Annotated in this window: 58 protein-coding genes (2 of these 58 only partly in view); 35 read left to right on the top strand and 23 right to left on the bottom strand. The window is 73.0% G+C overall.

All coding sequences use genetic code 11. From position 1 onward, the window contains the following. On the top strand, positions 1–547 hold the 3' portion of the coding sequence (gene proC, locus AMK13_RS24110; protein WP_049652199.1) for a pyrroline-5-carboxylate reductase. Its footprint begins 281 nt before the window's first position; the window shows 547 of its 828 coding nt (coding positions 282–828); its start codon lies beyond the left edge, outside the window; it ends in the stop codon at positions 545–547. A gap of 175 nt (positions 548–722) precedes the next feature. Then, positions 723–1898, top strand: coding sequence for an MFS transporter (locus AMK13_RS24105; protein ID WP_074004056.1), 1176 nt, complete (start codon positions 723–725; stop codon positions 1896–1898). A gap of 53 nt (positions 1899–1951) precedes the next feature. On the opposite strand, the gene AMK13_RS24100 is transcribed toward AMK13_RS24105, so the two are convergent. Further along, positions 1952–2485 carry a hypothetical protein gene (locus AMK13_RS24100; RefSeq protein WP_107418826.1) on the bottom strand — a complete coding sequence of 178 codons (534 nt, stop codon included), beginning with the start codon at positions 2483–2485 and terminating at the stop codon, positions 1952–1954. Positions 2486–2609: 124 nt separating this feature from the next. Continuing rightward, a complete protein-coding gene (locus tag AMK13_RS24095; RefSeq protein WP_049652197.1) occupies positions 2610–3074 on the bottom strand; it encodes a DUF11 domain-containing protein in 465 nt (154 codons plus the stop codon). A 238-nt stretch (positions 3075–3312) separates the two neighbouring features. Here AMK13_RS24095 and AMK13_RS24090 point away from each other — a divergent pair, with 238 nt between their 5' ends. From AMK13_RS24090 to AMK13_RS24070, 5 genes are all read left to right on the top strand, one after another. After that, a complete protein-coding gene (locus tag AMK13_RS24090) occupies positions 3313–4509 on the top strand; it encodes an acetoin utilization protein AcuC (RefSeq protein ID WP_074004024.1) in 1197 nt (398 codons plus the stop codon). Positions 4510–4734: 225 nt separating this feature from the next. Further along, on the top strand, positions 4735–4944 hold the full coding sequence (locus AMK13_RS24085; protein ID WP_045699258.1) for a helix-turn-helix domain-containing protein: 210 nt from the start codon (positions 4735–4737) through the stop codon (positions 4942–4944). A 171-nt stretch (positions 4945–5115) separates the two neighbouring features. Next, positions 5116–5232: a 30S ribosomal protein bS22 gene (locus AMK13_RS24080; protein WP_425311139.1), complete on the top strand. Its 117-nt coding sequence runs from the start codon at positions 5116–5118 to the stop codon at positions 5230–5232. 152 nt (positions 5233–5384) lie between these two features. Beyond that, positions 5385–6506 carry an NAD-dependent epimerase/dehydratase family protein gene (locus AMK13_RS24075; RefSeq protein WP_049652195.1) on the top strand — a complete coding sequence of 374 codons (1122 nt, stop codon included), beginning with the start codon at positions 5385–5387 and terminating at the stop codon, positions 6504–6506. A 7-nt stretch (positions 6507–6513) separates the two neighbouring features. Continuing rightward, a complete protein-coding gene (locus AMK13_RS24070; RefSeq protein ID WP_074004023.1) occupies positions 6514–7521 on the top strand; it encodes a lysophospholipid acyltransferase family protein in 1008 nt (335 codons plus the stop codon). A 115-nt stretch (positions 7522–7636) separates the two neighbouring features. Here the strand turns inward: AMK13_RS24070 and AMK13_RS42975 are convergent, their stop codons facing one another. The 3 genes from AMK13_RS42975 to AMK13_RS24055 form a co-directional block, all read right to left on the bottom strand. Continuing rightward, positions 7637–8932 carry a DUF5667 domain-containing protein gene (locus tag AMK13_RS42975; RefSeq protein ID WP_074004022.1) on the bottom strand — a complete coding sequence of 432 codons (1296 nt, stop codon included), beginning with the start codon at positions 8930–8932 and terminating at the stop codon, positions 7637–7639. A 280-nt stretch (positions 8933–9212) separates the two neighbouring features. Next, positions 9213–10040 carry an ECF subfamily RNA polymerase sigma factor, BldN family gene (locus AMK13_RS24060; protein ID WP_380718080.1) on the bottom strand — a complete coding sequence of 276 codons (828 nt, stop codon included), beginning with the start codon at positions 10038–10040 and terminating at the stop codon, positions 9213–9215. A gap of 659 nt (positions 10041–10699) precedes the next feature. Continuing rightward, positions 10700–11731 (bottom strand): HAD family hydrolase, encoded by a 1032-nt coding sequence (locus AMK13_RS24055; RefSeq protein ID WP_074004021.1) that lies wholly within the window; start codon positions 11729–11731, stop codon positions 10700–10702. A gap of 102 nt (positions 11732–11833) precedes the next feature. On the opposite strand from AMK13_RS24055, the gene AMK13_RS24050 reads away from it, so the two are divergent. The 7 genes from AMK13_RS24050 (at position 11834) to hemB (ending at position 19201) form a co-directional block, all read left to right on the top strand. Beyond that, a complete protein-coding gene (locus AMK13_RS24050) occupies positions 11834–12127 on the top strand; it encodes a glutaredoxin family protein (RefSeq protein ID WP_049650473.1) in 294 nt (97 codons plus the stop codon). 195 nt (positions 12128–12322) lie between these two features. After that, on the top strand, positions 12323–13078 hold the full coding sequence (locus tag AMK13_RS24045) for a 3'-5' exonuclease (protein WP_074004020.1): 756 nt from the start codon (positions 12323–12325) through the stop codon (positions 13076–13078). Positions 13079–13185: 107 nt separating this feature from the next. Next, a complete protein-coding gene (locus AMK13_RS24040; RefSeq protein WP_049650497.1) occupies positions 13186–14082 on the top strand; it encodes a redox-sensing transcriptional repressor Rex in 897 nt (298 codons plus the stop codon). 25 nt (positions 14083–14107) lie between these two features. After that, on the top strand, positions 14108–15448 hold the full coding sequence (locus tag AMK13_RS24035; protein WP_074004019.1) for a glutamyl-tRNA reductase: 1341 nt from the start codon (positions 14108–14110) through the stop codon (positions 15446–15448). 41 nt (positions 15449–15489) lie between these two features. Further along, complete coding sequence (hemC, locus tag AMK13_RS24030; protein WP_049650476.1) at positions 15490–16497, top strand: hydroxymethylbilane synthase; 1008 nt, start codon at positions 15490–15492, stop codon at positions 16495–16497. Then, positions 16494–18146 carry a uroporphyrinogen-III synthase gene (locus tag AMK13_RS24025; RefSeq protein WP_049650477.1) on the top strand — a complete coding sequence of 551 codons (1653 nt, stop codon included), beginning with the start codon at positions 16494–16496 and terminating at the stop codon, positions 18144–18146. The genes hemC and AMK13_RS24025 overlap by 4 nt, the downstream gene beginning before the upstream one ends. Before the next feature lie 74 nt (positions 18147–18220). Then, on the top strand, positions 18221–19201 hold the full coding sequence (gene hemB, locus AMK13_RS24020; protein ID WP_074004018.1) for a porphobilinogen synthase: 981 nt from the start codon (positions 18221–18223) through the stop codon (positions 19199–19201). A gap of 87 nt (positions 19202–19288) precedes the next feature. On the opposite strand, the gene AMK13_RS24015 is transcribed toward hemB, so the two are convergent. The 3 genes from AMK13_RS24015 to AMK13_RS24005 all read right to left on the bottom strand — a co-directional run bounded on the left by AMK13_RS24015 (position 19289) and on the right by AMK13_RS24005 (position 20523). Further along, entirely contained in the window at positions 19289–19558 is a 270-nt protein-coding gene (locus tag AMK13_RS24015; protein WP_049650479.1) for a hypothetical protein, read from the bottom strand. A 191-nt stretch (positions 19559–19749) separates the two neighbouring features. Next, positions 19750–20094, bottom strand: coding sequence for a rodlet layer protein (locus AMK13_RS24010; protein WP_074004017.1), 345 nt, complete (start codon positions 20092–20094; stop codon positions 19750–19752). Between the two features lie 84 nt (positions 20095–20178). Continuing rightward, positions 20179–20523, bottom strand: a complete 345-nt coding sequence (locus AMK13_RS24005; RefSeq protein WP_049650481.1) for a hypothetical protein — start codon at positions 20521–20523, stop codon at positions 20179–20181. A 298-nt stretch (positions 20524–20821) separates the two neighbouring features. Between AMK13_RS24005 and AMK13_RS24000 the strand changes: the two genes are divergently transcribed. After that, a complete protein-coding gene (locus AMK13_RS24000) occupies positions 20822–21487 on the top strand; it encodes a hypothetical protein (protein WP_074004016.1) in 666 nt (221 codons plus the stop codon). Between the two features lie 93 nt (positions 21488–21580). Here AMK13_RS24000 and AMK13_RS23995 read toward each other — a convergent pair whose 3' ends face one another. The 3 genes from AMK13_RS23995 to AMK13_RS23985 form a co-directional block, all read right to left on the bottom strand. Beyond that, a complete protein-coding gene (locus tag AMK13_RS23995; protein ID WP_079272386.1) occupies positions 21581–21958 on the bottom strand; it encodes a hypothetical protein in 378 nt (125 codons plus the stop codon). Between the two features lie 112 nt (positions 21959–22070). Then, the gene (locus AMK13_RS23990) at positions 22071–22340 is read right to left on the bottom strand and encodes a chaplin (RefSeq protein ID WP_049650484.1); all 270 of its coding nucleotides are present in this window, start codon (positions 22338–22340) and stop codon (positions 22071–22073) included. A gap of 110 nt (positions 22341–22450) precedes the next feature. Further along, a complete protein-coding gene (locus AMK13_RS23985; RefSeq protein WP_074004014.1) occupies positions 22451–22693 on the bottom strand; it encodes a chaplin in 243 nt (80 codons plus the stop codon). 571 nt (positions 22694–23264) lie between these two features. On the opposite strand from AMK13_RS23985, the gene AMK13_RS23980 reads away from it, so the two are divergent. The 4 genes from AMK13_RS23980 (at position 23265) to AMK13_RS23960 (ending at position 27485) form a co-directional block, all read left to right on the top strand. Then, the gene (locus AMK13_RS23980; protein WP_049650486.1) at positions 23265–23504 is read left to right on the top strand and encodes a chaplin; all 240 of its coding nucleotides are present in this window, start codon (positions 23265–23267) and stop codon (positions 23502–23504) included. 243 nt (positions 23505–23747) lie between these two features. After that, complete coding sequence (locus tag AMK13_RS23975) at positions 23748–25421, top strand: RICIN domain-containing protein (protein WP_234348284.1); 1674 nt, start codon at positions 23748–23750, stop codon at positions 25419–25421. A gap of 228 nt (positions 25422–25649) precedes the next feature. Beyond that, positions 25650–26930, top strand: coding sequence for a glycosyltransferase family 39 protein (locus AMK13_RS23965; RefSeq protein WP_049650487.1), 1281 nt, complete (start codon positions 25650–25652; stop codon positions 26928–26930). Positions 26931–26993: 63 nt separating this feature from the next. Continuing rightward, positions 26994–27485 (top strand): MarR family winged helix-turn-helix transcriptional regulator, encoded by a 492-nt coding sequence (locus AMK13_RS23960; protein ID WP_049650488.1) that lies wholly within the window; start codon positions 26994–26996, stop codon positions 27483–27485. 103 nt (positions 27486–27588) lie between these two features. On the opposite strand, the gene AMK13_RS23955 is transcribed toward AMK13_RS23960, so the two are convergent. Further along, a complete protein-coding gene (locus AMK13_RS23955; RefSeq protein WP_074004012.1) occupies positions 27589–28071 on the bottom strand; it encodes a hypothetical protein in 483 nt (160 codons plus the stop codon). Between the two features lie 439 nt (positions 28072–28510). On the opposite strand from AMK13_RS23955, the gene hemL reads away from it, so the two are divergent. From hemL to AMK13_RS42085, 7 genes are all read left to right on the top strand, one after another. Then, entirely contained in the window at positions 28511–29839 is a 1329-nt protein-coding gene (gene hemL / locus AMK13_RS23950; protein ID WP_063780097.1) for a glutamate-1-semialdehyde 2,1-aminomutase, read from the top strand. 74 nt (positions 29840–29913) lie between these two features. After that, positions 29914–30564: a histidine phosphatase family protein gene (locus AMK13_RS23945; protein ID WP_049650499.1), complete on the top strand. Its 651-nt coding sequence runs from the start codon at positions 29914–29916 to the stop codon at positions 30562–30564. Positions 30565–30707: 143 nt separating this feature from the next. Next, the gene (locus AMK13_RS23940; protein ID WP_049650491.1) at positions 30708–31325 is read left to right on the top strand and encodes a TlpA family protein disulfide reductase; all 618 of its coding nucleotides are present in this window, start codon (positions 30708–30710) and stop codon (positions 31323–31325) included. Then, positions 31322–32095, top strand: a complete 774-nt coding sequence (locus AMK13_RS23935; protein ID WP_234348286.1) for a cytochrome c biogenesis CcdA family protein — start codon at positions 31322–31324, stop codon at positions 32093–32095. The genes AMK13_RS23940 and AMK13_RS23935 overlap by 4 nt, the downstream gene beginning before the upstream one ends. 2 nt (positions 32096–32097) lie before the next feature. Continuing rightward, positions 32098–33939: a cytochrome c biogenesis protein ResB gene (locus AMK13_RS23930; RefSeq protein ID WP_074004011.1), complete on the top strand. Its 1842-nt coding sequence runs from the start codon at positions 32098–32100 to the stop codon at positions 33937–33939. Between the two features lie 3 nt (positions 33940–33942). Then, positions 33943–35073: a c-type cytochrome biogenesis protein CcsB gene (gene ccsB, locus AMK13_RS23925; RefSeq protein ID WP_074004010.1), complete on the top strand. Its 1131-nt coding sequence runs from the start codon at positions 33943–33945 to the stop codon at positions 35071–35073. A 142-nt stretch (positions 35074–35215) separates the two neighbouring features. After that, positions 35216–35602: a hypothetical protein gene (locus AMK13_RS42085; RefSeq protein ID WP_143204614.1), complete on the top strand. Its 387-nt coding sequence runs from the start codon at positions 35216–35218 to the stop codon at positions 35600–35602. Positions 35603–35618: 16 nt separating this feature from the next. Here AMK13_RS42085 and AMK13_RS23915 read toward each other — a convergent pair whose 3' ends face one another. Next, positions 35619–36788 (bottom strand): ScbA/BarX family gamma-butyrolactone biosynthesis protein, encoded by a 1170-nt coding sequence (locus tag AMK13_RS23915; protein WP_143204613.1) that lies wholly within the window; start codon positions 36786–36788, stop codon positions 35619–35621. A 348-nt stretch (positions 36789–37136) separates the two neighbouring features. Between AMK13_RS23915 and AMK13_RS23910 the strand changes: the two genes are divergently transcribed. Further along, on the top strand, positions 37137–37775 hold the full coding sequence (locus AMK13_RS23910) for a ScbR family autoregulator-binding transcription factor (protein WP_074004008.1): 639 nt from the start codon (positions 37137–37139) through the stop codon (positions 37773–37775). Between the two features lie 34 nt (positions 37776–37809). On the opposite strand, the gene AMK13_RS23905 is transcribed toward AMK13_RS23910, so the two are convergent. From AMK13_RS23905 to AMK13_RS23890, 4 genes are all read right to left on the bottom strand, one after another. Beyond that, positions 37810–38421, bottom strand: coding sequence for a ScbR family autoregulator-binding transcription factor (locus AMK13_RS23905; protein WP_049661418.1), 612 nt, complete (start codon positions 38419–38421; stop codon positions 37810–37812). 263 nt (positions 38422–38684) lie between these two features. Further along, a complete protein-coding gene (locus tag AMK13_RS23900) occupies positions 38685–38894 on the bottom strand; it encodes an acyl-CoA carboxylase epsilon subunit (RefSeq protein ID WP_074004007.1) in 210 nt (69 codons plus the stop codon). A gap of 95 nt (positions 38895–38989) precedes the next feature. Continuing rightward, positions 38990–40591, bottom strand: coding sequence for an acyl-CoA carboxylase subunit beta (locus AMK13_RS23895; protein ID WP_049651531.1), 1602 nt, complete (start codon positions 40589–40591; stop codon positions 38990–38992). A 452-nt stretch (positions 40592–41043) separates the two neighbouring features. Next, positions 41044–41466, bottom strand: a complete 423-nt coding sequence (locus tag AMK13_RS23890; RefSeq protein ID WP_049651532.1) for a PLD nuclease N-terminal domain-containing protein — start codon at positions 41464–41466, stop codon at positions 41044–41046. A gap of 92 nt (positions 41467–41558) precedes the next feature. Between AMK13_RS23890 and AMK13_RS23885 the strand changes: the two genes are divergently transcribed. Beyond that, positions 41559–43016, top strand: coding sequence for a menaquinone biosynthesis decarboxylase (locus tag AMK13_RS23885; protein ID WP_074004006.1), 1458 nt, complete (start codon positions 41559–41561; stop codon positions 43014–43016). Further along, positions 43013–43909 (top strand): menaquinone biosynthesis prenyltransferase MqnP, encoded by an 897-nt coding sequence (mqnP, locus tag AMK13_RS23880; RefSeq protein ID WP_369808292.1) that lies wholly within the window; start codon positions 43013–43015, stop codon positions 43907–43909. Before AMK13_RS23885 ends, mqnP begins: the two co-directional genes overlap by 4 nt. 75 nt (positions 43910–43984) lie before the next feature. Here the strand turns inward: mqnP and AMK13_RS23875 are convergent, their stop codons facing one another. The 4 genes from AMK13_RS23875 to AMK13_RS23860 form a co-directional block, all read right to left on the bottom strand. Further along, positions 43985–44779, bottom strand: a complete 795-nt coding sequence (locus tag AMK13_RS23875; protein WP_074004005.1) for a hypothetical protein — start codon at positions 44777–44779, stop codon at positions 43985–43987. 180 nt (positions 44780–44959) lie between these two features. Then, positions 44960–45598: a hypothetical protein gene (locus AMK13_RS23870; protein ID WP_074004004.1), complete on the bottom strand. Its 639-nt coding sequence runs from the start codon at positions 45596–45598 to the stop codon at positions 44960–44962. A gap of 38 nt (positions 45599–45636) precedes the next feature. Then, positions 45637–46392, bottom strand: a complete 756-nt coding sequence (locus AMK13_RS23865; protein ID WP_074004003.1) for an alpha/beta fold hydrolase — start codon at positions 46390–46392, stop codon at positions 45637–45639. 78 nt (positions 46393–46470) lie between these two features. Next, entirely contained in the window at positions 46471–47694 is a 1224-nt protein-coding gene (locus tag AMK13_RS23860; RefSeq protein WP_074004002.1) for an FAD-dependent oxidoreductase, read from the bottom strand. Positions 47695–47795: 101 nt separating this feature from the next. Between AMK13_RS23860 and AMK13_RS23855 the strand changes: the two genes are divergently transcribed. Further along, positions 47796–48602: a TetR/AcrR family transcriptional regulator gene (locus AMK13_RS23855; RefSeq protein ID WP_049651539.1), complete on the top strand. Its 807-nt coding sequence runs from the start codon at positions 47796–47798 to the stop codon at positions 48600–48602. A gap of 105 nt (positions 48603–48707) precedes the next feature. Here AMK13_RS23855 and AMK13_RS23850 read toward each other — a convergent pair whose 3' ends face one another. Together AMK13_RS23850 and AMK13_RS23845 are read right to left on the bottom strand one after the other, a co-directional pair. After that, the gene (locus AMK13_RS23850; RefSeq protein WP_074004001.1) at positions 48708–49424 is read right to left on the bottom strand and encodes an MOSC domain-containing protein; all 717 of its coding nucleotides are present in this window, start codon (positions 49422–49424) and stop codon (positions 48708–48710) included. Between the two features lie 71 nt (positions 49425–49495). Next, entirely contained in the window at positions 49496–50248 is a 753-nt protein-coding gene (locus AMK13_RS23845; protein WP_074004000.1) for a cyclase family protein, read from the bottom strand. Between the two features lie 89 nt (positions 50249–50337). On the opposite strand from AMK13_RS23845, the gene AMK13_RS23840 reads away from it, so the two are divergent. The 5 genes from AMK13_RS23840 to AMK13_RS23820 all read left to right on the top strand — a co-directional run. Continuing rightward, positions 50338–51012: a UbiX family flavin prenyltransferase gene (locus AMK13_RS23840; RefSeq protein WP_049651542.1), complete on the top strand. Its 675-nt coding sequence runs from the start codon at positions 50338–50340 to the stop codon at positions 51010–51012. 119 nt (positions 51013–51131) lie between these two features. Then, positions 51132–51590: an Lrp/AsnC family transcriptional regulator gene (locus AMK13_RS23835; RefSeq protein ID WP_049651543.1), complete on the top strand. Its 459-nt coding sequence runs from the start codon at positions 51132–51134 to the stop codon at positions 51588–51590. 3 nt (positions 51591–51593) lie between these two features. Beyond that, positions 51594–52556 (top strand): threonine ammonia-lyase, encoded by a 963-nt coding sequence (locus tag AMK13_RS23830; protein WP_074003999.1) that lies wholly within the window; start codon positions 51594–51596, stop codon positions 52554–52556. Between the two features lie 52 nt (positions 52557–52608). Beyond that, positions 52609–53772 (top strand): aminofutalosine synthase MqnE, encoded by a 1164-nt coding sequence (gene mqnE, locus AMK13_RS23825; RefSeq protein WP_049651548.1) that lies wholly within the window; start codon positions 52609–52611, stop codon positions 53770–53772. 116 nt (positions 53773–53888) lie between these two features. Beyond that, positions 53889–54930, top strand: the 5' portion of a protein-coding gene (locus AMK13_RS23820) for a L,D-transpeptidase family protein (RefSeq protein WP_338016324.1). The gene runs 173 nt beyond the window's last position; only the first 1042 of its 1215 coding nucleotides appear in the window; it begins with the start codon at positions 53889–53891; the stop codon falls past the right edge of the window.

Below are 54930 nucleotides of genomic sequence, written 5' to 3'. Positions count from 1 at the left end.
CCGGCTGGTGATCTCGGCCGCGGCCGGCGTTCCCACCGCCTGGTTCGAGGAGCGGCTCGCGGCGGGCACCCCGGTGGTCCGGGTGATGCCCAACACCCCGGTCCTGGTGGACGAGGGGATGAGCGTCATCTCGGCGGGCTCGCACGCGGGCGAGGAGCACCTGGCGCGGGCCGAGGAGATCTTCAGCTCGGTCGGCAAGGCGCTGCGGCTGCCCGAGTCCCAGCAGGACGCGGCCACCGCGCTGTCCGGCTCCGGACCGGCCTACTTCTACTTCCTGGTGGAGGCGATGACCGACGCCGGCATCCTGCTCGGGCTGCCCCGGCAGGTGGCGCACGACCTGATCGTGCAGTCCGCGATCGGTGCCTCGGTGATGCTGCGGGACTCCGGCGAGCACCCGGTGAAGCTGCGCGAGGCGGTCACCTCCCCGGCCGGCACGACCATCGCGGCGATCCGCGAGCTGGAGAACCACGGGGTGCGGGCCGCCCTGCTCGGCGCCCTGGAGGCGGCCCGGGACCGCTCCCGGGAACTGGCCTCGGGCGGGAAATGACCGCTGCGCGACCCCTCCCGTAATCGCGGCGCACCCCCTACGCTCTCGCCAACATCGTCCTACCGGCCGGTAGCGCGGTTCGTGTGGAGTCCGCCTGGAGGTCCGCTTGAGTGCCGCCCCGCCCGTGGTCCCGCCCGTTCCGCCCGCCGCGTCGCCGCCCCCGGTGGCGCCCGGTCTGCGCACCGGGCGGGCCGCGCTCGCCGCCGCCTTCCTGCTCCAGGGCGTCACCTTCGCCCTGCTGGTCACCTGCATCCCGGAGATCCAGCACCGGTACGGGCTGAGCGACGGGCTGCTGCCGGTCTTCCTGGCCGCGGTGCCGGTGCTGGCCGGGGCCGGGTCGATCGCCTCCGAGCGGCTGGTGAAGCGCACCGGCGCGCGGGCCGTGCTGCGGGTGGTCCAGCCCGCCGTCTGCCTGAGCCTGGCGGCCGCCGGACTGGGCGGGGCACTGTGGCAACTCGCCCTGGCGCTGGGCGCGTTCGGGCTGCTGGTGGGTGCGCTGGACGCCAGTATGAACATGCTCGGGGTGGGGCTCCAGCACCGCTACGGGCGCTCGATCATGATCGGTTTCCACGCCGCGTTCAGCCTCGGCGGCATCCTCGGCGCGGCCCTCGCGGGCCTCGGCTCGCACTACGACCTCGGGCTGCCGCTGCTGTTCGGCACGGCCGCCGCCGTGATCGCCCCGCTCGCCCTGCTGGCCGGCGCCTTCTTCGCCGGTCCGGCCGAACTCGGCGACGCCGTCCGGGAGGCCGCAGAGGCCGCCGCCCGGTCCGTCCCCTGGCGTCCGCTGCTGCCGCTCTGCCTGGCGATGGCCTTCGCGTACATCGCGGACTCCTCGGTCTCCAACTACAGCGTCAAGTACCTCACCGACGGGCTGGGCAGCCGGGAGGACCTCGCCAAGCTCTCCTACCTGGGCTACATGGTCGCGATGCTGCTCGGCCGGGCCCTGGGCGACCGCGCGGTGCAGCGCTTCGGCGCCGTCCCGGTGGTCCGCGTCGGTGCCGCGCTGGCGGCGCTCGGCTTCGGCCTCGCCGCGGTCGCGCCCGCCGCCTGGGCGGGCATCGCCGGCTTCACCGTGCTGGGCTTCGGCATCTGCGCGATCATCCCGCAGGTGTTCGCGGCCGGCGGCCGGCTCTTCCCGGCCGACTCGGACGCCGCGGTGGCCCGGCTCAACCTCTTCAACTACGTGGGCTTCCTGGTCGGTTCGCCGCTGGTCGGGGCGATCGCGGACGCGAGCTCGTACCGCTGGGCGCTGCTCGCCCCGATGCTGCTGGTGCTCGCCGTCCTGCCGCTGGCCGACCGCTTCGCCCCGGCGCCGGCGCAGGCGCAGGCGGTGGCCCCCGCCGCCGGGTGACGGTCCCGGCCCCCGCCGCCGGGTGACGGCGGGGGCGGTCGGCGGGGCGGGGGTCAGCTGATCACGGTCTGCAGGCCGGGCATGCCGTCGAGGAAGGGGCCGCTCCTGGTCTTGACGACCGGGTAGCCGTACTCGGCGTAGACGTACGGGGCCCAGTTCAGTGTGTACGACCCGGTCCAGGGCGGCGTGGAGGTGATCTTGACGGTGGCCGTGACGGTGCGGGTGGCGCCCGGCGCGATCGGCACCGTGGGATGGAAGTTGACGGAGTTGCCGCCGAACACGCAGTCCACCTGGTCCCCGCCGCAGCCGGTGAAGGTGAACGCGCCGGTCAGCTGGTTGGAGGGGAAGCTCGGCCCGATCCACTCGTACGCGAAGGTGATGGGGGCGGATTCGGTGTTGGTGAGGGAGAGGGTCAGGGTCAGTTCATCGCCCGGTGCCGCCGTCTTCTTGTCGACGGAGGCCGAGACGCCGGTGATCACGCCGTCGTCGCGGGTGGTGGCGGAGGCCGGCTGGGCGGCGAAGATCAGGCCAAGTCCCAGTACCGTGGCGAGAATTACCCCGACGCGTTGCATGCTGAATGGCTTCATGGCGGATGAGAATAGGGAGTTGTGAAGGCCGCGTCTGCGGCTCCTTCACGCCATCTTCAACCGTTGCCGGAAAGCCCTTGCCCCCGCCGTCGGGTGACGGCGGGGGCGTTCGACGGGACGGGGGTCAGCTGATCACGGTCTGGAGCGAGGGCACCCCGAAGGTCCAGGTCTGGTCCTTGGCGGTGCCGGTGGTGCCCACCTGGCCGAACTCGTAGTAGACGTACGGCGCCCAGTTCAGCGTGTACGGGGCGGTGCCCCACGCCGGGGTGTCGGTGATCTTGACGGTGAGCGTGACGCTCTTCGTCGCGCCGGGTGCGATCGGCGCGTTGAAGTGGAAGTTGGCGCTGTTCCCGGTGAACGCGCAGTCGGAGGTGTCACCGGTGCAGCCGGTGATGGTGAACGCTCCGGCCTGCGTGTTGGCCGGCCAGGTCGGCTGGACGGCCTCGTAGGCGAAGTAGATGGGACTGTTCTCACTGTTGGTGAGCGACAGCGTCAGGGTCAGCTGGTCTCCCGCCTTCGCCGTCGACTTGTCGACCGCGAAGGTGGTGCCGCTGACCGCGGCGGAGGCCGGCTGGGCGGCAAAGAACACGCCAAAACCCAGTATTGCAGCGAGAATTACCCCAAGGCGTTGCACGCTGAATGGCTTCATGGCGGAGAGGATATGGAGTCGCAAAGCTTTTGTCTGCACCGCCTCAACACCCGCCTCCACAGTCGCCCCACAACTTCCGTAGTTTCATCGCGCACCTGCCGCCCGGCCGTCCCCACGAGCGCCGCCCCGGCGCGCCCTGACGGCGGCCCGGCCACCGTCACCCGCTACGGTGGAGGCCATGCCCGAAGCCGAGCGTGACACCCCCTGCGGCCTGCACCTCTTCTGGGACGAGGCCGTCACCGCCTACGACTTCGGCCCCGGCCACCCGATGGACCCGACCCGGCTGGCCCTCACCATGCGCCTGGTCGAGGCCCTCGGACTGGACGCCGGCCCCGGGGTGACCGTCCGCTCCGCTCCGCCCGCCGGCGACTCCACCCTCCGGCTGGTGCACACCCGGGAGTACGTCGAGGCGGTCCGGAACGCCGCCGCCCACCCCGACCGCTCCGACCCGCTGCACGGACTCGGCACCGACGACAACTGGTCCTTCCCGGCGATCCACTCGGCCTCCGCGCTGATCGCCGGCCAGTCGGTGGCCGCCGCCGAGGCGGTCTGGCGCGGCGAGACCCCGCACGCCGTCAACTTCGCCGGCGGACTGCACCACGCGATGCCCGGCAAGGCCTCCGGCTTCTGCGTCTACAACGACCCGGCGCTGGCCATCGCCCGGCTGCTCGAACTCGGCGCCGAGCGGGTCGCCTACGTCGACGTGGACGTCCACCACGGCGACGGCGTCCAGGCGGCCTTCTGGAACGACCCCCGGGTGCTCACCGTCTCGCTGCACGAGCACCCCGCCACGCTCTTCCCGCAGAGCGGCTGGTCGATCGAGACCGGCGGCGAGGACGCCCCCGGCTCCGCCGCCAACCTGCCGCTGCCCGCGGGCACCGGCGACGCGGGCTGGCTGCGCGCCTTCCACGCCCTGGTGCCCGAACTGCTCGACGCCTTCCGGCCGCAGGTCCTGGTCACCCAGCACGGCGCCGACACCCACCTGGAGGACCCGCTCGCCCACCTCGCCGTCACCGTGGACGCCCAGCGGCTGATCGCCGAGGCGCTGCACGACCTCGCCCACCAGCACGCCGGCGGCCGCTGGGTGGCCACCGGCGGGGGCGGCTACGCGGTGGTGGACGTCGTCCCGCGCACCTGGACCCACCTGGTCGCCACCGCCGCCGCCCGGCCCGTCGACCCGGCCACCGAGACCCCCGAGTCCTGGCGCGCCGAGGTCTACCGCCGCACCCGCCGCCCGGCCCCGCTGCGGATGACCGACGGCGCCCGCCCGGCCTGGCGCGACTTCGACTCGGGTTACGATCCGGCCGACCGACTCGATCAGGCCATCCTCGCCACCCGCCGCGCGGTGTTCCCCCACCACGGACTGCTGGCCTGAACCCGCCGTCCCGGAAGTGCCCAGCCCGGGAGGTGCGTACGCCGGGCGGTGCCATCCGCAGAGCGGCGACGTACTGCAACCGTCCTATCTCCCACCGTACGAGGACTGCACTTCCCCTCTTCCCACTGGTACCACCCATAACTACTCTGGGGATACACGTGTGCCGGTGGAGTCACCGGAGGGGAAGCCGGTGCCTTGCACACGGGTAAGGGTCGGGTGATGGTCATGAGTTCCGTCGAGCGCCCCCTTCAGGAAGTCGTCTTCCTGACCGTGGCGGAGGTCGCCGCGGTCATGCGGGTGTCCAAGATGACGGTGTACCGGCTGGTGCACAGCGGAGAGCTGCCGGCCATCCGGGTCGGACGGTCCTTCCGGGTGCCCCAGCAGGCGGTGCACGAGTACCTCAAGGAGTCCTACGTGCGGCTCGAGAGCGCGTAGCGGCGGCGCGCGGGTGCGGGTCCACGACCGTTGGACCCGCCCCCGTTCGCCGTGGATTTCCCGCGAGTTTCCCGGTCCCGGGGAACACGATTACGGCCTTCGCACCATCGACGGTAGGCTAGGCCCTCACGTCAGTCGTATGGACTCCGTCTCTCACGGGCGAGAGTCTCAGTGAGCGAGGGTTGTTCCGTGGGCTCTGTCATCAAGAAGCGTCGCAAGCGTATGGCCAAGAAGAAGCACCGCAAGCTTCTCAAGCGCACTCGCGTTCAGCGTCGTAACAAGAAGTAAGCGGCCCCGGCCGCGCCTAGCGCGCCCAGCGCTTCCACCGCCCGTCCAGGCCCGTCGTGGCCTGGGCGGGCGGTGTCGTTTCACGGCCCCGCGGGGCGGCGCGGTACGGTGCACGCAGGCCGCTCGGGCCGAGGGAACGGGGGTGCAGCACCGTGGGCGTGGTCGTGCTCGTCACCGGCGTGGCGCGCCGGCTCGGTGCCCGCTTCGCCGCCGAGGTCCGCCGCCGGCCGGGCGTCGACCTGGTGGTCGGCGTGGACGTGCAGCCGCCCCGGCTGCCGCCCGAGGAGCCGTCCGGCCCGGCCGCCCCGTACCGCTTCCACCAGCTCGACCTGCGCCGTCCGGCGCTCTCCCGGGTGCTCGCCGAGCACCGGGTGGACACCGTGGTGCACCTCAGCGTCAGCGCCACCGGCCTGGGCTCCACCAACCGCTCCGCGGTGAAGGAGTCCAACGTGATCGGCACCATGCAGCTGCTCGGCGCCTGCCAGAAGGCCCCCGGGGTGCGCCGGCTGGTGGTGAAGTCCACCACCGGCGTCTACGGCTCCGCGCCCCGCGACCCGGCGGTGTTCAGCGAGCGGATGCAGCCCAAGGACCCGCCCGGCGGCGGCTTCGCCAAGGACGCGGCGGAGGTCGAGGGCTACGTCCGCGGCTTCGCCCGGCGCCGCCCGGACGTCGCGGTGACGGTGCTGCGCTTCGCCAACATCGTCGGCCCGAACGCGGACACCCCGCTCAGCGAGTACTTCGCGCTGCCCGTGCTGCCGACCGTGCTCGGCTACGACCCGCGGCTGCAGTTCGTGCACGAGGACGACGCCGTCGCGGTGCTCTGCCGGGCCGCCGACGAGCCCGAGCCGGGCACCGTCAACACCGGGACCTTCAACGTGGCGGGGGAGGGCGTCCTGCTGCTCTCCCAGTGCGCCCGCCGGCTCGGCCGGCCCACCCTGCCGCTGCTGCTGCCCGCGGTCAGCTGGATGGCCGTGCTGGCCCGGCAGACCCGGCTGGTGGACGTCTCGCCCGAGCAGCTGCGGCTGCTCACCCACGGCCGGGTGGTGGACACCGCGCGGCTGCGCGACACCTTCGGCTACCGTCCGGCGTTCAGTACTCCGGAGGCCTTCGCCGACTTCGCCGCCGCCGGAGGGCCGGGCCTGCTGCCGCCCGAGCGGCTGGCCGCCGTCACCGACCGGCTGACCGCCCTGCTCGGCCCGGAAGCCGCCGGGCCCGCCGGGCCGGGCGCCGGTCCGGACGCCGTACCGAACCGCCCCCGCCGACCGAGGAGCTGAACCCGCGATGAGTGCCGCAGCCGAGAACGCTCCGGGCGAGGCCAAGGTCATCCCGATCGAGACGGCCCCCAGCTGGACGTCGCCCGAGGGGCCGAATCCGGCCGACCGGCTCGCCGAGGCCGTCGGCGGGGCGCTGGCCGGCCCGCTCGGCCCGGCCGCCACCCGGCTGTTCGGCAAGGGCTGGGAGGGCCGCGCCGCCGAGCGGCTGGCCTTCCTGCGCCGCCGGGTGACCGGCGACTACGAGGTGGACGAGTTCGGCTTCGACCGGGAGCTCACCGAGGAGGTGCTGCTCTCGCTGCTGCGCCCGCTGGCCGAGAAGTACTTCCGGATCGACGTCCAGGGCGCGGAGCACATCCCGGCCGAGGGCGGCGCGCTGATCGTCGCCAACCACTCCGGGACGATCCCGCTCGACGCCCTGATGACCCAGGTGGCCGTCCACGACCACCACCCCGCCCGGCGGCACCTGCGGATGCTCGCCGCGGACCTGGTCTTCGTGCTGCCCGGCGTCAACGAGCTGGCCCGCAAGGCCGGCCACACCCTGGCCTGCAACGAGGACGCCCAGGCCCTGCTGGAGCGCGGCGAACTGGTCGGGGTCTGGCCGGAGGGCTTCAAGGGCATCGGCAAGCCGTTCTCCGAGCGCTACAAGCTCCAGCGGTTCGGCCGCGGCGGCTTCGTCTCCTCGGCACTGCGGGCGCGGGTGCCGATCGTGCCCTGCTCGATCGTCGGGGCGGAGGAGACCTACCCGATGATCGGCAACGTGAAGACGCTGGCCCGGCTGCTGGGCCTGCCGTACGTGCCGATCACCCCGACCTTCCCGTGGCTGGGCCCGCTCGGGGCGCTGCCGCTGCCGACCAAGTGGACGATCCGCTTCGGCGAGCCGATCGCCACCGACACCTACCCGGTGGAGGCGGCGGACGACCCGATGCTGGTCTTCGACCTGGCCGACGAGGTGCGCGAGACCATCCAGCACACCCTCTACGAGCTGCTGGTGCAGCGGCGTTCGGTGTTCTTCTAGGAGAACCCGGGGGTTCCCGGGGGTTCCCGGGGTTCCCCGGGGTTTCCTGGGGTTTCCTGGGGACGGCGAGGGCCCGGCGGATATCGCACTCCGCCGGGCCCCCACCGCCCTGCTGTCAGCCGCCCAGGATGCGCAGCCCGGGCAGCAGGTCCGGAAGCAGCGGGGGAACCTCGACGCCCTGCGGCTGGGCCGCGTTCGGGGCGCTGGGCGAGGCCTGCTGCGGTCCCTGCGCCGGGGCCGCGTCGGCGCTCGGCGAGGGCTTGGTGCCGGTGAGCCCGCTGGTGAGACCGCCGACCAGGCCGTTGACGGCGTCGGGGGCGCTGCTGGGCAGGGTGTCCGGCAGGACACCGCCCTTGCCGCCGTTGCCGGAGGCACCGGCGCCGGGGTAGGCCGGGGCGTGCTCGGTGGCGCCGGGGCGGTTGCCGGCGGCGCCGGAGCCCGGGGCCTGGTCGGTGCCGGCCGAGGTGCCGGAGCCGGCCGCCGGGGAGCCGGCCGGGGAACCACCGGTCGAGTGGGACGAACCGTCGCCCGCTCCGTCGCCGGCCGCGCCACCGCTCTGAGCGGGGGGCAGGACCAGGCGCAGGGGCGCGACGTCCTCGCTTATGTCGTCGAAGAGCCGGTTCACCAGGTCGGCCTGCTGGGTGAGCTGGACGGGCAGCCGGCCCTGCAGCTCGCTCCACCGGCCGTCCTCGTCGTGGGCGAAGCCGGCCAGGGCCCGCATCGGGTCGAGCGAGCCGTTGCTGCGGTAGACCGAGCGCAGCAGCTCGCGGCCCTTGAGGGCGTCGGCGTGCATGTCGTCCAGGGCGCGGCGGACCTGTTCGACGGTGGCCGGGCTGAGCGCGCCGGCCTGGTCGGTGCGGCCGACCAGGGTCTTGGCCTCGCCGAGCCGGGTGGCCGCGTTGTCGAGCAGCATCTCGCCGCGTTCGGAGTCGGAGCCCGCGAAGTCGAGCCGGAGCCCTTCCAAGCCGCGTTTGAGGCCGTACAGGCTGTCCCCGGGAAGGGCGTTGGAGCTGGCCGCGGCGACGCCGGCCAGGCTGCCGACGGCGAGCCCGGCGACCAGCCCGCCGATCGCGAACCGGCGGCTCCAGCGGCCGCGCGGCGCCGTCCGGATCGCCCGGTGGCGGCGCTGGCGGGGCACCGGGGTGCCCGTCCCGCCGGCGAAGGCCTGCTCGAACGCGGCCATCAGCTGGGCGCGTTGGACCGTATGGACCTCCCGGTCCAGCACCGGCCCGGGCAGTGCCCCCAGTGCGTCGGCTAGTCCGACCAGCCCGGCCATCGCGGCCGAACCCGCGCCGGTGGCAGCGGTGTTGTCCGATTCGGCGTTGGCCGCAGCGCGTTGCTCCGCCTGGTGGGCCTCCAGCGCCTCGGCGAAGGCCTTCGCCCGCCGGTGCTCAAGCACGTTTGCCGTCACGGGCCACACCTCCCTTCGTCGTTGTCGACAGCCCGGCCCGCCGGACGGTTGCCCCGGCTGGCCAAAGCCACTCCATCGGGTGATAGGCCGCAATTCGACTTGACCGTACGCCTGGTGGGGGCTTGCACGTTGGCCAACGAGCGGTGCGGGCGGTCGGTTACGCACGGCAGATCATCGGACCTACCGTTCACCCTGACGTGTCGGCCGGGCGCGAACGATGACGGCCGGCCGGACCGTACGGTGCCGGACCGCACGGAGCCGGTGCCGTCCTCGGCGCGGTTCATCGCGCGTCGGGCGGGAGCAGCCGGGCCAGGGTGCGGACGGCGCGGTACTGGAGGGTCTTGATGGCGCCCTCGTTCTTGCCCATGATCCGGGCCGTCTCGGCCACCGACAGCCCCTGCAGGAAGCGCAGGGTGACGCACTCCTGCTGCTGCGGGTTGAGCCGGCGCACCGCGTCCAGCAGGGCGGCGTTGGAGAGCGACTCCAGCACCGACTCCTCGGGGCTGCGCTCGCACTCGTTGGAGTCGAGCATCTCGCCGGTGGTGACCTCCAGCCGGAAGCGGCTGGACTTGAAGTGGTCGGCGACCAGGTTGCGGGCGATGGTGACCAGCCAGGCGCCGAAGTCCCGGCCCTGCCAGGTGAAGGTGCCGATCCGGCGCAGGGCGCGCAGGAAGGTCTCGCTGGTGAGGTCCTCGGCGGTGGCCCGGCTGCCGACCCGGTAGTAGATGTAGCGGTAGACGGTGTCCGCGTAGTGGTCGTAGAGCCGGCCGAATGCCTCGCTCTCGCCGGCCTGGGCCCGTTCGACCAGCTCCATGATCGGGTTGTGCTCGGTCTCGTAGCCGGGGCTGGGCGCGGTCCGGGCGCGGCCCCGGCCGGCGCTGCCGGTACGGCCGCGCGAGCCGGTGCCGGTCGAGCCGGCGGCGGTGGTGCGCAGTGCCAGGCCGGGCGGCTGCGGCTGCGGCTGCGGCTGGACGAACGGTCCGCCGGCGAGCGCGAGTTGGGGCGTGGCGGCGAACTGGCTGCGGAGCAGGGTGCGCAACAGGGTCAGGCCCGTGGAGATCTGCCGCTCGGCGGTCGGCCGGTCGCGGAGGCCGGTGCGGGGACGCAGGGGCGCGGACGACGGGCGGGAGGGTGCAGGCGCGTCGTTCCGGACGGGTGGGTACACGGGACTCCCAGAGGCAGAACTGTGGACGGATCACCTCCGCCTGCGCGGAGAGCACTCCCCGAAGCGTCCGTTCGAGCGGGACGCGTGGTGACGTGCATCCAGGAGAGAATAACGCTTTGTGCAATGACAGCTACACCGTGTGGTCGAAGTGGTCGTTTGGGATCCATTTGTTGCGCATGTTCGGCTGACATTGACCGGAGCTGTCATCGTTCATCCGGCTTAACGTGATCGAACGGGCGCTCAGGGTGACCAATTTGGCGGCCTGGGGGGCGGTTTCCCAGCCTTGGGGCTCGGCAACCCCTGACTTTCCCGGCCTGGCGAACGATCAGAACCGGTCACCGGGCGACAGGTTCGAGCAGGTGACGCGGACTGCCCTGTGACGGCGGGGAGTTCGCCCGTAAGAGGGGCCAGGTCAGAGGCCTTGTTGACGACCGCTCACCCGCCGGGGCGAGCCCGACCGGGCGGCCTCCGAACGGCCCCGGAGAGCCCCGGAGCGCCTCGGAGAGTCTCCGGAAAGCTTCCGGAAAGCCTCCGGCGGCCCGGACGGCCGTCCGGCACGAGGTTCGGGGCCGGGGTTCCGGGCCGGGGTTCGGGCGGGTGGTTCAGGCCCGGTGGCGGCGCCGGTTCAGCGCCACCCCGGCCGCCGCCGCGCCGGCCAGCACCCCGAGCGCGGCCGCCGCCGGCAGCCCCACCCGGGCCGCCTTGCGCCCGGTCCGGAAGTCCCGCACCCGCCAGCCCTGGGCCCGGGCGTGGCGCCGCAGCGCGCCGTCCGGGTTCACCACGTACGGGTGGCCGACCAGCGAGAGCATCGGGATGTCGTTGGCCGAGTCGCTGTAGGCGGCGCAGCGGTCGAGGTCGAGGCGCTCGCGCCGGGCCAGGGCCCGGACGGCGGCGGCCTTGGCCGGGCCGTGCAGCAGGTCGCCGACCAGTCGGCCGGTGTAGCGGCCGTCCCTGGCCTCGGCGACGGTGCCCAGCGCGCCGGTCATGCCGAGCCGCCGGGCGATGATCCGGGCCACCTCCAGCGGGGCGGCGGTGACCAGCCAGACCCGCTGGCCGGCGTCCAGGTGCATCTGGACCAGGGCGCGGGTGCCCGGCCAGATCTTGTCGGCCACGACCTCCTCGAAGATCTCCTCGCAGATCGCCTCCAGGTCGGCGGTGGGCTTGCCGGCCACGATGCCGAGGGCGGACTGCTTGGCGTCCGAGATGTGGTCCGGGTCCTCGGTGCCGTGCAGCCGGAACCAGGCCTGCTGCCAGGCGAAGCGGGCGATGTCGCGGCGGGTGAGGAAGCCGCGGCGGTAGAGGCCGACGCCGAGGTAGAAGATCGCGGCGCCGCGCAGGATGGTGTTGTCGCAGTCGAAGAAGGCGGCGGCGCGGGGGTCGTCCGGGTCCGGGGTGTGGTTCTCGGCGGGGGCCTTGGGGGTCCGTCCGGGCTTGGCCGCGGCCGGTGCGTCCGGCCCGGCGGCGTCCCCGGGGCCGGTGCTGCCGCCTGGTCCGGCGGTGTCCCGGGGCCCGGCGTCGGGTGCCGGCTCGGCCCGCAGCGCGGCCTCGGCCGCCTCGGCCGCGGCTTCGCCGGCCAGGGCGCTCCGCTCGCTGCTGGAACGCCTTGCCTGGGTGAGCCTTCTGAGCACGGCCATGTCATCGAGGATAGCCAGCCGGGCGCCCGGCGGCCGTGACGCAGCCGTGCCCGCGGGGTGAACAGCTCCACCGGGCGCGGGCCCCGGGGGCGGGTGGGCGCCATGGCGGAGAATGGGGTGGTGAGCCCACTGCTGCGACGTAAGAGCCCCGAGCCCGCGGGCCGGACCGTGACCCTGGTCGGCAAGCCCGGCTGCCACCTGTGCGACGAGGCCCGCGAGGTGATCCTCCGGGTGACGGGGGAGTTGGGCGCGTCCTTCGAGGAGCGGGACATCACCCGGGACGAGGAGCTGTACCGCCGTTACTGGGAGCAGATTCCGGTCACCCTGATCGACGGTCGCCAGCACGACTTCTGGCGGGTCGACGAGCGCCGGCTGCGCACCGCCCTCGGCGGCTGAGTGTGCGGCCGGGCGGCGGCTGAGCGGGGTCTGACCGCGTGTTCGTCCGCGCACCGGCCCCCCGCCGATCGGCGGGGGCGGTTCGCCGAATCGTTGCCAAAGACACTCCGTTCCGGCTTGGGACGGGGCGGGTTGGTCGGCTTACGATCGAACGCGTTTGCGCCCGTGGGGGGCTGAGTACACGAGGAGTGCGCCATGCTTCCCGGTCCTGTCCCTGGGGCCCCCGGAGCCCCGGAGTTCCGGACGGCCCCCCGGGGCTTCGCCGTGGTGGACGTGGAGGCGACCGGCCGCAGCCCGTGGCGGCACCGGGTGGTCGAGGTCGCGGTGGTGCTGCTCGACGAGCGGCTCCGCGCCGAGGGGGAGTTCGCCACCCTGCTGGACCCGCTGGGCCCGGTCGGCCCGACCCATGTGCACCGGATACGCCAGTGCGACGTCGAGGGCGCCCCGCGCTTCCGCGAGATCGCCCCGTGGCTGCTGGGGCTGCTGGCCGGCCGGGTGCTGGTCGGTCACCACGTCAGCTGCGACCACGCGTTCCTGGATCGCGAGTTCGCCCGGATCGGGGTGCCGCTGCCGCCCGTCCCGCTGCTGTGCACGATGCGGTTGGCCCGCGCCCACCTGCCGGAGGCCCGGAGCCACGGTCTGGCGGCCTGCGTGGAGGCGGCGGACCTCGGCTGGTACCCGGCGCACACCGCGTTGGGCGACGCCCGGGTGACCGCCGAGCTGCTGCGGTACTGCCTGGACGCCCCGTCCTGTCCGCCGGACGACTGGACCGGCCCGCTGCGGGAGGCCGCCCGGCTGCCCTGGCCCCGGCTCGGCCGGGCCCGTTCCCGCCCGTCCGGTGCCGCCGTCCCGCTGCTGCGCCGGGAGGCGTCGTACGGCCCGTGGCTGCCCGATTCCCAGGCCCCGGAGGTCGTGCTGACCCAGGCCGGTGCTATGCGTTCGATGGCGTGATGCGCATCACTGTGCGGGGACAAAACGGACACCATCTTTGTGCACACGTTCACAAACACATAGCCTGGCTGCCTAAGCCCAGCTTCACCCACAGGAGCACCGTGGCAATCGGCCGATCACCACAGAGCAGTTCGCAGACGCCCGACCAGGGCGCCGCGCGCCGACCCTCGCGTGCCCGGGGCATCCCGGAGGCGACGGTCGCCCGCCTGCCCCTCTATCTGCGGGCCCTCACCGCGCTCTCCGAGCGCTCGGTGCCGACCGTCTCCTCCGAGGAGCTGGCCGCCGCCGCTGGCGTGAACTCGGCCAAGCTGCGCAAGGACTTCTCCTACCTCGGCTCCTACGGCACCCGCGGCGTCGGCTACGACGTCGAGTACCTCGTCTACCAGATCTCCCGCGAGCTCGGCCTGACCCAGGACTGGCCGGTCGTCATCGTCGGCATCGGGAACCTCGGCCACGCGCTCGCCAACTACGGCGGGTTCGCCTCCCGCGGCTTCCGGGTGGCCGCCCTGTTGGACGCCGATCCCCACGTGGTCGGTTCCACCGCGGCCGGACTGCCGGTGCGGCACATGGACGAGCTGGAGTCGATCGTCGAGAGCCAGCACGTCTCCATCGGCGTGATCACCACCCCGCCCGGCGCCGCCCAGCAGGTGTGCGACCGGCTGGTGGAGGCCGGCGTCACCAGCATCCTGAACTTCGCCCCGACCGTGCTGTCCGTCCCGGACGGCGTGGACGTGCGCAAGGTGGACCTCTCCATCGAGCTCCAGATCCTGGCCTTCCACGAGCAGCGCAAGGCCGGCGAGGAGCCGGACGACCGCGCCGAGTCGGTGCTGGACCGCGCCCCCGGTCCGGTCCGGGCGGCCGCCGCCAAGCTGCGCCGCGCGGCCGGCGGCAGCGGCAAGGGCCGGGGCGCCGCCGAGCCGGCGGCCAAGGACCAGGCCGAGCAGGCCAAGGGAAAGTCCGCCAAGGGCGGCGACGGGGATCTCTCCGCGGTGATGCCCGCATGAACACCGAGAGCTGTGGGGGGCGGGCATGAGCCTTCTCGTCGTAGGGCTGAGCCATCGCACGGCCCCGGTCGGGGTACTGGAGCGCGCCGCGCTGACCGGTGACGTGCCGACCCGGCTGCTGCACGACGCGGCCGCCACCGCGACGGTCGGCGAGGCCGCGCTGCTGAACACCTGCAACCGGATCGAGCTGTACGCGGACGTGGACAAGTTCCACGCCGGCGTCGCCGAGCTGTCGCTGCTGCTGGCCCACCACAGCGGGGTGGACCTGGAGGAGCTGACCTCCCACCTGTACGTCCACTACGAGGACCGCGCCGTCCACCACCTCTTCTCGGTGGCCTGCGGCCTGGACTCGATGGTCGTCGGCGAGGGCCAGATCCTCGGCCAGCTGCGCGACGCGCTGGCCAAGGCCCAGGAGGAGCACACCGCCGGGCGCGGCCTGAACGAGCTGTTCCAGCAGGCGCTGCGGGTCGGCAAGCGGGCGCACAGCGAGACCGGCATCGACAAGGCCGGCCAGTCGCTGGTCACCTTCGGCCTGGAGCAGGTCGCGGCGGGCGCGGGCGAGATCGCCGGCAAGCGCGCGCTGGTGGTCGGCGCCGGCTCGATGAGCTCGCTGGCCGCCGCCACCCTGGTCCGCTCCGGCGTGACCGACCTGCTGATCGCCAACCGGACCCCGGCCCGGGCCGAGCGGCTGGTCGAGATCCTCGGCCCGGACGTGGCCCGGGTGCTGGACCTCGCCAAGGTGCCGGAGGCGCTCGCCGACGTGGACCTGGTGATCTCCTGCACCGGCGCGGCCGGTGTGGTGGTCCGGGCCGAGGACGTGGCCGCCGCCGTCGCCTCCCGCAGGTCCCCCGAGCCGCTCGCCCTGCTGGACCTGGCCATGCCGCGCGACGTCGACCACGCCGTGCACGAGCTGCCCGGCGCCCTGCTGGTCGACCTGGAGAGCCTCTCCCACGCGCACGCCGCCAGCCCCGGCGCCGGCGACGTCGACGAGGTCTCCCGGATCGTCTCCGACGAGGTGACGGCCTTCGGCGCCGCCCAGCGGGCCGCCCGGATCGCGCCGACCGTGGTCGCGCTGCGCTCGATGGCCTCCGACGTGGTCGCCGCCGAGCTCGGCCGGCTGGACTCCCGGCTGCCCGACCTGGACGAGCGCTCGCGCGCCGAGATCACCCAGACCGTCCGCCGCGTCGTCGACAAGCTGCTGCACGCCCCGACCGTCCGGGTGAAGCAGCTGGCCGCCGAGCCCGGCGGCGCCTCCTACGCGGAGGCGCTGCGGGAACTGTTCGACCTCGACCCGGCTGCCGTGCACGCCGTGTCGGGCACGCCCGTCGGCGGCGCGCCCCAGCCCTCGGCCGGGGGCACCAGATGAACCGTCAGCCATCCCACGAGTACCACCGGGACGATCACCTCATGAATGGTCAACCGATCACGGAGCAGCCCTCGGCCACCGCGGCCCTGCGGCTCGGCACCCGGCGCAGCGCCCTCGCCATGGCGCAGTCGGGCATGGTGGCCCGCGAGGTGACCAGGGTCACCGGGCGCCCCGTCGAGCTGGTCGAGATCACCACGTACGGCGACACCTCCCGGGAGTCGCTGGCCCAGATCGGCGGCACCGGCGTGTTCGTCTCCGCGCTGCGCGACGCGCTGCTGGAGGGCCGGATCGACTTCGCCGTGCACTCGCTCAAGGACCTGCCCACCGCCGCCCCCGAGGGCCTGGCGCTGGCCGCCGTCCCCGAGCGCGAGGACGTCCGGGACGCCTTGGTCGCCGCCGAGGGCCTGGCCCTGGAGGAGCTGGTCGAGAAGCTCGCCGGCGCCGGCCGCCCGGCCCGGATCGGCACCGGTTCGCCGCGCCGGATGGCGCAGCTGAACGCCTGGGCCAGGGCCCGCGGCGCCCAGCTGGAGACCGTCGCGATCCGCGGCAACGTGGACACCCGGATCGGCTTCGTGACCAGCGGCGAGCTGGACGCGGTGGTGCTGGCCACGGCCGGCCTGAACCGGCTCGGCCGCAGCGCCGAGATATCCCAGCACCTCGACACCGAGGTGATGATCCCGGCCCCCGGCCAGGGTGCGCTCGCGATCGAGTGCACCACCGCCGACGAGGAGCTGACCGCCGCGCTCGCCGCGCTGGACCACGCCCCCACCCGGGTCGCCGTGGCCGCCGAGCGCGCCCTGCTGGCCACCCTGGAGGCCGGCTGCTCGGCACCGGTGGCCGCGCTGGCCACCTGGGGCCGGGAGAACGAACTGCGGCTGGACGGCGTGGTCGGCGACCCCGACGGAACCGCCCTGCTGAAGATGTCCGCCAACGGTCCGATCGTCCTCGACGAGACCGCCGAGCAGCGGGCGGCGGCCCTCGGCCGCACGCTGGCTGACCGGCTGCTCGCCGCGGGCGCGGCCGCCCTGATGGGGGAGCGAGCCCGATGAGCCCCACCACCGCCGCCACCGACGCCCTGTTCCCGGCGGGACAGCCCGCCACCGGACGGTGCACCTTCCTGGGCGCGGGCCCCGGGGACCCGGGGCTGCTGACCCTGCGCGCGGTCGAGGTGCTGTCCACCGCCGACGTGCTGGTCGCCGACCCGCTGACCGCCGCCGCCGTGCGCAGCCACTGTCCGGCCGGCGTGCAGGTGCACGCCCCCGCCGCCGAGGGCGCCGACTTCGACCTGGCCAAGGTGGTCGCCGAGGCCGTCCGCTCCGGCAAGCACGTGGTGCGCACCGTCGACGGCGACCCCGGCCTGGACGGCTGCGCCGCCGAGGAGATGCTCAGCTGCGCGGGCGACGGGATCCCGTTCGAGGTGATCCCGGGCGTCGCCCAGTCGGTCGGCGTCCCGGCGTACGCGGGTGTCCCGCTGCGCGCCGGTTCCGGCACCGACGTGCGCTTCGTGGACGGCGCCGCGCTGCTGGCCGGCAGCCCGGTCGACCTGGGCGCGCCGGAGACCACCCTGGTGGTCCGCACCACCCTGGGCCAGCTGCCCGCCACCGCCGCCGCGCTGGTCGCGGGCGGCCGCAAGCCGGAGTCGGCGCTGAGCGCCACGCTCTCCGGCACCACCACCCGCCAGCGGACCTTCACCTCCTCGCTGTCCGGCATCGCGGCGGACCTGAAGGCCGCCCGGGTGCTGCCCTCGCCGGTCTCCGCCCCGGTCGACCCGGCCACCTCGGTGATAGCCGTGGTGGGCGAGCAGGTCGCCCACCGGGCCTCGCACTCGTGGTTCGAGACCAAGCCGCTGTTCGGCTGGAACGTCCTCGTGCCGCGCACCAAGGAGCAGGCCACCGGCCTGTCCGAGCAGCTGCGCTCGTACGGCGCGGTGCCGCAGGAGGTGCCGACCATCGCGGTCGAGCCGCCGCGCACCCCGCAGCAGATGGAGCGGGCCATCAAGGGCCTGGTCACCGGCCGCTACGAGTGGATCGCCTTCACCTCGGTGAACGCGGTGCGCGCCGTCCGGGAGAAGTTCGAGGAGTACGGCCTGGACGCCCGCGCGTTCGCCGGGATCAAGGTCGCGGCGGTCGGCGAGACCACCGCGCAGGCCCTGGTGGACTTCGGCGTGAAGCCGGACCTGGTGCCCTCCGGCGAGCAGTCCGCGGCCGGGCTGCTGGAGGACTGGCCGCCGTACGACCCGGTCTTCGACCCGATCGACCGGGTGCTGCTGCCGCGCGCCGACATCGCCACCGAGACCCTGGTGGCCGGCCTGGTCGAGCTGGGCTGGGAGGTCGACGACGTGACGGCGTACCGGACGGTGCGCGCCTCGCCGCCGCCGGCCGAGACCCGCGAGGCGATCAAGGGCGGCGGCTTCGACGCGGTGCTGTTCACCTCGTCCTCGACCGTCCGGAACCTGGTCGGCATCGCGGGCAAGCCGCACAACGTCACGGTCATCGCCTGCATCGGCCCGGCGACCGCCAAGACCGCCGAGGAGCACGGCCTGCGGGTCGACGTGATGGCCCCGGCGCCGTCGGCGGCCGCGCTGGCCCAGGCGCTGGCGGACTTCGGTGCCAAGCGCCGGGACACCGCGACGGCCGCCGGTGAGCCGGTCTACCGGCCCAGCGAGCGCCGCCCCGGCTCGCGTCGCAAGGCCCGCTGAGAATTCTTAACTATGCTGCCGGGGGCGGCCGTTCGTCGCCCCCGGCACTGCACAACCGTTCGGAGAGAGAAGCCGTGTCCGCTGAATTCCCGTACGTTCGCCCCCGCCGGCTGCGCCAGAGCCCGGCGATGCGCCGGCTGGTGGCCGAGACCCGGCTGCACCCGGCGGAGCTGATCCTGCCGCTGTTCGTCCGCGAGGGCGTCAGCGAGCCCGTCCCGGTGACGTCGATGCCGGGCGTGGTCCAGCACACCCGGGACACCCTGCGCAAGGCCGCGGTGGAGGCGGCCGAGGCGGGCCTGGGCGGCCTCATGCTGTTCGGCGTCCCGGAGGTGCAGGACGCCGTCGGCAGCGAGGGCACCAACCCGGACGGCATCCTCCAGCAGGCGATCCGGGACGTGGTCTCCGAGGTCGGCGACTCCCTGGTGGTCATGTCGGACCTCTGCCTGGACGAGTACACCGACCACGGCCACTGCGGCGTGCTGGCCGCCGACGGCAGCGTCGACAACGACGCCACCCTGGAGCGCTACGCCGAGATGGCCCGGGTGCAGGCCGACGCCGGCGTCCACCTGGTCGGCCCGTCCGGCATGATGGACGGCCAGATCGCCGTGGTCCGGCGGGCGCTGGACGAGGCCGGGCACCAGGACGTGGGCATCCTCGCCTACACCGCCAAGTACGCCTCGGCCTTCTACGGCCCGTTCCGCGAGGCCGTCGGCTCCTCGCTCAAGGGCGACCGCAAGTCCTACCAGCAGGACCCGGCCAACGCCCGCGAGGCGCTGCGCGAGCTGGAGCAGGACCTCGCCGAGGGCGCCGACATGGTGATGGTCAAGCCGGCCATGGCCTACCTGGACATCCTGCGCCAGGTCGCCGACGCCTCCCCGGTGCCGGTCTCCGCGTACCAGGTGTCCGGCGAGTACGCGATGGTCGAGGCGGCCGCCGCGAACGGCTGGATCGACCGGGAGCGGATGATCATGGAGACGCTCACCTCGATCCGCCGCGCGGGCGCCGAGCAGATCCTCACCTACTGGGCCCTCGAAGCCGCCGCGATGCTCAAGTAGCGGACCGTGTACGGCGGAAGGCCGGGCCGCTCCCGTGGGGGAGCGGCCCGGCCTTCCCGGTTCCCGCTAGGCCGTGTCCGGCAGGCCTCAGAAGCCCACGTCGCCGGCGTGCCCGAAGCCCGCGCCGCCGCCGACCAGGTCGGTCGAGGTGGCGGCGCCGCCGCCGAAGCCGCCGGCGGCGGTGTCCCCGGCGTGGGCGAGGCCGAAGCCCCCGCCGGCCAGGAACGGCTGGTCGGCGGAGGCGACGAGCTCGCCGCCGCCGACGAAGCCCACGTGGGCGAAGGCCGGGGTGGCGGCACCGGCGAGCGCCAGTGCGGCGGCGGCGGTCAGGGCGGCCTTGGCCAGCTTGCTCTTCATGGAACTGCCCTCTCTCTGGGAGCGCCCCCGCGGGCGCTCTGACACGTGTTCACATCCGGCGGTCCGGACCGGCCCGCCGCTCACCCGGCCGGACCGCGCTGCGGCGGTCGGCCGGACACTTCGTCCGCACAGCCCGGAGGGCCCGGGGAGGTGTTCCTCCCCGGGCCCTCCGACCGTGCCGTGCCCCGTGATCAGCCGATCAGGTGCGAGACACCCGCGTCGCCCGTGGACTGGGTGTTCTGGCCGACGTTGCAGATCTGCTTCGGCTGGTTGTTCAGGACCGGGACCTCGACCGGAACCGCGATGCCGATGACGGCGACCGCGATGTTGTGGACCTCCGGCAGGCAGATGTTCGGGTTGTCCAGAACGTGGCTGTTCGGGCTGCCGTTGCCGGCGGTGCCGGTGTGGTTGGTGCCGCCGTTGCCCTGGACGGAGGTGGCGGCGCCGTCCGAGTCGACGATGGCGGAGGCCGAGCCGGCGGACATCGCGAGGGCGGCGGCGGCCAGGCCGGCGGCGGCGAGGGACTTCTTGATCATTTCTGGTTTTCCTCTCGGGGTGAATCGGGGGGCGATTCGAAGGTGGAACAGCGGGTGGTGCAGGGAGATCAGGGCGGCGACCGATCAGCCGATCAGGTGGGACACGCCGCCGTCGCCCTGGCTCTGGGTGCCCTGGCCGACGGTGCAGTACTGCCGACCGCCGTTGTTGGCGATCGGGACCTCGACCGGGACTGCCACACCGAGCACGCCGACGGCGATGTTGTGGATCTCCGGCAGGCAGATGTTCGGGTTGTCCAGGAAGTGGAAGTTCGGGCTGTTGTTCCCGACCGTGCCCGTGAAGTTGGTGCCGCCGTTGCCCTCGATCGAGGCGGCGGCGCCGTCCGCGTCACCGATGGCCGAGGCCGGGCCGGCGGCACCGGCCAGCGCGGCGACGGCCAGGCCGGCGGCGGCGAAGGACTTCTGGATCATGGGAGATCCCTCTCTGAAATTCTCTTTGGATTCCTTGCGTACGGCGCTGAGAACGCTCAGACCCGGTCGGCAGTCACTGACGTTCAGATCAAAGAATGACGGCACGGAAGGTTACGGGGATTCTGGAAAAGAGTCCCGGAGGCGCGACGGTCAACGGAATCCGGTCGGATTATTAAGCCGAACCGGTTAACGGCCGCAATCCGAGCTCCCGGTCACTCGTTGAGCAGAACGCTTTCCGGCTGCGCCCCCGCAGCCGCTCCCAGTGATCCCCAGTACGGACAGCAGAACGGTGAAAAGCATGAAGTTCTCCAAGCGGGCCGGCGTGATGCTGCTGGCGGTCGGTGCCGGTGTGCTCGCCTCCCAGGGGGCGGCCTGTGCCGCCGCCCCGATCGGCCCCGACCAGGTGGGCGCCCTGGAGGACTCGCTGGCCACCCAGCAGGTCCCCGCGGACATCCCGCTCGCCCCACTGGGCAGCCGCCTCACGGCCGGCATCCCGACCTCGCTGCTCATGCCGCCGGCGCCCGGCCGGACCACCAGCTCCGACGGTGCGCTGCTCCCGGAGCAGATCGTCCCCCAGCTGACCACCGGCAAGGTGGGCCCGAGCGCCAAGGCCGAGCTGCCGCTCCCGCTGGTCGACCAGGGCGCCGACCTCGGCAAGGTGCTGCTGGACGCCCCGGCCGCCCCGCTGCACGCCAAGACCCCCGGGCTCACCCTCGGGCAGCCGCTCTCGCTCGCCCGGGACGGCGCCGGCCAGCTCGCCGACGGCCGGCTGAAGGTGGACGAGATCGACCCGCGGCTGGTCTCCGGCGCGGTGCAGGTGATCCCCGGGGCCAAGGCCAGCCTCGGCGGCGACGACAGCCGGCTCTCGCTCACCGACACGGCGGGCGCCCTGGCCGGGACCACCACCACGACCGCCACCACCGTGGTGGGGCAGACCGGCCTGACCGACCTGACCCAGCTCTGACCCGGCTCTGACCCCGGGATCCCATCCGGTACGAGAGCCCGGCACCCCGGCCGCGCGGCGGGATGCCGGGCTCTCGCGCGCCCGGTGGGGTGCTCAGCCCGGCAGGACGCCGGTCAGCCCGCCGACCAGCGGGAGGTCCTTGACGCCGCCGCCGGCGCTCAGCGGGCCGGTGAGCGTCCCGGTGCCGATCGCGGGCAGGCCCTGGTCCGGCTGGAGGGCCGCGCCGTTGTTGAGGAAGTCGGCCGAGGAGTTCGCCCACGGGTCCAGCCGCAGGCTCTTGATCGGCGCGATGCCGTAGCCGAGGCCGGTGGTCGTCCCGCCCAGCGCCTGGCCCAGGTCGGTCTTGGTCAGCTTGGCCGGGCCGGCCGGGGCCTCGCCCGGGGCGGTGGCGGCCTGCGCCGAACCGGCGCCGAGCAGCACTGCGGCACCCACGGCGGCGGCCAGGCCGGCCGCGCTCTTCTTCGAAACCATCGTGATCACCCTTCGGTGGATCGGAGGTACCGGACGGTTGTCCGGAGACGCCGAACTGCCCCCCGGCCGACTGGTCGGGGGGCAGGACGGCCGGTACGCGTGCCGATCGGGATCAGCAGTCGTCCGCGGGCTGCGGGACGGCCTCGACGTTGGCGCAGGCGTTGCCGAAGGCCGGGTTCAGCAGGCCGATGACGTTGATGCTGTTGCCGCACAGGTTGATCGGCACGTGCACCGGGATCTGGATCTGGTTGCCCGAGACGACACCGGGGGAGTTGGCGGCCACGCCCTCGGCGCCGGCGCTGGCGGCGGCGGAGCCCGCCGCGCCCAGCACCAGGCCGGCTGCGGCGGCGGACAGGACGGCGGCCTTCTTCATGTTCTGCATGGGGGGTTGATCTCCTCGATCACACACGGGTGGAGCGTGCCGCGCCCCGGCGCTGCGGGGCACGGCACGGGCTCGGCGAATCAGCTGTCGCCGGTGCGGCGACGGCCGGTTCAGCCTTCGTTGACGCAGGCGTTGCCGAAGGCCGGGTTCAGCAGGCCGATGATGTCGATGCTGTTGCCGCACAGGTTGATCGGGATGTGGATCGGGATCTGGATCTGGTTGCCGGAGAGCACACCGGGGGAACCGGCGGCGACGCCCTCGGCACCGGAGCTGGCGACCGCACCGCCGGCGGCGCCGAGCACCAGGCCGCTGGCGGCCAGCGACAGGATGGCGGCCTTCTTGAAGTTGCGCATGTCATTCCTCCGATTTCTGCCCGACGGAAGGGAAATGTCGGGAGTCGGGCGAGCACGAATACTCACCCGAAGGCTGTAGGGATTTCCGTGATTGTCACTCGGGCGGCGCACACCGGCGTGTTCCGCCCATGGCTCGGGCGTGGCCGCGGCGGCCGTGTCGCGATGCCCCGCGAAGCGATTCCCGCACGGCCGGGAAAGGCTTCGGACAAAGGCGCGACGGTTGGAATTCCGGTCAGGCGTTCCGGCACGGATTGCCGGACGCCGGGTAGGGGAGGCCCGCCGCGCCGACCGAGCCGCCGGTGGCCGCGATGCCGACGACGGCGTGGGCGTGCTTGCGCATGGGCGGTACTCGATTCGTGCGTAGGGGCCGGTGGAGACCGGGTTCCATCAGGGAGAACGAGGCACCGCGGGCGGGGAAACGGTCGGACCCTCCGATCACCCGAATGCCCGGTCCGCGGCGCCGTTGGGCCGGATGGGTGACAGTGCGGGGAGCGTCGCAACCGGTCCGGTGGGGTCTCGTTCTAGATGTCGCACTCCCCGTGCATATCTGTCGAACAGTCAGGAGGCTCGTATGAGCATCAAGAAGACCGCCGCTGTCGGCGCGGCCGTGGTGGGCATCGTTGCCACCGGCGCCGGTACCGCGATGGCCAGCTCCGGCGCCCAGGGCGTTGCCGCCGGTTCCCCCGGTGTCATCTCGGGCAACCAGATCCAGGTCCCGGTGCACGTTCCGGTCAACGTCTGCGGCAACACCATCGACATCATCGGCCTGCTGAACCCGGCCTTCGGCAACAAGTGCGCCAACGTGGGCTGAGCCCGCACCCGGTTCGGCCGGTGCGAGCCGCCGTTCCGCGCTTCCCTCCTGGGGCGTGGGGCGGCGGCTCTTCGTCGTGCCGGGGCGGCGACGCACCGTCAGTTCCCGGTGGTGTCACAAGCCTTGTTGCGTTACTTGTCAGTACCTAGAATGCGAGACCTGCTCACCTTTCCTGCTCCTCTCTTGCTCCGCGCCGCTCGGCGCCCCGCCCGGGCGGCCCCCCACCCCCGCAAGGAGACGCGTGTGACCAGGTCCCCACGGTCGGCGGCGCGGCGGACGCGCACCGGGTCCTCCCGGTGCGCCGCACTGCTCGCCACCGGAACCCTCCTCGCCACCCTCGGCCTGGCCGGCGCCCCCGCCGCCCTGGCCGACCCCGCCCCGGCCGCGCCCGCGGCCACCCGACCGGCCGCGGTCGTCGCCCTCGGCGACAGCGCCATCTCCGGGGAGGGCGCCGGCACCGACACCAACGACGGCTACTTCCCGGAGACGGACAGCCCCACCAACTACTGCCACCGCCACCCCAAGTCGGAGATCTTCGTCACCGACATCCCCGGGGTCACCCCGATCGACCTCGCCTGTTCCGGAGCCCAGACCGGCGACCTGGTCAGCGACCCGGAGCTGGCGAAGGTCACCGGCCCCGGCAGCGGCGACTTCGGCGAGCCCAAGCAGGACGTCAAGCTGGCCGACACGGCGGCGAAGTACGACGTCAAGATGGTCGTCGTCACGATCGGCGCCAACGACGACTTCGACTTCAGCGGCATCATGATGCACTGCCTCGCGCAGTACTTCCCGATCCCCAAGGACCAGGGCTGCCGGGACACCATCGGCAGCGACGAGATCCGCCGGCGCGCCAAGGGCGTCCAGCCCAAGGTGGTCGCGGCGCTCCAGAACATCCGTCAGACCATGCGCCGGGCCGGCTACGCCGACTCCTCGTACCAGCTGGTCTACCAGTCGTACTTCAACCCGATCACCCCGGACATCCGGCGCAACGACTACCTCGGCAAGGTCGCCGACGGCTGCCCGGCCTTCCCCGAGGACCTCGCCTGGGGCCACAACTGGGTGGTGCCGACGCTCAGCGACGCGCTGCGCGGCGCGGCCGAGCAGGTGCCCGGCGTCCGGTACCTCGACCAGCGGCGGGTCGCCTTCGGCCACGAGGTCTGCGCGGAGTGGACGAGCTCCCCGTACGAGTACACCAACGGGGACGTCATCAACCTCTCCGAGTGGGTGCGCAACGGCTGCGACTCGCAGATCGGCATCCCCGGGCTGTGCATGAACATGGTCCGCCAGTCGTACCACCTGCGGGTGGCCGGCTACCGCGGCGAGGGCGTCTGCCTCGGCCAGTTCTACGCCCGGCCGGAGCTGGCGCAGGCGTACTGCACCCTCAACCAGCAGAACACCACCTCGATCCAGCCGCTCACACCCGGACAGCCGTTCGGCGACGTCCCCGAGGACGGCGCCTGGTACCAGCTGACCAACGCGGCCAGCGGCAACGCGCTCGACCTCACCGGCGGCGGCAGCTACGGCGACTCGACCAACGGCCGGGCCGCGATCACCTATCCGGCCACCGGCGGGCTCAACCAGTCCTTCGTCCTGGAGGCGAAGGCCGGCGGCAGCTACGAGCTCGACTTCAGCGGCAACCGGAACATGTGCCTGGACGCCAACGCCGCCTCCACCGCCCCCGGCACCCGGATCCAGCAGTGGGGCTGCACCGGCGGCGGCAACCAGCACTGGGTGTTCAAGCCGGCCGGCAACGGCCGCTACAAGATCGCCGACTCCCAGGACCAGGGCAAGGTCCTGGCCGCCGGCGCCACCCTCGACGCCAAGGGCAACCCGTACGTCGAACTCGCCGCCGACACCGGCGCCGCCGACCAGCTCTGGCAGCTCACCAAGCTCGGCATCGTCTACGTCCACGGCTGATCCGCCCCGCACGTCCTGAGGCCCCCGGCCGCCGCCGCCCCCACCCGGGCGGCGGCGGCCGCGTGCACGACCGGGCCGGTGTGGTGCTCGGCACGGGTGGCGTGGTGCTGCGCGCCGGTCCGGAGGGCGCCAGGGGCCGTCGGTTCGGGGTCGTGCCGTAGGCTCACGGGAAAATCGTTGCGCCGGAGCCGCGCGGACTACGAGCGGGGCGGGGAGTACCCAGACCAGATGAGCACGGCATCGAGCACCGAGTCGTCCAGCACCCAGCCCGGAGCGCCCGGGGCGGCGCCCGCGGAGGCCCCCGAGGAACGGACGGGCCCGGCGTCCGGACGGTTCGGGGCACTGGTGGACCGCTTCGCGCCCGCGCTGGGCGCGTACGCGGTGGTCAAGGCCATCGGCCTGACCGTCTTCCTGCTGCTGCTCTCGCACACCGGCGACTACCTGAAGAAGCAGCCGGGCCGCGGCGGCGGCGCCCACGCCTGGGACGTGCTGGGCACCTGGGACGGCATCTGGTACCAGCGGATCGCCGAGAACGGGTACAACCCGCAGCTGATCCCGCTGCACGGCTTCCCGCTGGCCACCTACTACGAGAACTCGGCCGCCTTCTTCCCGCTCTACCCCTGGCTGATGCGGCTGGTCGGCGCCGTCACCGGGCTCGGCCCGTACGGCTCCGGGATCGTCGTCTCGGTGATCGCCTCGCTGGTCGCCGCGGCCGGGATCTTCGCCGTCGCCGAGCGGCTGGGCGGCTTCCGGGCGGGTGTGATCGCCGCGGTGCTCTGGGGCCTGTTCCCGGGCTCTGGCGTGGAGTGGGCGGTCTACTCGGACTCGCTGTTCGTCGCGCTGTCCGCCTGGGCCTGCTACTGCGTGATGACCCGCCGCTGGGTGGCGGCCGGCCTGCTGGCGCTGGTGGCGGGCCTCAACCGGCCGACCGCCGCCGCGCTGATCGCCGCCGTCTCGATCGCCGCGCTGGTCGCGCTGGTCCGCCGCACCGACGGGGTGGCCCGCCCGCTGACCGCGATGCTGATCACCCCGTGGGGCCTGATCGGCTACGTCGCCTGGGTCGGCTGGAAGATGGGCGACTGGGGCGGCTACTTCAAGCTCCAGCAGGGCGCCTGGAACCGCTACTTCGACGGCGGCGCCTCCACCCTGCGCACGATCATGGACGTGATCACCGGCCACTGGGACTTCTGGCAGTCCAACCCCGTCCCGGACCTGATCGCGATCGCCCTGCTGATCGCCCTGCCCGGCTTGCTGGTGCTGCTCTGGCGCACCCGGCCGCCGCTGGTGCTGTGGGTCTACACCGCGCTCACCATCATCACCGCGCTGAGCAGCAACCAGATCTTCGGCAACATCTCGCGCTACCTGCTGCCCGCCTTCCCGCTCTGCATCGGCCTGGCGGTGGCGCTGCGCAAGCTGCGGACCTCCTCGCTGGCCGGGCTGCTGGCCATGCCGGTCCTCGCGGCGGGCTGGTACGCGGGCTATGCGCTGTTCGAGTTGGGCATCCCGTAGACCCGGCGTTGGTTGGCAACGGGATCATCCGGCAGCAGACGGGCCGTTGCTAACCTCGGACGTATGACGACGACCCCGCCGCCCGTGCGCCAGATCCGCGACATCTCCGGGCTGATGGACCACGCGAGCCACGTGCTGGCCACCCGGATGGCGGCCGCCTTCACCGAGCTCGGGATCACCCCGCGCGCCTACTGCGTGCTGTTCCACGCGCGGGCGGGCGAGCGCACCCAGATCCAGCTGGCCGAGCTGGCGGACCTGGACAAGACGACCATGGTGGTCACCGTCGACGAGCTGGAGAAGGCGGGCCTGGCCGAGCGCCGCCCGTCCGCGACCGACCGGCGGGCCCGGATCGTCTCGGTCACCGAGGCGGGCGAGCGGGCCGTGGTGCGGGGCAGCGCGATCGCCGACCGGGTGCACCGCGAGCTGCTGGAGTCGCTGCCGCAGCCCGAGCGCGAGGTGTTCCTCTCGGCCCTGACCCACCTGGTGGACGGCCACCTCGCGGAGCCCGTCGAGGTCGAACGCACCGTCCGCCGCGCCCGCCGTTCCCGGGGATAGTCGCCGGAACCGACCGTCCGTCAACTCGCTTGAATGCGACCGGTGTTCGAAGGGTCAGTCTGGATCCGGCCCGCGTTCGAACGGCGGACCGGACCCCGGGGTGCTACGGCCAGACCAGGCAGTACAGCTGGTGCCCGGCCTCGTGCAGCCGGTTGGCGAAGTCCTGCCACTCGTGCAGCATGCTGTAGATCACGAACGCGTCCCGCGGCCCGCGCCGGTCCGGCACGGTGGACCAGATGAAGGCGGCGGCGCCGAGCTCGGTCTCGTCGGCCTTGCGCAGCGGCTCGACGACGTTGTGGGGGAGCTGGACGACGGCGTAGTCGGGGTGCAGCACCACCAGTTCCAGCGGCGGCACCTGGTGCAGCGGGACACCCTGGATGCCGGTGAGCACCATGGCGCTCATCGTCTCCGGTTTGATCTTGGTGGAGAGGTGGCCGGTGGGGGAGCCGCTGGTCTCCATCAGGTCGCCGAGGCGGCCCAGTGCGCCGAGCTCGCCGGCCTCCAGGCCGAGCCCGCCCGGCCCGAGGGCGGTGGGGACTCTGGCGGCCGTCGCGCGGTCCGGGGCTCCGAAGTACTTGTAGGTCACCCCCACGCGTCCCTCACCCCGCCTCTCACCGCCGCGACGACCACGACCCGTACCCGCTCCCGTACCCCCGCGTGCGGTCTCGGCGGGCCTGCGGGAGCCCCCCGCGGCCTCGTCGTAACCGTCCTGCGCCTCGGACACTCGGACCATCCTCACCGGAATTCGCCGGAATCGACAGACCCCCGCACGTCCGGCGCCCACCGGACGTGCTCCTTACCCGTCATGCGCCGCCGTACCCATTCGCGGTACGCGGCAGTCCTCTCCACACCCCTGCACACAGACCGGAGGTCCTGTGCACTCTGTGTACACAGTCTGACTGGTCCCCGGTCCGGTGAAGTCAGCGGCCCCTGCTGTACGGACAACCGTACAGACAACGGTGCCCGGATCATCGTTCCAGATGATCGGGTCGGACATGCAGAGCGTGAGGACACGATTTGAGACCATGTCTTTTGTGAGCTACCCCTACGAAGCCCCCCAGTCCCAGTCGCTGTTCGACCGCGCCTCCGTGGTGACGCCCGGCGGCGTCAACTCCCCGGTGCGCGCCTTCCGCGCGGTCGGCGGCACGCCGCGCTTCATGGTGTCCGGCACCGGTCCCTACCTCACCGACGCCGACGGCCGCGAGTACGTCGACCTGGTGTGCTCGTGGGGTCCGATGATCCTCGGCCACGCGCACCCCGCGGTGATCGACGCCGTCCAGCGGGCCGTCTCCCGCGGCACCTCCTTCGGCACCCCCGGCGAGGGCGAGGTCGAGCTGGCCGAGGAGATCGTCGCCCGGGTCGCCCCGGTCGAGCAGGTCCGCCTGGTCTCCTCCGGCACCGAGGCCACCATGTCCGCGATCCGGCTGGCCCGCGGCTTCACCGGCCGCGCGAAGGTGGTGAAGTTCGCCGGCTGCTACCACGGTCACGTGGACGCGCTGCTGGCCGCCGCCGGTTCCGGCGTGGCCACCTTCGGCCTGCCGGACACCCCGGGCGTCACCGGCGCCCAGGCCGGCGACACCATCGTGCTGCCGTACAACGACCTGGCCGCCGTCGAGCAGGCGTTCGCCGCCCACCCGGGCGAGATCGCCTGCGTGATCACCGAGGCCTCGCCCGGCAACATGGGCGTCGTCCCGCCGCTGCCCGGCTTCAACGGCGGCCTGGCCCGGCTCTGCCGGGAGAACGGCGCGCTGTTCATCTCCGACGAGGTGATGACCGGCTTCCGCGTCTCCAAGGCCGGCTGGTACGGCCTGGAGGCGGCGCACGAGGGCTGGGCGCCGGACCTGCTGACCTTCGGCAAGGTCATGGGCGGCGGCTTCCCGGCCGCGGCCTTCGGCGGCCGCGCCGACGTGATGGCGCACCTGGCCCCGGCCGGCCCGGTCTACCAGGCGGGCACCCTGTCCGGGAACCCGGTCGCCACCGCGGCGGGCCTGGCCCAGCTGCGCGGCTGCACCGACGAGGCGTACGCGACGGTGGACAAGGTCGCCGCCGAGGTCTCCGGCCTGGTCGCCGACGCGCTCGCCAAGGAGGGCGTCGCGCACCGGCTGCAGACCGCCGGGAACATGTTCTCGGTGTTCTTCACCGAGGCCCCGGTCACCAACTATGACGAGGCCAGGACCCAGGAGGCGTACCGTTTCACCGCCTTCTTCCACGCGATGCTGGCCGAGGGCGTCTACCTGCCGCCGTCCGCCTTCGAGTCCTGGTTCGTCTCGGCGGCCCACGACGAGCGGGCGATCGAGCGGATCGCCGCCGCCCTGCCGGCCGCCGCGCGCGCCGCTGCCGCCGCCACGGCCTGACCGCCGCGGCCCGTACCCCGATTCCCAGGAGTAGTCGAGAAGTGAGCGCGAAAGAGATCACCGTCGTCCACGTGATGCGGCACGGCGAGGTGCACAACCCGGAGGGCGTCCTGTACGGACGCCTGCCGGACTACCACCTGTCCGAGCTGGGCCGGAAGATGGCCGAGCGGGTCGCCGAGGACCTGGCCGACCGGGACGTCACCCACGTGGTGGCCTCCCCGCTGGAGCGGGCCCAGGAGACCGCCGCGCCGATCGCCGAGGCGCACGGCCTGGACATCGCGGTGGACGCGCGGCTGATCGAGGCGGAGAACGTCTTCGAGGGCAAGACCTTCGGGGTCGGCGACGGTTCGCTGCGGAACCCGGGCTACTGGAAGTACCTCACCAACCCGTTCAAGCCGTCCTGGGGCGAGCCCTACCTCGACCAGGCGGTGCGGATGATGGGCGCGATCGGCGCGGCCCGGGACGCCGCGCGCGGGCACGAGGCGGTCTGCGTCAGCCACCAGCTGCCGATCTGGATCCTCCGCTCCTTCGCCGAGCGCCGCCGGCTCTGGCACGACCCGCGCAACCGGCAGTGCTCGCTGGCCTCGCTGACCAGCTTCACCTTCGAGGGCGACCGGATCGTCTCGGTCGGCTACCGCGAGCCGGCCCGCGACCTGCTGCCCGCGCACCTGGTGGGCAAGGGCCGCAAGGGCGACAAGCCGGTGGGCAAGAGCTTCGGCGCCTAGCCTCCCGTAAGCGGCGTGTAAGTATGACTTCGGGTCACCCGGCGACTGCCGGGTGACCCGATTTCGTCGCAGGTCAGAAGGGGTGCGACGCGCAAGGGAGGACCCCGGCGAACCGGCCCGGAACTCCATGCGAAACTTTTCACATGTCTGCCATGACGCGCCCCCGTCCCCGTGTCGCCGCAGCAGCCGCCGCCACCGTCGCCGCCGCTGCGCTCGCCCTCACCGGCTGTTCCTCCTCGGGCTCGTCGGGCGGCGGCGAGGGCCAGGTCGGCTTCGTCACGGTCAAGGGCACCAACCTGTCGAAGGCGGACGCCGGGAAGCGCGGGGACGCGCCGGACATCTCCGGGGACACCCTGGAGGGCACCCCGGCCAAGCTCTCCGACTACCGGGGCAAGGTCGTCGTGCTGAACGTCTGGGGCTCCTGGTGCGGCCCGTGCCGGGCCGAGGCCAAGAGCCTCCAGAACGTCTCGGAGAAGTACAAGGACCAGGGCGTCCAGTTCCTCGGCATCAACACCCGGGACACCGAGAAGCAGAACGCCGTCCGCTTCGAGCAGGAGCAGGGCGTCACCTACCCGAGCCTCTTCGACCCGGCCGGCACCCAGCTGCTCAAGTTCCCCAAGGGCAGCCTCAACCCGCAGTCCATCCCGACCACCCTGATCGTCGACCGGGACGGCAAGCTGGCCGCCCGCGCCGTCGGCGGCACCACCGAGGACGCGCTGGAGTCGATCCTCCAGCCGGTGGTCGCGGAGCAGAAGCAGTGAGCCTGCCGCAACAACTCGCCGACAACACCGGGACCCTCCAGAGCGGAGCGCTGCTGGTCGCCGCGCCGATCGCGCTGGCGGCCGGACTGGTGTCGTTCTTCTCGCCCTGCGTGCTGCCGCTCGTCCCCGGCTACCTGTCGTACGTGACCGGCTTCTCCGCCGCCGACCTCGCGGACGCGCGCGGCGCGCGGCGCGGCCGGATGCTGCTCGGGGCGACGCTGTTCATCCTCGGCTTCACCGCCGTGTTCGTCTCGGGCGGGGCGCTGTTCGGGCAGTTCGGCGACACCCTCCAGGAGCACAAGCGGGTCATCTCGATCGTGCTCGGGGCGGTGACGATCGTGATGGGCCTCGCCTTCATGGGCCTCGTCCCCGGTCTGAGCATGCGCGAGGTGCGCTCCCACCGCCGTCCGTCGGTCGGCCTGCTCGGCGCGCCGCTGCTGGGCGTGGTCTTCGGCGTCGGCTGGACGCCCTGCATCGGCCCGACCCTGGCGACCGTCCAGAACCTCGCCCTGAACCAGGCCGACGCCGCGCGCGGCGCCCTGCTGATGACCTTCTACTGCCTGGGCCTCGGCGTACCGTTCATCGTGGCCGCGCTGGCCTTCCGCCGGGCGCTGGGCGCCTTCGGCTGGGTCAAGCGGCACTACCCGCTCGTCATGAGGATCGGCGGCGGCATGCTCGTCGCGGTCGGTCTGCTGCTCGTCACCGGGATCTGGGACTCGATGCTGAGCCAGCTGCAGTCCTGGACCGCCGACTTCCAGATCGGAATCTGACCGTGAGCAACACCACGACCGAGACCGAGCAGCCCCCGGCGCCGGACGACGTCGCCGCCGAGCGGCTCAGCACCGCGCCGGTCGAGTCCGACGGACCGACCGGCATAGGGGCGTTCGGCTGGGCGCGCTGGATGTGGCGCCAGCTGACCTCGATGCGGGTCGCCCTGATCCTGCTCTTCCTGCTGTCGCTGGCCGCCATCCCCGGCTCGCTGATCCCGCAGTACCAGAACGGCCAGGGCCAGCTGAAGGTCGAGGCCTGGAAGGCGCAGCACGCCACGGTCGCGCCGATCTACGAGAAGCTCCAGCTGTTCGACGTCTACAGCTCGGTCTGGTTCTCCGCGATCTACATCCTGCTGTTCGTGTCGCTGGCCGGCTGCATCGTCCCGCGCACCTGGCAGTTCGTCGGCGTGCTGCGCTCCCAGCCGCCGGCCGCGCCGCGCAACCTGACCCGGATGCCGGTGCACGCGGCCTGGCGCACCGAGGCGGACGCCGACGCGGTGAACGCCGCCGCGCACCGGCTGCTGCGCAAGCGCGGCTTCCGCGCCCACCTGTCCGGCGGCGCGGTGGCGGCCGAGAAGGGCTACCTGCGCGAGGTCGGCAACCTGCTGTTCCACCTGTCGCTGTTCGCGCTGCTCGGCGGCTTCGCCTGGGCCAGCCTGGCCTCGGGCACCGGCGGCAAGCTGATGGTCCAGGGCGAGGGCTACTCCAACACCATCACCCAGCTCGACGACTTCAACGGCACCCGGTTCTACGGCAACCAGGACCTCGACCCCTTCTACCTGAAGCTGGACAGCTTCACCTCGAAGTTCCAGACCAAGGGCGACCAGATCGGCGCCGCCCGGCAGTTCACCGCGAACGTCGAGTACTACGAGGGCAGCGACCAGTCGAAGCTGAAGAAGTCGACGATCGAGGTCAACCACCCGCTGGAGATCGGCGGCAGCAAGGTCTACCTGATCGGCCACGGCTACGCCCCGTTCGTCAGCGTCAAGAACGGCAAGGGCGAGGTCGTCTACCGCGGCGCCGTCCCGTTCCTGCCGCAGGACGGCAACCTGACCTCCACCGGTGTCGTGAAGGTCTCCGACTACGGCGTGGGCCCCGACGGCAACAAGACCCAGATGGGCTTCTCCGGCTTCTTCCTGCCGACCGCCCCGCTGAGCTTCGAGGGCACCGGCCCGGTCTCGCTGTTCCCCGGTGACGCCGAGCCCGAACTGGTGCTGAACGCCTTCGCCGGCGACCTCGGCACCGACTCCGGCCTGCCGCAGAACGTCTACCAGCTCAACACCCGCAAGCTCACCCAGCTCACCCAGGACGGCCAGCCGGCCAAGGCCCGGCTCAAGCCCGGCCAGGCCTGGGACCTGCCCGACGGCTACGGCTCGGTGACCTTCGAGGGCTACAAGCAGTGGGCCAGCTTCAACATCTCGCACCGTCCGGGCAACGCGATCGCCCTGAGCGGCGGCGTGCTCGCGATCCTCGGCCTGATCGGCTCGCTGTTCATCCAGCGCCGCCGGATCTGGGTGCGGGCGGTCGCCCTGCCGGGCGGCGGCACCCAGGTGGAGCTGGCCGGCCTGGCCCGCAGCGAGTCGGCGAAGATCGCCGAGGAGCTGGCGGAGCTCGCGGTCGACCTCCAGGACGACGCTCCCGCCTCCGAGGACGAGGAGGACGACGCCCCGGCCCCCGAAGGTGAGGACGGCACCCCGGCCTCCGCGGACGAGGACGGCACTCCGGCCTCCGCGGACGAGGACGCCGACACCGAAACGGACGTACCCGAGGAGACCGGGACCCCCACAGTCCCGGCGGCCTCCCCGGAACCCGCAGTCCCTGCCGACCAGAACTCCAAGGAGTAGACGGTGCATCTCGCCTCGGCGGTCGACCCACAGCTGGCCGACCTCTCCAACAAGCTGATCTATTCGGCGATGGTGGTCTACACCCTCGCCATGTTCGCCCACATGATCGAGTGGACCTTCGGCAGCAAGGGCGCCGTCGCCGTCCGCTCGACCGAACAGGCGGGCAGCCTGGGCGAGACCGTCGCCGCGGCGGACAGGAAGGCCGCGAAGAAGGTCACCGTCACGGTGGCCGGGGCCGGCGGCGGCACCACGACGCTCACCCGCACCGCGATCGCGGGCGAGGGCGCGACGGTGGTCACCACCGGGCGCGGCGCCGAGGAGGAGGACGGCCCGGGCGCGGCCGGCACCAGCGTGCGGGCCGACCTGGCCGGCCGGATCGCCGTCTCGCTCACCGTGCTGGCGCTGGCGCTGCACGGCGGCGGCATCATCACCCGCGGCCTGTCGGTCTCCCGCTGGCCGTGGGGCAACATGTACGAGTTCTCCTGCGCCTTCGCCTTCGCGATGACGGCCGCGTACCTGGTGCTGCTGGCCGCGAAGAAGAAGGTCCGCTGGCTCGGCCTGCCGGTCGTGCTCGCGGTGCTGCTGACCCTCGGCATCGCCACCACGGTGCTGTACACCGACTCCGAGCAGCTCGTCCCGGCGCTGCACTCGCCGTGGCTGGCGATCCACGTCTCCACCGCGATCTTCTGCGGCGGCGCCTTCTACGCGGCGTTCATCGCCACGCTGCTGTACCTCGGCAAGGAGTCCTTCGAGAAGCGGACGGCGGCCGGCCTCACCACCGGCCCGCTGGGCACCTCGGCCTCGATCTGGCGCCGACTGCCCGCCGCGTCCACCTTCGACAAGCTGTCCTACCGGATCAACGCCCTGGTCTTCCCGCTGTGGACGTTCACCATCATCGCGGGCGCGATCTGGGCCGAGGCGGCCTGGGGCAAGTACTGGGAGTGGGACCCGAAGGAGACCTGGTCGTTCATCACCTGGGTCGCCTACGCCTGCTACCTGCACGCCCGTGCGACGGCCGGCTGGAAGGGCCGCAAGGCCGCCTACCTGGCGCTGGCGGCGTTCGCCTGCTGGCTCTTCAACTACTACGGGGTGAACATCTTCGTCACCGGAAAGCACTCCTACGCGGGGATCTGACCGGGGCACACGATCACCCACCGGCCCGGCTCTCTCCCACAGGTAGCCGGGCCGATGTGTGAAACGGGGTAGTGCGCGCCGGCCGCCGGCCGGTGCGAGAGGGAACTGAGGAGGAAATCGCGCAATGGAGTGCGACGAGGTCATGCTGACCGTCCGAATCACCGCCGCCGAGCGCACGCTGCTCCGCAGGCTCGCCCAGGGACACCGGAGCGACGTGTCGGAGGTGGTGTCCGACGCGCTGCTGGACATCATCCCGACGCTCAGCGCGCCGGGGGACGCCTACCGGTTGCTGGGGGCGCTGGCCGTGCCCGCGCCGTGCGCCCTGACGGTGTGGCTGCCGACCCCGCTGGCCGATCTGCTGGTGCCGGGCGCGGCACGGATCGCGCAGATCACCGACGTCCGGGTCGAGTCGGCCAGCGCGGCCCTGGGTGCCGCGCTGCGGCTCTGGCTGTCCCAGGACCCGGTCCGGCTGGCGACCAACCTCAGCGTGATGCACGCGGGCCGGCCGGCCGCCCTGGTGGCCGCCTGACGGGCCCGGGGCGTCCCTAACTCGCCAGCGGCAGCCGGGCGCCCCCGAGGCCCGGCAGGGGAGGGCCGGGTACGGCGGGGCCCGGGACGGCGGGGCGGCCGTCGTAGGCGTCCCGCCGGACCGGCACTCTCGGGCCCTCGGCCGGTCCGTCCACCGGCACGGTGAGCAGCAGGCACTCGGCCGCCGTCCGGCCGTCCTGGAGCAGCTCGACCCGTACCGCGAGCCGCCCGTCCGCCGCGGCCGGCCCGGGGGCCGGTTCGGGGGCGGCCCGGACGAAGCAGGGCCGGTCCAGCTCGATGTAGTGGTCGAAGGAGGTCACCAGCTCGACCGGGACCACCGGCTCGGGGTGGCGCAGCCGCTGGGCGGCCTGCCGGGCGGCCTCCAGCACCAGCATCCCGGGCACGTGGTCCAGCTCGTGGTCGAACAGCACCGGGTGGGTGGCGTCGGCGCGCAGCAGCCAGGTGTCCGGCGCCAGGGTCGGGCTGAGCACCACGTCCGCCGGCTGTGCGCGGCCGACCAGCTCGGGCGCGGCGGGTGCCGGCGGGCGCGGTGGGAGGGTGCGCCGCGCGGGGCCGCGCAGCCGGGCGTACGAGGCGGGGGAGACCACCCGCAGCCGTCCGCTGCCGCGGCCGATCGGCCGGCCGTCCCGGGTGACGTCGACGCAGACCCGGAGCGAGGCGAGCTCGCCGTGCCGCATCCGGACGTCCTCGCAGCCGACGGCCAGCATCAGCGAGGCGGGGCCGGCGGTGACGGCGAGGCCCGGCAGGCCGGTCCCGTCGAGCGCGTAGGAGAGGTCCTCCATCATGAAGTGGTGGCCGCGCGGCACCCCGAACCCGGCGTGGCCGATCAGCAGCCCGGTCTGCCGGATCGTTTCGGCCAGCAGCACCGGGTCGTGGTAGCGGTCCCCGGGCAGCCGGTAGAAGCCGTGCAGCCGGGGCCACTGGGCGCCGAGCAGGAAGTCGTACGGGCCGGTGGCCTGCCAGCCGGTGAGGAACACCTCGGACACCGAGGCGCGGTGCACCAGGTGCCGGGAGACGGTCCGGTCGTGGAAGTCGTAGCCGGTGGCGGGGCCGTGGTGGAAGTCGTAGCCGGCGGTGGGGCCGTCGTCGAACCCGAAGCCGCCGGCGTTGCCCGGGCCGGGGTGGGCGTACGGATCGTGCGGGTCCGGCTCTACGATCGATGGCATGACGGGCCCCCGCTTCAGGGTGTCGGTCGGAGCGGCCGCCACGGCCGTCCGAGCAAAACATACATACCACCCGGTTTGTGTTCGGCGGCTGGGGTGCCCAGGTCGAACGCTCCGGCCCGGCCACGCTACCTGCCCCCTGGGCTGCGGGAATGCCCGTTCGGGAGGCCTCGGACCATCGGTGGGGGGCCGTCCCCGCTGGACGGCGGGGGCGAAGCAAGCGCTAGATTAGATACCAACCATGCGGTTTCGGAGGGTGCCGTCCGCATGCGAGCGCCGCCCCCGCAGGGGCCGCGCCGACAGCAGCCGGGTGGGGCGGGGATCGCGCCCGGCCGAGTCCGGAGGGGGCCAGTGGTCAAGCAGGAGCGGGCTGGGCGGACCCGGCGGGCCGTACTGCTCGCCGCCGCGGAGACCTTCGCGCGGGTGGGCTTCGAGGCCGCCAGCCTGGTCGACATCAGCCGCCGGGCCGGGGTGAGCAAGGGGGCCCTCTACTTCCACTTCGTGTCCAAGCAGGCCCTCGCCGACGGGGTGCGCCGCGCCTCCGGGCGGGAGGTCGGCTCGGCCGCGCTGCGCGCGCTGCGGGCCGACGGCCCGGCCCTCCAGGGGCTGATCGACTTCTCGCACGAGCTGGCCCGGATGCTGCGCGAGGACGTGGTGGTGCGGGCCGGCGTCCGGCTCGGCCGCCAGGGCCCGCGCCGGGACGGCGCCCAGGAGGGGCCGGACGGCCCGCCCGTGGCCTCCGACGTCGCCTGGCGCAGCCTCACCGCCGTCGTCCACCGGCTGCTGGACCGCGCCGCCGAGGCCGGCGAGCTGCGCCCCGGGGTGGACCGGCGGGCCGCCGCCGAACTGCTCACCGCGGTGGCGGCCGGCCAGGTGCTGCTCGCGGGCGAGGAGACCGGCCGGCCCGGTCCTGAGGCGGTGAGCCGGCTCTGGACGGCCGCGCTGCCGGCCCTGGTGACGGCGGAGCGCCGGGCGGGCTACCGGGTCTGACCGGCCCCGGCCCCGGGGCTCCCGGAGTCGGGGCTCAGGCGCGCTCGGCGACGCTCAGCCGGGCGAGCGCGTGCGGCTGGACCAGGCCGGGCAGCAGCAGCGTCCAGAGGTCGGACAGCCGCTGGATCAGGTCCTGCCGGTCGGCCAGCACCTGGGAGCTCAGCTGGATGCCGGTGACGGCCCCGGTGATCACCCCGGCGGCCGCGGTCAGGTCGACCCCCGGGTGGAGGTCGCCGGCCTCCCGGGCGTGCTCCAGCAGGACGCGGACGGTGTCCATCCAGCCCTGGTAGGCCGCGAGCTGCGGTTGGGTGAAGCTGCCGTGCTCGATCGTCAGCCGGATGCTGCCGCGCACCAGCGGGTCGGTCTGGAGCGCGCGGGCGAAGGCGTACCCGAGGTCGATCAGGTTCTGCACCGGGCTGTCCGAGGCCGGTGTCCAGCCGGAGATGAAGACGCCCTGTCCCTCGATGACGGCGAGCGCCAGCTCCTCCTTGGAGCGGAAGTGGAAGTACAGCGCGCCCTTGGTGACGCCGGCGCGGTCCAGGATCTCGGACATCGTGGCGGCGGCGTAGCCCCGCTCGTCGAACACCTCGGCCGCCGCGACGAGTACCGTCTGGCGGGTCGCCAGCGCGCGGGCCTGCCTGGCCATCGCAGCCTCCCTGGAAAGTTCTGGTCTCGGCAGCGGCCGATCCTATGGGGGCGGACGGGGCGGCGGACGCATACCGTCCAGTAGGCATCCTACCGAGCCCGCCGCGGGCCCCTCCGGCCCCGGCCGACCGGGCGGGAGCACCGCCGGAGCGGCCCCGGGCCGGCGCCGACGCGGCCCCGGACGAAGCCCGAGGCGGCCCGGGCAACGCCGGACGGCCGGTCACCCGAGCGGGGTGACCGGCCGTCGGCACGGGCCGTGGGCCGTCAGGCCGCCTGCTGCCAGCTGAACGGCGAGTAGTACGCCGGGCGGCGCTCCAGGCGCTGCCAGTTGGCGATCGGCTCGATCGGCGCGGCGGCGGCGGACTGCTGCGCGACGGCGGCGCGCGCGGCGAGGACGGCGGTCAGGGCGGCGAGTTCCTCGTCGGTGAGGCTGCCGCGGACGATGCGGACGAGGGGTTCGGCGGAAGCGGTCATGTCCTGGTTTCTCCCCCGGGTGGCTGCGGTCTGAGGTGGTGGCGCGTCGGTGCGGGCTGCTGCTGAGGTGCGGGCTGTCGCGGCGGTGCGCGCCACTACATCGGCGGGTTGCCGTGCTTGCGGCTGGGCAGGTCGGCGTGCTTGGTGCGGAGCATGGCCAGGGCGGAAGCGATCACCTGGCGGGTCTCGGCCGGGTCGATGACGTCGTCCACGAGGCCGCGCTCGGCCGCGTAGTACGGGTGCATCAGCTCGTTCTTGTATTCCTTGATCTTCTGGGCGCGCATGGCGTCCGGGTCCTCGGCGGCGTTGATCTCGCGCCGGAAGATGACGTTGGCCGCGCCCTCGGCGCCCATCACGGCGATCTCGTTGGTCGGCCAGGCGTACGACAGGTCGGCGCCGATCGAGCGGGAGTCCATCACGATGTACGCGCCGCCGTAGGCCTTGCGCAGGATCAGCGAGATGCGCGGCACGGTGGCGTTGCAGTACGCGTACAGCAGCTTGGCGCCGTGGCGGATGATGCCGCCGTGCTCCTGGTCGACGCCGGGCAGGAAGCCGGGGACGTCGAGCAGGGTGACCAGCGGGATGTTGAAGGCGTCGCACATCTGGACGAAGCGGGCGGCCTTCTCGCTCGCGTTGATGTCCAGCACGCCGGCCAGCGACTGCGGCTGGTTGGCGATGATGCCGACGACGTGGCCGTCGATCCGGGCGAGCACGCAGAGCACGTTGGTGGCCCAGCGCTCGTGGACCTCCAGGTACTCGCCGTGGTCGACGATCTCCTCGATCACCTTGCGCATGTCGTACGGGCGGTTGCCGTCGGCGGGCACCAGGTCCAGCAGGCTGTCGTTGCGGCGCTGGACCGGGTCCTCGGTCACCACGGACGGCGGCATCTCGCGGTTGTTCTGCGGCAGCAGCGACAGGAGGTAGCGGACCTCCTCGATGCAGGACTGCTCGTCGTCGTAGACGAAGTGCGAGACGCCGGAGACGCCGGCGTGCACGTCGGCGCCGCCGAGGCCGTTCTGGCTGATCTTCTCGCCGGTGACCGCCTGGACCACGTCCGGGCCGGTGATGAACATCTGCGAGGTCTCGCGGACCATGAAGACGAAGTCGGTCAGCGCGGGGGAGTACGCGGCGCCGCCGGCGCACGGGCCGAGCATCACCGAGATCTGCGGGATGACGCCGGACGCCTTGGTGTTGCGCTGGAAGATGCCGCCGTAGCCGGCCAGGGCGGTGACGCCCTCCTGGATGCGGGCGCCGGCGCCGTCGTTCAGCGAGACCAGCGGGGCACCGGCCGCGATGGCCATGTCCATGATCTTGTGGATCTTCTGGGCGTGGGCCTCGCCCAGCGCGCCGCCGAAGATCCGGAAGTCGTGCGCGTACGTGAAGACGGTGCGCCCGTGGACGGTGCCCCAGCCGACGATCACGCCGTCGGTGTGCGGCTTCTTGGCCTCCAGGCCGAAGCCCTGGGCGCGGTGCCGGCGAAACGGCTCGACCTCCTGGAAGGAGCCCTCGTCCAGCAGCAGCTCGATGCGCTCGCGCGCGGTCAGCTTGCCCTTGGCGTGCTGGGCCTCGGTGGCCTTGTCGCTGGGGCCGCGGCGGACCTTCTCGCGCAGCTCGTGCAGCTCGGCGACCCGCCCGCGGGCGTCGGCCGGGACCTCGGGGACCTCGCCGTCGACCGGCGCCTCATGCACAACCGTCATCTCGAACCACTCCAAGGGTGAGGGAACTGTCCGACAGCCAACGTCTGCTGTGCCCCCGGCTGCGAATCACTTTCTTCACTTATGACTGTACGAGGGGCCGTGCGCTGGTTTCGGCGTCGATTCCGTACAAGGTCGAGTTCGTTTAGCTGTCAGGCCTGGACAGAAGCGGTCGGATCGTTGACTGAGCGCTCGGTGTTCATTCGGATACCGGGGGTTGTCGGACAGATGATGGTCCGATGATCTGAGCATGAAGGAAAGCGCAGGTCAGGGCCGTCTCCCAGTACTGTAGGCCGGTCCTCTTGGGCCCCGCTCAAGGTCCGCTCAAGCCCGGCGGGCAGGGGGTCGCCGTCCGGGTTAGGGGTTGCGCAGTCGTAGGGAAGCACCAAAAATGCCGCAGCCCACCCCGCACGGTGGGGGTGGGCTGTCCGGGCGAGCGGGCGGACCCGCTCCGATCAGCTCTTCCTGCCGTCCTCGGGCTCGTCGCGGTCGCGCAGCTCCCGCTCGCGACGGCGCAGATCGGCCTCCCACTGCTTGAGCATGGACTCGTGGTCTTTGTCGTCCTTCTTCAACGAGGCGAGGAACTCGGGGTCGTCGTCCGGCGCCAGCGGGCGCCCGCCGCGCGCGGCGGGACGGCCCGCCCGGTCGTCGGCCGGGTACCCCGGGTGGGCCCCGGCGGGCGCGGCCCGCAGGAAGCCGCGCTGCTTGCCGGCGATCAGCCAGGCGATCGGGCCCAGCGGCGGGAAGAGCAGCACGATCAGCACCCAGACCACCTTGGGCAGGTGCTTCACCTCGTCCTCGGGCGTGGTCAGGCAGTCCACGAACGCCCAGACCCAGAGCGCGAGCGGAAGGATGATGGTCAGAAGAATCCTCGGCACGGCTGGGATCTCCCCCCGGGCGGCGATGGTGGCGGGCGCCTTCCAGGGGCCCTTGACCCGGCCAGGCTATCGGGTGGCGGATACTGACAGGCATGGCATACGACGATCTCCGCTCGTTTCTCCGGGCCCTCGACCGTGAGGGCGACCTCAAGCGCATCAAGGCGGAGGTGGACCCGCACCTGGAGATCGGCGAGATCGTCGACCGGGTGCAGAAGGCCAAGGGCCCGGCGCTGCTCTTCGAGAACGTCAAGGGCTCGTCGATGCCCCTGGCGATGAACGTCTTCGGCACCGAGCGGCGGCTGGCCAAGGCGCTCGGCCTCAAGGGCCCGGACGACATCTCCGAGAAGATCGCCGGCCTGCTCAAGCCCGAGCTGCCGCAGGGCTTCACCGGCTTCCGGGACGCCTTCGGCAAGCTCGCCTCGATGGCGCACGTCCCGCCCCGGCACGTGAAGCCGGGTGACGCCCCGGTGCAGGAGGTCGTGCTCACCGGCGACGACGTCGACCTGGACGACCTGCCCGCGCTCTTCACCTGGCCGCAGGACGGCGGCTCCTTCTTCAACCTGGGCCTGACCCACACCAAGGACCCGGACAGCGGCATCCGCAACCTGGGCCTCTACCGGCTCCAGCGGCACGACCGCCGCACCATCGGCATGCACTGGCAGATCCACAAGGACAGCCGCAACCACGCCGCGGTGGCGGCCAAGCGCGGTGAGCGCCTCCCGGTCGCGATCGCCTTCGGCTGCCCCCCGGCCGTCACCTACGCGGCCACCGCGCCGCTGCCCGGGGACATCGACGAGTACCTCTTCGCCGGCTTCGTCGCCGGGGAGCGGGTCCGGATGGTCGACTGCAAGACGGTGCCGCTCCAGGTCCCGGCCGACGCCGAGGTGGTCCTGGAGGGCTGGCTGGAGCCCGGCGAGATGCTGCCCGAGGGCCCGTTCGGCGACCACACGGGCTTCTACACCCCGCAGGAGCCGTTCCCGGCGCTGAAGATCGACTGCGTGACGATGCGCCGCCGCCCGATCCTCCAGTCCATCGTGGTCGGCCGCCCGCCGACGGAGGACGGCCCGCTGGGCAAGTTCACCGAGCGGTTCTTCCTGCCGCTGCTGAAGATCATCATCCCGGACATCGTCGACTACGACCTGCCCGAGGCCGGCGGCTTCCACAACTGCGTGATCGTCTCGATCGACAAGAAGTACGCCAAGCACGCCCAGAAGACGATGCACGCGATCTGGGGCGCGCACATGATGTCGCTGACCAAGCTGATCATCGTGGTGGACGCCGACTGCGACGTGCACGACTACCAGGAGGTCGCCTGGCGGGCCTTCGGCAACGTCGACTACAGCCGGGACCTGACCGTGGTCGAAGGCCCGGTGGACCACCTGGACCACGCCTCGTACCAGCAGTTCTGGGGCGGCAAGGCGGGCATCGACGCGACCCGCAAGCTGCCGGAGGAGGGGTACACCCGGGACGGCGGCTGGCCGGAGATGGTGTCCTCCGACCCGGCCACCGCCGAACTGGTGTCGCGCCGCTGGAAGGAATACGGACTGTGAGCACGGCCGCTGTCGAGACACCGGGGCGCACCAGGGCGTTCCTCCGCCTGGTGATGATCGAGCACTCGGTCTTCGCGCTCCCGTTCGCGTACATCGCCGCGCTGACGGCCATGTTCCTCGCGGACAAGCGGGTGCACTGGGGCGAGCTGTTCGTCGTCACCGTGTGCATGGTGGGGCTGCGCACCTTCGCCATGGCGGCGAACCGGATCATCGACCGGGAGATCGACGCCCGCAACCCGCGCACGGCCACGCGTGAACTGGTCACCGGAGCGGTGTCGTTGAAGACCGCGTACGTCGGCTCGGCCGTCGCGCTGGTGGTCTTCCTCGGCGCGGCCGCGATGCTCAACCCGCTCTGCCTGGCGCTCGCGCCGGTCGCCGTGGTGCCGATGGTGGTCTACCCGTACGGCAAGCGGTTCACGAACTTCCCGCAGGCGATCCTGGGCATCGCCCAGGCGATGGGGCCGGTCGGCGCCTGGCTCGCGGTCACGGGCAGCTGGTCGTGGGAGGCGGTCGTGCTGGGCGTGGCCGTCGGCATCTGGATCGGCGGCTTCGACCTCGTCTACGCCTGCCAGGACGTCGAGTCCGACCGCGAGCACGGGGTCCGTTCGGTGCCCGCGCGGTACGGCGTGCCGGCGGCCATCCGGGGCGCGCGGGTGTGCCACGTCCTGACGACGCTCCTGCTGGGCTGGTTCGCGCTCCTGACGGACGCCGGAGCGGCGTTCTGGATCGGCCTCGTGGTCGTCGCGGGGGCCTTCGTGTACGAGCACACCATCGTGCGGCCGAACGACCTGTCGAAGCTCAACCGGGCGTTCTTCCAGACCAACAGCTTCGTGGGGATCTCGCTGTTCTTCTTCGCGCTGGTGGACCTGGTCGTCCGGGGGCTCGGGATCTGATCCGCGCGTCCGCCGGCGGGCTCACGGGGCGCTCCTCCCGCCTCGTCCGGGCCCGCCCGCCGCTCGTGGACCGGCTCAGCGGAACAGGGCCGCGTGGTCCCTCGCCCAGGCGTGGAAGCTGCGGGCCGGGTGGCCGGTGACGTCCTGGACGGTGCTGGTGGCCGGCTCGGGGGCGGTGAGGCGGGCGTGGACGAGGTCCAGGGCGCCGTCGACGGCGGCCGACGGGCGGCCGGCGGCGGACAACCGGTGGCGGGCGGTCTCGCGGGAGACCTCCTGCCAGCTGGCCGGGCGCCCTGTGGCCGCGCCGATGATCTCCACCTGCTCCGCCTGGGTCGGCGACTCCGGGCCGGTGAGGACGTACCGGGCGCCGTCGTGGCCGTCCTCCACCAGGGCCCGGACGGCCACCGCCGCGACGTCCCGCTCGTCCACCGGGTTCAGCCCGGCCGCGCCGCCGTAGCCCCGCACCGTGCCCCCGGCCCTGATCTCCTCCGCCCACTGCAACGCGGCGGCGAAGCCGTGCGCCCGCAGCACCGTGTGCCGCACCCCGCTGCCGGCGAGCAGCGCCTCGATCCCGCCCTCCGGCCGGCCGGGGACGGCCGAGGACAGGAACACCACCCGCCCGACCTCCCGGGCCAGCACGCCGACGGCCTCCGTGGCCCCGTCCGCCGTCGGGAACGGCCACCCCAGCAGCACCGCGCCGGCGCCCTGCACCGCGGCCTCCAGCGACGCCGGGTCGCGCAGCTCCCGCCGGGGCAGTGTCCGCACCCGCACGCCGGCCGCCGCGAGCTGCAGCCCGACGTGCCGCCCGACCGCTCCGGAGACGCCGATCACCAGCACCGGCGACGTGTCGTCAACTCGCTCATCTGTCATGCATCGAACGTAAGCGAGAAGGATGAGACGCCCAATGCGCACGGGTCTCGGGTCCATGCGCCAGCGTCTACCCCGTGGCGCGCGCCAACTCCCGCACGCCCCCTGATGCTTCGCGCTCTGGGCGGCCGCCGACCTCCTCGGTCCCGGGGTGCGGGGTACGGGTCCGGAGGCGCCGCGGGGTCAGTCGCCCAGGTGGGGGGCGTCCGGGTGGTAGGTCCGCTGGCGTTCGACCGGGGCGGCGGCGAAGTCGCCGTTGCCGTTGACGACCTCGCCGACGCCGACCCGGGTGCCCCGGGCCCGGCCGTGGCCCTTGAGGACGCCGCCGCGACCGTCCGGGTCGGGGTGGGTGTACGGGCGGCCGGCGGCGAGCTCGACCGCGCGGGCGGAGATCGGGCCGAGGACCTGGGCGCCGGTGCCGAGGCGGCAACGGCCCGTCAGCTCGGCGCCGTTGGCGATCCTGACCTCGTCCCCGAGCTCGATGGCCTCGCCCGCCCCGGCCCTGACCACGGCGCCGCCCTCGCCGATCCGCGCGCGGCGTCCGACGGTGATCCGCCCGCCGCCGGTCGCGACGATCCGGGCGCCGCCGTACAGGACGGTGCCCGGGCCGATCGCGCAGTCGCTGTCCGCGTCGCACTCGACGGTCGCGCCCGGGTACAGGACGGTCTCCGCCGACAGCGTCACCCGCCGCGCGACCAGTACGGAGAACGGGTCGAGGACGGCCACGCCCCGGTCGGCGAGCAGCACCAGCTCGCCGGGGGTGAGGAGCCCGCGTTCGTGGCGGATGCGGTCCAGACGGTGCCAGAGCTCGTGATCAGTCATGATCGTCGGATCATACGGAGGCCCCGGCCGGGCCGGCCTCAGTTGTGCAGGAAGTCCTCCAGCGCCGTCGCCAGGGCCACCGGGGCCTCGTACATCGGGTAGTGCCCGCTGCCGGCGAGTTCCTCCAGCTCGGCGTTGGGGTAGTGGGCGAGGAAGGTGCCGCGCATCACCTCGGCGGTGAGGGCGAGGTCGTGCTCGCCGACGATCACCTTGACCGGCACCGGGTTGCCGTCGATCCGGCGCCGCAGGTCGGCCGTCGTCCAGTCGTGGACGTAGCGGCCGAAGGCCTCGGGGGTGGACTGCCGCAGGGACTGGTCGACCATGTGGTCGAGCCAGACCCGGCCGGCCCGCTGCCCGGTGACCAGGTCGAGGATCGCGAAGCGCTTCTCCCGGTCCTCGGCCGCGCCGTAGAACAGGGCCTCGCCCGCCGCGTCCATCGGGTACTCCCCGGCCGGCACCGGGGCCAGGCCGACCAGCTTGCGCACCCGCAGCGGCGCCTCGGCGAGCACCTGCTGGGCCGCCTTGCCGCCCATGGAGTGGCCGACCAGCGAGAAGCGGTCCCAGCCGAGCTGGTCGGCCAGGGCGAGCGCGTCGGAGGCGATCTCGGCGAGCGTGTACGCGCCGGTGACGCCCTTGCGCAGCCCGTAGCCGCGGTAGTCGAGGAAGGCGTAGCCGAAGGCCTTGCCGTCGAGGTAGTCGAGGAACGGGCCCCAGCCCGCGCTGGTGCCGAACCAGTCGTGCAGGACCAGGACGTGGTGGTCGCCGGTGCCGATCAGGCGGTGAGGGATCGTCATGCCAACGGTCGTTCCCCGCGATCCGCCCGTCCGAACGGACGGTTCGCGGGGATCGGGGCGGATGCCGCCCGCCGGGGCTCAGGCGTCGCGCCGGGCGAAGGCCGGTGCGTGCTCGGGGAGCGGGCCGAAGGCGATCAGGCGGGAGAGCAGTACCGGGAAGCCGGGGACGTGCCGGGCGAGGGCCACCAGCCGGGCGGGCGGGCCGGCCCGCTTGCCGGTGAGGACCGGCTCGAACAGCACGCTGTGCAGGACCCGCTGCATCCGCTGCATGATCACCGTCGGCCGCAGCCGGCGGTGCTGGACCCGGGCCAGGGCCGCCACGGTCGGACGGCCGCGGCGCAGCGGTTCGGCGAGCAGGGTGGCGGCCGCGACGGCGTCCTGGATGGCGAGGTTGATGCCCACCCCGCCGGCCGGGGACATCGCGTGGGCGGCGTCGCCGATCAGCAGCAGCCCGTCGGTGTACCAGCGGTCCAGCCGGTTGAGCCGGACGTCGAGCAGGTGCAGGTCGTCGAGGCTCGCCAGCTGGTCGACCCGGTCCGCGTACTGGGGCAGCAGCCGGGCGATCCGCTCGCGGAACCGCTCGATCCCCTCGGCGCGCAGCTGCGGGTCGGCGCCCTTGGCGCGGAAGTAGGCGATCTGGAAGTAGTCGGTCCGGGCGAAGCTCAGCACCATGTCGCCGGACCCGAACCCGGGGACGAGGCTGGGCGGCTGGGCCTGCTCGTGGGGGTGCCGGGGCAGCCGGAACCACCAGGTGTCGAAGGGCACCGGGAACTCCTGGGCGGCCAGGCCGGCCGCCCGGCGCAGGGTGGAGTGCCGGCCGTCGGCGGCGACGGTGAGGTCGGCGCGCAGCTCGCCCTCCTCGCCGTCCCGGGTGCGGTACCGGACTCCGGTGACCCGGCCGCTGTCCCGGAGCAGTCCGGTCGCCTCGGTGTTCATCCGCAGGGTGAAGGCGGGCTCCTGCCGGGCCTCCGCGACCAGGAAGTTCAGGAGGTCCCACTGCGGGATCATGGCGATGTAGTTGTACGGGGGCCGCAGCCGCTCGTAGGCGCTCAGCGCGACGGGGGCGGAGCCGGGCGGCTGCACCACCAGGTTGCCGAGGCGGCTCTGCGGCAGCGCGGCGAACTTCCGGCCGAGGCCGAGTTCGTCCATCAGCCGCACGGTGGAGGCGTGGACGGTGTCGCCGCGGAAGTCGCGCAGGAAGTCCCCGTGCTTCTCCAGCACGGTCACCTCGACACCGGCGCGTGCCAGCATCAGGCCCAGCATCATTCCGGCCGGCCCGCCCCCGGAGATCACGACGCTCATGGCTCTCCCCTTTCAGTGCTCGATTGATCACTGTCCGTGTGGAACCTGCATATACAGAATCTCTGGAACCGTCCCAGGTGTCAAGTAGTACGATGCTTCACATGAAGGAGCTGGTGACGGCCGCCCTCACGGCGGCGAAGGAACGGGGCCAGGACGTCGCGGACGTCCCGCTCACGGCGATCGCCGCGACGGCCGGCATCTCCCGCAGCACGCTGCTGCGCAGGCTCGGCGGCTCCCGGGCGGTGCTGGACGAGGCCGTCCGGGAGGCGGGCGTCGACCCGGGCGGACGGCCGCCGGTGCGCGAGCGCGCGATCGCGGCGGCGGCGCTGCTGGTGGCCGAGCGCGGCCTGGCCGGGGTCACCCTGGACGCCGTGGCCGACCGGGCCGACTGCTCGCTGCCCAGCCTGCACACCGTCTTCGAGGGGCGGGACGGCCTGCTCGCCGCCGTGTTCGAGCGGCACTCCGCGCTGCCCGACCTGGAGGCCCTCGCCGCCGACCCGCCGGAGACCCTGGAGGAGACCGTCCGGGCGCTCCACGCCACCTTCGCCGCGGCCTTCGTGCACGAGCCGCGGATCGTCCCGGCGGTCTTCGCCGACCTGCTCGGCCGCCCAGACGGCCCCGCCGCCCGGGTGATGGCCGCCACCCTGCCGCAGGCGCTCGCCGGCCTGGACCGGCTGCTGCGCCCGCACGTGCGGGCCGGCCGGCTGAGACCGCTGCCCACCCCGGTGCTGACCCAGCTGATGATCGGTCCGCTGCTCAACCACGCGCTGATGCGGCCGGTGCTGGAACCCGCCCTGGGGGACGGGCTGCCGTCGACGGACGAGACCGTCGAGCTCTTCGCCCAGGCCTACCTGCGCGCGGTCGCCCTCCCCGCGGCGGAATCCGGGAGCGTCGGCGACACCCCCTGAGGAGGACCCGTGACCGGCACCCCGCGGTGCCTCGTCCTCGGCTGCCGGTTCGCGAGGGTCAAGTCGCCCTTCGGGCAAGGGCGGTGACGGACGCGGGGGCCGTGGTCAGCCGAGGAGCAGCCGGTCGCCGACCCGCAGGCGGCCCGGGGCGGCGACCTCGGCGAGGGCGTCGAGCCGGCCGTCGTGGGCGTGCACGACGGCCTTGAGGATCTCGGGGGCGTGCGGCAGTCCGGGCTGCGGGGCGCCGGTCATCGCGCAGCGCTCGCTGGAGGCGACGAAGGAGAGCTTGGCGCTGCCGGGGGTCTCGCCGGAGGCCTGGCGGCCGAGCCAGGCGTCCTCGACGAACGGCGGGGTGCCGGGCGGGGTGCGCAGCACGATGTTGGGGCGGAACCGCCGCTCGTCGACCACGGTGAAGGGGACGGCCTCGCGGACCCAGTCCAGGGTGGCGGTGCTGAGCACGCTGACCGGCAGCCGGTCGAAGTGCGAGACGGCGTCCTCGCGGGCGAGTTCGACGTCCTCGCGCTGGAGGTAGGCGCGCAGGAAGGAGTTCGGCCGGTCGACCGGGCGGCCGAGCGGATCGAACAGTTCGGGGCCGTCGATCCGGTGGCCGAGCCGGGCGGAGAGGCGGAGCAGGCCGTCCATCCGGCGGAAGCGGCGGGTGTTCTTGCCCGAGCCGAGCTTCCCCGCGGCGTCGCGGACGGCGTAGAGGCGGTCGCCGGCCAGGCCGCGCTCGTCCACCTCGACGGAGTCGAGCCGCTCGCCGCCGGTGGACTTCACGGGGTAGCGCCAGAGTCGCTCGATCACTCCGATGATCTCAGCCATGGCCGGAAAGCGTACTGGCGTTGACGGGGGATGGTCTAGACCAAGTCCCCGGCCCGGACGGAGAGTCCGGCTCAGCCCAGCCGGGCCACCGCCCGTACCGGTGCGCCGTCCGCCGCGACCAGCCGCAGCGGGAACAGCGAGACCTCCACCGGCAGGCCGGCCTCCTGGGCCGCCAGCAGCGGCCGCAGGTCGGTCAGGTTCTCGGCGATCACCCCGCCGCCGGGCGCCCCCAGCAGCACCCGGTGCGCGGCGAGCGTGGGCTCGTCGGCGGCGCCGTGGTCGTGCTCGTCGGTGAGGTCGGCGAGCAGGGCGGCCACCGCCGGGTCGCCCGGGCCCGGGTCGGGGGTCGGGTCGACGCTGAGCGCGTCCACCCCGACCGTCCGCACCCCGGCGGCGACGATCGCCTCGGCGGCGGCCGGGGTCAGGGCGGGGTGGGCGAGGTAGGCGTCGGTGCCCCAGTGCCGGGCCCAGCCGGTGGCCAGCAGCAGGACGGTGCCCTCGCCGGAGTCCGCGACCCGCTCCAGCGCGGCCGCCAGCAGCCCGGGGGTGACGGCCGACCGGGGCTCCAGCCCGCGCAGGTCGGCGACCACGGCGGGGCCGGTGAACCGCTCCAGCGGCAGCCCGTCCAGGGTCGGCCAGGTGACGTCCACGTGGTACGGCGCGTCCACGTGCGTCCCGGACTGCGAGCCGAGGTGCAGGGCCAGCACGTTCACCCCGGCGGTGGCCGTGGTGAGCGCGGGCTCCAGCAGGACGGCCGGATCGCCGGGGTAGACCGGCATCGCGGTGGTCACCTGATGGGTGAGGTCGACGAGGGTCGCTGCCATGCGCCCATCCTCCCAGGGGCGGGCGCTCCCGGACCCCTCCCGGTCGGCCCGGTCCGGAACCACGGGTGGAGCCGGGACAGAATTGCCCCATGGGAACTGCGAAGCGTCAGCCGTGGGTGGTCGGGGTCTCGGGTGCGTCGGGGACGCCGTACGCGGCCTCGGTGATCCGCGCGCTGCTGGCCGCCGGCGAGGCGGTGGACCTGGTCGTCAGCCGCGCCGCCCGGCTCACCATCCTGGACGAGACCGGCATCTCCTTCCGGGACGCCCACTGGCGCACCGACCTCGCCGCCTGGCTCGGGAGCGACGAGGGCCTGGACGACGTCCGCTACTGGCCCGCCGGGGACTTCGCGGCCGGCCCGTCCAGCGGCTCCTACCCGGCCAAGGGCATGCTCGTGGTGCCCGCGACCACCGGCGCGGTGGCCGGGATCGCGCTCGGCCTGAGCAAGGACCTGCTGCAGCGCGTCGCCAGCGTCACCCTCAAGGAGCGCCGCCCACTCGTCGTCTGCGTGCGCGAGACGCCACTCAACGGGGTGACGTTGAAGCACCTGGTGGAGCTCGACGCGCAGGGGGCGGTCGTCCTGCCCGCTTCGCCCGGTTTCTACGCCGGCGGCTCCACCGTGCGCGAACTCGTGGATTTCGTGGCCGGACGGGTGCTGGACGCCGTCGACGTGCCGCATTCCCTGTACCTGCGCTGGGAAGGGGAGTTGGGGGCGGCCGCCCGCAAGACGGCCGCCGGCGAGGGCGCACCGGCTGAGGGGGAGTAAGGAGACCCGGGGCGGGAGAGTATCTTCTCTGCGATATCCGGGTCGTTCGGCGCACGGCGCCTTTGAATCCGGATAATGATCTGTGGGTCTGGTGAGGTTCGGAAGGACGCGGACGGTATATGGACACGGTGGACAGACAGCTCATCCAGGCGCTCCGGGAGAACGGCCGTGCGTCCTACGCCGAGTTGGGCCGGCTGGTCGGGCTCTCCGGCCCGAGCGTCACGGACCGGATCAACCGCCTGGAGCAGGCCGGGGTGATCACCGGCTACCGGGCGACGGTCAACCCGGCCTCGCTCGGCTTCGGCGTCACGGCCCTGATCGGCCTTCAGCTCACCGACGCCGCGGACCACGAGGACGTCGCGCACCGGCTGAAGGACCTCAACGAGGTCGAGGACTGCTGGTTCATCGCCGGTGACGACTCCTACATGCTGAAGGTCAGGGTGGCCGACGTGGCCGGCCTGGAATCGGTGGTCAAGCGGATCTCGGGCACGAAGGGCGTGGCCCGGACCCGCACCACCGTCGTACTCTCCACCAAGTGGGAAAACCGGGTGAGTGAACTTCCTCCTGTAGGAGAGTGACGTATGGCACTGGTCGGACTGGAGGAGCTGCGCGCGGCTCGGCAGCGGATCGCGGGGGTCGCCGTGCGCACCCCGCTGGTTCCCGCCCCCTGGGCGGCCGAGGGGGAGCGGCGGCTCTGGCTGAAGCCCGAGAACCTCCAGCCGACCGGGGCCTTCAAGACCCGCGGCGCCTACAACCGGCTGGCCGCGCTCACCGAGGACGAGCGCGCCCGGGGCGTGGTGGCCCAGTCCAGCGGCAACCACGCGCAGGCGGTGGCGTACGCGGCCCGGGAGCTCGGCATCAAGGCCGTGATCGTGATGCCGGACACCTCGCCCGCGGTGAAGGTGGAGGCCACCCGCTCGTTCGGCGCCGAGGTGATCCTGGTGGCGCCGGAGGAGCGGGACACCCTGCCCGGTGAGCTGGCCGGGAAGCACGGCTACGTCTGGGTGCCCCCGTACGACGACCCGTTCATCATCGCGGGCCAGGGCACGGTCGGCCTGGAGATCGCCGAGGACGCCCCGGCCGACCTGGACACCGTCCTGGTGCCGGTCAGCGGCGGCGGCCTGATCGGCGGGACGGCGGCCGCGCTCAAGCTCACCCGCCCCGGTATCCGGGTGATCGGCGTGGAGCCCGAGCTGGCCGCCGACGCCCGGGCCAGCCTGCGGGCCGGCCGCCGGGTCGAGTGGCCGGTCGCCGACACCTACCGGACCATCGCGGACGGGCTGCGCACCCCGTCGCTCGGCGTGCTGCCGTTCGAGCACGTCGCCGCCTACGTGGACGACATCGTCACCGTCACCGAGGACGAGATCCGCGCCACCGTGGCCGTGCTGGCCCGCCGCGGCCGGCTCGTCGCCGAGCCCTCCGGGGCGGTCGCCCCGGCCGCCTACTTCCACCGCGCCGCCGAGACCGGGGGCCAGTCGGTGGCGGCCGTGGTCAGCGGAGGCAACATCGACCCGACACTGCTCGCCGAGCTGCTCTCGGCATAGGCGTACGCTCATTCCGGCAAGGAATCGAATGTCGGAGGAGGCGGGTCACCGCATGGACGCAGGGCTCAAGCGCGAGCTGGAGGCGAAGGTCTACGCGGGTGAGCGGCTGACCCGCGAGGACGGGATCGCGCTCTACGAGAGCGACGACCTGGCCTGGCTGGGCGGGCTGGCCCACCACGTGCGGACGCGGAAGAACGGCGACGTCGTCCACTTCAACGTCAACCGTCACCTCAACATGACCAACGTGTGCAGCGCGTCCTGCGCGTACTGCTCGTTCCAGCGCAAGCCGGGCGAGAAGGACGCGTACACGATGCGCATCGAGGAGGCCGTCCGCCTCGCCAAGGCGATGGAGGTCGACTCCCTCACCGAGCTGCACATCGTCAACGGGCTGCACCCGACGCTGCCGTGGCGCTACTACCCGCGCTCGCTGCGGGAGCTGAAGGCGGCGCTGCCGAACGTCTCGCTGAAGGCCTTCACCGCCACCGAGATCCACTGGTTCGAGAAGATCAGCGGCCTGCCCGCCGACGAGATCCTGGACGAGCTGATCGACGCCGGTCTGGAGTCGCTGACCGGCGGCGGCGCGGAGATCTTCGACTGGGAGGTCCGCCAGCACATCGTCGACCACGACACCCACTGGGAGGACTGGTCGCGGATCCACCGCCTCGCGCACGGCAAGGGCCTCAAGACGCCCGCCACCATGCTGTACGGCCACATCGAGGAGCCCCGCCACCGGGTGGACCACGTGCTGCGGCTGCGCGAGCTCCAGGACGAGACCGGCGGCTTCCAGGTCTTCATCCCGCTGCGCTACCAGCACGACTTCCACGACTCCAAGGACGGCGTCGTGCGCAACAAGCTGATGGCCCGCACGGAGATGGCCACCGGCGCCGAGGCGCTGAAGACCTTCGCGGTCTCCCGGCTGCTCTTCGACAACGTCCCGCACGTCAAGGTCTTCTGGGTGATGCACGGCGTCACCACCGCCCAGCTGGCGCTCAGCCACGGCGCGGACGACATGGACGGCTCGGTGGTCGAGTACAAGATCACCCACGACGCGGACAACTTCGGCACCCCGAACAAGCTCGGCCGCGACGACCTGCTCGGGCTGATCCGCGACGCCGGCTTCCGCCCGGTGGAGCGCAACACCCGCTACGAGGTCATCCGCGAGTACGACGGCCCCGACCTGGAGCGTCGCGAGACCCCGCAGGCGATGCGCCTCTGACCTGCGAAGATCCCCGCCGCCCGGACCGCTCGTCGGCCCGGGCGGCGGTTGTCTTCACGGCCTCCGCACCTGACCCGGGTTTACCAACGGGTACGGCGTTTGGCAGGATCGACAGCATGTCCGGTTCTCATCGCGCCACCGAGTACCCGTCGTACGAGCCGATGCGGGAGCCGGTGTACGGGGTGCCGCAGCAGTCGTACGAGCAGCCGTACCCCGAGCACGAGGCGTACCGGCAGCCCGTTCCGCAGGAGTACGGCCAGGGCGTGTACCAGCCGTACCAGCAGACTCCTGACGGCTACTCCGAGGCGTACGACCAGCCGTTCCAGGCCTACCAGGGTGAGCCGGAGGGCGGCTACGAGGCGGCGTCGGTGTACCAGCCGGTGCCCGCGCCCGAGACCGTCCCCTTCGAGCCCGGGCCCGTCGTGCTCGCCGCCGCTCCCGCCGCACCCGTGGCGGGTTCCCGGACGGCCGCGCGGGGACGCCGGCGCAAGGCCAAGCAGAAACGTCACGGCAAGGCCGTGATGGCCGGCACCGCGCTGCTGGTCGCCGCCACCGCCGGCTGGTACGCCGTCGGCCAGGACGGTGCCAAGCCCGGCATCGCCGCCGCCGACGGCCCCGGCCCGGAGGGCGTCAGCAAGCCCGACCACCCCGCCCCGGCCCCCGCGGCCGCCCAGGCCGCCTCCGACCGGCAGGCCGCGGCCCCCGCCGCCGACCGCAGCCAGACCCGTACGGACGGCTCGGTCGCCGCGATACCCGGCCTCGGCGCGAAGTTCACCGCGCAGATCCCCGCCGAGACCGCCCAGGTGCTGGTCGCCTCCGGCCAGGACAAGAACACCGACAAGAACGCCGTCACCCTCTGGACCCGCACCCCCGAGGGCCGCTGGCTGGCCGGCGAGACCTGGCAGGGCCACAACGGCAAGAGCGGCTGGACCACCGACCACAACGAGGGCGACCTGCGCAGCCCGATCGGCGTCTTCAGCCTCACCGACGCGGGCGGCCGCAAGGCCGACCCGGGCAGCAAGCTCCCGTACGACAAGGACCCGAGCTTCGTGGTCTCCGGCACGGGCTTCTTCGGGGACCAGCTGGCCGGCTCCTTCGACTACGTGGTCGCGATCAACTACAACCGCGTCCCCGGCAACTCCCCGCTCGACCCGCGCC

This window comes from Streptomyces sp. CB02056 (assembly GCF_001905545.1).
Classification (GTDB): domain Bacteria; phylum Actinomycetota; class Actinomycetes; order Streptomycetales; family Streptomycetaceae; genus Kitasatospora.
This window is presented reverse-complemented; position numbering and strand designations above follow the sequence as displayed.

Coding starts and splice junctions, on each gene's coding strand:
- AMK13_RS24090 (WP_074004024.1), top strand. CDS start 3,313: ATGCCCGAAGCCGAGCGTGACACCCCCTGCGGCCTGCACCTCTTCTGG.
- AMK13_RS24015 (WP_049650479.1), bottom strand. CDS start 19,558: ATGAAGAGCAAGCTGGCCAAGGCCGCCCTGACCGCCGCCGCCGCACTG.
- AMK13_RS23865 (WP_074004003.1), bottom strand. CDS start 46,392: ATGACGATCCCTCACCGCCTGATCGGCACCGGCGACCACCACGTCCTG.
- mqnE (WP_049651548.1), top strand. CDS start 52,609: ATGGACGCAGGGCTCAAGCGCGAGCTGGAGGCGAAGGTCTACGCGGGT.
- AMK13_RS23995 (WP_079272386.1), bottom strand. CDS start 21,958: ATGGTTTCGAAGAAGAGCGCGGCCGGCCTGGCCGCCGCCGTGGGTGCC.
- AMK13_RS23850 (WP_074004001.1), bottom strand. CDS start 49,424: ATGGCTGAGATCATCGGAGTGATCGAGCGACTCTGGCGCTACCCCGTG.
- AMK13_RS23855 (WP_049651539.1), top strand. CDS start 47,796: ATGAAGGAGCTGGTGACGGCCGCCCTCACGGCGGCGAAGGAACGGGGC.
- hemL (WP_063780097.1), top strand. CDS start 28,511: ATGTCTTTTGTGAGCTACCCCTACGAAGCCCCCCAGTCCCAGTCGCTG.
- AMK13_RS24035 (WP_074004019.1), top strand. CDS start 14,108: ATGAGCCTTCTCGTCGTAGGGCTGAGCCATCGCACGGCCCCGGTCGGG.
- AMK13_RS23915 (WP_143204613.1), bottom strand. CDS start 36,788: ATGCCATCGATCGTAGAGCCGGACCCGCACGATCCGTACGCCCACCCC.
- AMK13_RS24005 (WP_049650481.1), bottom strand. CDS start 20,523: ATGATCCAGAAGTCCTTCGCCGCCGCCGGCCTGGCCGTCGCCGCGCTG.
- AMK13_RS23960 (WP_049650488.1), top strand. CDS start 26,994: ATGACGACGACCCCGCCGCCCGTGCGCCAGATCCGCGACATCTCCGGG.
- AMK13_RS23905 (WP_049661418.1), bottom strand. CDS start 38,421: ATGGCCAGGCAGGCCCGCGCGCTGGCGACCCGCCAGACGGTACTCGTC.
- AMK13_RS23845 (WP_074004000.1), bottom strand. CDS start 50,248: ATGGCAGCGACCCTCGTCGACCTCACCCATCAGGTGACCACCGCGATG.
- AMK13_RS24025 (WP_049650477.1), top strand. CDS start 16,494: ATGAGCCCCACCACCGCCGCCACCGACGCCCTGTTCCCGGCGGGACAG.
- AMK13_RS23840 (WP_049651542.1), top strand. CDS start 50,338: ATGGGAACTGCGAAGCGTCAGCCGTGGGTGGTCGGGGTCTCGGGTGCG.
- AMK13_RS24085 (WP_045699258.1), top strand. CDS start 4,735: ATGAGTTCCGTCGAGCGCCCCCTTCAGGAAGTCGTCTTCCTGACCGTG.
- AMK13_RS24045 (WP_074004020.1), top strand. CDS start 12,323: ATGCTTCCCGGTCCTGTCCCTGGGGCCCCCGGAGCCCCGGAGTTCCGG.
- AMK13_RS23980 (WP_049650486.1), top strand. CDS start 23,265: ATGAGCATCAAGAAGACCGCCGCTGTCGGCGCGGCCGTGGTGGGCATC.
- AMK13_RS23830 (WP_074003999.1), top strand. CDS start 51,594: ATGGCACTGGTCGGACTGGAGGAGCTGCGCGCGGCTCGGCAGCGGATC.
- AMK13_RS24050 (WP_049650473.1), top strand. CDS start 11,834: ATGGCGGAGAATGGGGTGGTGAGCCCACTGCTGCGACGTAAGAGCCCC.
- AMK13_RS23885 (WP_074004006.1), top strand. CDS start 41,559: ATGGCATACGACGATCTCCGCTCGTTTCTCCGGGCCCTCGACCGTGAG.
- AMK13_RS24000 (WP_074004016.1), top strand. CDS start 20,822: ATGAAGTTCTCCAAGCGGGCCGGCGTGATGCTGCTGGCGGTCGGTGCC.
- AMK13_RS23945 (WP_049650499.1), top strand. CDS start 29,914: ATGCGGCACGGCGAGGTGCACAACCCGGAGGGCGTCCTGTACGGACGC.
- AMK13_RS24070 (WP_074004023.1), top strand. CDS start 6,514: ATGAGTGCCGCAGCCGAGAACGCTCCGGGCGAGGCCAAGGTCATCCCG.
- AMK13_RS23940 (WP_049650491.1), top strand. CDS start 30,708: ATGTCTGCCATGACGCGCCCCCGTCCCCGTGTCGCCGCAGCAGCCGCC.
- AMK13_RS24100 (WP_107418826.1), bottom strand. CDS start 2,485: ATGAAGCCATTCAGCATGCAACGCGTCGGGGTAATTCTCGCCACGGTA.
- AMK13_RS23965 (WP_049650487.1), top strand. CDS start 25,650: ATGAGCACGGCATCGAGCACCGAGTCGTCCAGCACCCAGCCCGGAGCG.
- AMK13_RS23860 (WP_074004002.1), bottom strand. CDS start 47,694: ATGAGCGTCGTGATCTCCGGGGGCGGGCCGGCCGGAATGATGCTGGGC.
- AMK13_RS23875 (WP_074004005.1), bottom strand. CDS start 44,779: ATGACAGATGAGCGAGTTGACGACACGTCGCCGGTGCTGGTGATCGGC.
- AMK13_RS23835 (WP_049651543.1), top strand. CDS start 51,132: ATGGACACGGTGGACAGACAGCTCATCCAGGCGCTCCGGGAGAACGGC.
- hemC (WP_049650476.1), top strand. CDS start 15,490: ATGAATGGTCAACCGATCACGGAGCAGCCCTCGGCCACCGCGGCCCTG.
- AMK13_RS23990 (WP_049650484.1), bottom strand. CDS start 22,340: ATGCAGAACATGAAGAAGGCCGCCGTCCTGTCCGCCGCCGCAGCCGGC.
- AMK13_RS24055 (WP_074004021.1), bottom strand. CDS start 11,731: ATGGCCGTGCTCAGAAGGCTCACCCAGGCAAGGCGTTCCAGCAGCGAG.
- AMK13_RS42085 (WP_143204614.1), top strand. CDS start 35,216: ATGCTGACCGTCCGAATCACCGCCGCCGAGCGCACGCTGCTCCGCAGG.
- AMK13_RS23900 (WP_074004007.1), bottom strand. CDS start 38,894: ATGACCGCTTCCGCCGAACCCCTCGTCCGCATCGTCCGCGGCAGCCTC.
- AMK13_RS23870 (WP_074004004.1), bottom strand. CDS start 45,598: ATGACTGATCACGAGCTCTGGCACCGTCTGGACCGCATCCGCCACGAA.
- AMK13_RS23985 (WP_074004014.1), bottom strand. CDS start 22,693: ATGCGCAACTTCAAGAAGGCCGCCATCCTGTCGCTGGCCGCCAGCGGC.
- AMK13_RS24010 (WP_074004017.1), bottom strand. CDS start 20,094: ATGATCAAGAAGTCCCTCGCCGCCGCCGGCCTGGCCGCCGCCGCCCTC.
- AMK13_RS23895 (WP_049651531.1), bottom strand. CDS start 40,591: ATGACGGTTGTGCATGAGGCGCCGGTCGACGGCGAGGTCCCCGAGGTC.